A 56,785-nucleotide genomic window follows, 5' to 3' on the forward strand; every position below is an offset into this window, starting at 1 on the left:
CTGGCGGGGATGTTGCTGGTAGGCTTATTGGGTACCGCCATGACGCAGGGGCTGATCGCTTTCGCCGCAGCACTGGCGGCGCCGCAGGAGCGCGGGCGGGTGGTTGGTGCGGCGCAGGGCGGAGTGGTGTTGGGGTTGCTGCTGGCGCGCACCCTGTCCGGCGTGCTGGCGGATGTCGGCGGCTGGCGCACGGTGTACTTCTTCTCTGCCGGGGTGACGCTGGTATTGCTGCCGATCCTGTCGCGCCTGCTACCTGCGCCGCGCACCGCTCCCAGTACGCTGAGCTATCCCGCGCTGCTGCGTTCAATGCTGACCCTGCTGCTACATGACCGCACGCTGCAAATTCGCGGCATGTTGGCGCTGCTGATGTTCGGCGCTTTCAGCCTCTTTTGGAGTTCGCTGGTGTTGCCGCTGAGCCAGGCGCCGTTCAACTTCACCCATGCCGCGGTGGGGGCGTTCGGCCTGGTCGGCGCGGTGGGCGCGCTGGCGGCGGTGCGCGCCGGGCATCTGGCGGATCGCGGGCTGGGGCAGGTGGCCAGCGGCGTGTGTCTGCTGCTGCTGACGCTGGCCTGGCTGCCGCTCGGTTTACTCGGCAGCGGCCTGGTTTGGCTGGTGGCGGGCATCGTGCTGCTGGATCTGGCGGGCCAGGCGATCCACGTGCTGAACCAGAGCATGATCTTCAGCGCGCACCCGCAGTCGCACAGCCGGCTGGTGGGCTGCTACATGCTGTTTTACGCCGTCGGTAGCGGGTTGGGCGCCTTTGCCGGCACCCATATGTATGCCTGGGCGGGCTGGAGCGGCGTCTGCTGGCTGGGGGCGGGCGTCAGCCTGAGCGCGCTGCTGTTTTGGCGGCTGACGCTGCGCGGCATGCCGGGCTCAACGGCGGCGGTGGAGCAGTGAAAGCTGGAAGCCCAGCGCACCGCACAATTGCTGAGGCATGGTGAAGCCGCTTTCCGCCAAAAGAAGACGGCTGCGCGCCGCCGCCATCGGGTGCCAGTTGCGGCGGGTGCGTTCGATCACCTCCTGCGCCTGCGCCGCCGAGTGCCCGGCGCTTTGCAGCCAGTGTTGGTAGTGGCTGGTGGGCAGGCCATCCGGTTGATAGTCGAACAGCAGCAGCGGTGCAGCGGGGGAAAGGCGCTGCGCCAGCTGCTGCAGGAAGTCCAGTTTGGCGCCATCGTCGGCGATAAAGTGCAGCACCAATGAGCACACCGCCGCGTCGTGGCGGGTTTGCGGCGCTTGTTGCAGCAAGGTGGGCTGGAAGCTCACCCGTTGTGCGTAACCCGCGGCTTCGGCCTTGGCGCGCGCGGCCGCCAGCATGCCGGCGGAGGGTTCCACGGCGCTGAAACGCCAGCTGGCGTTGGCGGCGGCCAGCGCCGACAGTTCGCTGCCGGTGCCGCAGCCGGCCAGCAACAGCGTGGCGTCATTCGGCAGCGTCTGCGCGAGCGTCGCCGTCAGCAGCGCCTGAGCAAACTGATAGCCGGGCACCAGGGTCAGAATACGGCGATCGTAGTCCGCCGCCGCGGCATCGGGGAAGCGTGTATCCGTTTGATGTTGCATAACCTTCCTTGCAAAGTTCATTGAGAGAGACAAGGAAGGGTATGCTTAAGTGATAATGAAATCCATTATCATTAATGAGTTCTGTGACGGGAAAGGCGGCGTTAGCGGGCCGGCGAATGCAGCAGGTAATAATCTTCTTCGCCGTCGTTGCCGGTAGAGATGATGCGCCAGCCGTGTTTGCGGTAGAACGCCAGCGCCTTTTCATTCTTCACCAGGCATTTCAGCGAGCCGGTGGCGGTGAAGGTAGCTTCCGCCGCCTGCAGCAGCGCACTGCCGACGCCGCGCGGCGGCTGATGGGGATCGACATACAGGTTATGAATGAAGTTGTCTTCGCGGTAGATGGAGACGAATCCCAGCAGCACGCCGCCGTCTTCCGCCACCCAAATCGCTTCGCCCAGCGTCGCGCCGTCGAAATCTTCCAACTGATAGTTTGAGGTATCGCGCCAGCCGAACGCCGCCTTGCGCGACGCCAGGTACAGCGTGCGCAGGAAGGGGCGATCGGTTTCTTGGTAGGGTCTTATCTGCATGGCATCTCCCGGTGGTTTGTGCTCACTATAGCGCATTGCGTGGCGTATGCCCGCCGGGCAATTTATTCGCTTGTTTGTCCGCGCCGCCACTGGCATGATCCCCTGCAGGGATTAACGCAACGTTGATCACAACCTATTGATTTTCATGACTCGGGGTGCCCTTCTACGTGAAGGCTGAGAAATACCCGTATTACCTGATCTGGATAATGCCAGCGTAGGGAAGTCACGGCCGCCCAGCCGGCGCCGCCTTCTTGAACGCCGGTTGGGAGGAATATGATCGCTCGACCTGATGCACTACCTGGCGCGCGCGCCGCGGCCTGTCTGACCCAATTCCAACAGCGGCCTCCGCTGATCCACTGCCTGACCAACGAAGTGGTGCAATCGCTGACCGCCAACGTGCTATTGGCGCTCGGTGCCTCCCCGGCGATGGTGGTGGAGCCGCAAGAGGCGGCGCAGTTCAGCGCGCTGGCCGACGGCCTGCTGATCAACGTCGGTACCCTCAATGCGCTGCGCGCCGAATCGATGCGGGCGGCGGTGGCCGCCGCCAATCAGGCCGGCAAGCCCTGGACGCTGGATCCGGTGGCGGTCGGCGCGCTCTCCTACCGCACCGCCTTTGCTAAACAGCTGCTGGACGAGAAACCGGCGGCGATACGCGGCAACGCCTCGGAAATCATGGCGCTCAGCGGGTTGCTGGCCAGCGGCCGCGGCGTGGACAGCGGCGACGATTCGCTGGCGGCATTGCCCGCCGCGCGTGAGCTGGCGCAGCGCAGCGGCGCGGTGGTGGCGGTCACCGGCGCGGTGGATTACGTCACCGACGGCCAACGCGATTGGGCGATCGAAGGCGGTTCCCCGCTGATGACGCGGGTGGTGGGCACCGGCTGCGCGCTGTCGGCGGTCGTGGCAGCGTTTTGCGCCCTGCCGGGCGATCGCCTGGACAACGTGGCGACCGCCTGCCGGGTGATGTCCCACTGCGGCGGCCTCGCGGCCAGACAGGCCACCGGGCCGGGCAGCTTTACGCCGGCGTTCCTCGACGCCCTGTATCAGCTGCGCGGGGAGGATCTGTGATGAAACGCATTAACGCCCTGACCATCGCTGGCACCGATCCCAGCGGCGGCGCCGGCATTCAGGCCGATTTGAAGGCTTTCTCGGCGCTCGGCGCCTACGGCACCTCGGTGATCACCGCGCTGGTGGCGCAGAATACCCGCGGCGTGCAGTCGGTGTATTACATCGATCCGGCGTTCGTCGCCGCGCAGCTGGACTCGGTGTTCAGCGACGTGCGCATCGACAGCGTCAAGATCGGCATGCTGGCCAACGCCGACATTGTGCAGGCGGTGGCCGAACGGCTGCGCCATTACCGGCCGGAGTTCGTGGTGCTGGACACCGTGATGCTGGCGAAAAGCGGCGATCCGTTGTTGGCGCCGGAGGCGGTGGCGTCTATTCGGCGCGAGCTGTTGCCGCTGGTGTCGATCATTACGCCGAACCTGCCGGAAGCGGCGGCGCTGCTGGCGTGCGCGCCGGCGGAAGATGAAGCGCAGATGCGCGAGCAGGGGCGGGCGCTGCTGGCGATGGGCTGCCGGGCGGTGCTGATGAAGGGCGGCCACCTGAGCGAAAGCGAGAGCCCGGACTGGCTGTTTACTGCCGAAGGCGAGCAGCGCTTTACCGCGCCGCGCGTCGCCACCCGCCACACCCACGGCACCGGTTGCACGCTCTCGGCCGCGCTGGCGGCGCTGCGCCCGCGCCATGCCGACTGGGCGGCTACGGTAGCCGCCGCCAAGGACTACCTGCAACAAGCGCTGCAACAGGCGGACACGCTGGAAGTGGGGCACGGCATCGGGCCGGTGCATCATTTCCACGCCTGGTGGTGAGTCAACTTTTTGCCGCAACCGTGGTCTGACTAGTTCAGGCCCGGTTTGACGGGCGAAATCTGATTTAACCTAGGGAGAAGGACTATGACGGGACACCAGGCGCTGCTTTGCGCCCTCTTCGGCGCACTGCTCAGCTTCAGCGCGGGCAGCTTTGCTCAGCAGATCGTCACCACGTCGGATTTGATTCAGCAGCCGGGGTATCAGGCCAGCTGGCAAAACATGGTGAAAGGCCAGGCGCGGATGCCGGGCTGGGCGCGTAAGGGCGTCGGCACCTCGACGCCGGCGCAGAACCTGAGCTGGAAGGGCAAAGAGTATCTGGTCGGCAACCTGTGCAAGCCGCACGACTGCGGCAACAACTTTTTGATCGTGGCGTTCAGCGCGGACAAATCCCAGGCCTGGGGCGTGCGAGTGGCGGTGGAAGACCGGCCGGAAGCCGTCGACCATCCGAAGAAATACGCCAAGTATCAGTGGCTCGGCAAGCCGGATGATGACATGAAAGCGCTGCTGAAGCAGCAGTTCGAGAACAATCCCGACTGGAAATGATCTGACCGGGGGCGCCGGTGACGGCGCCCCCGGCGTTGATCAGCCGATGCCGGCCTGATGCAGATCGTGCAGGTTGAGCGCCCCTACCAGCACGCCGTCCATATCGACCACCGGGGCCGCGCTGATGTGCTGTTCGTGCAGCGCTTCCAGCGCCTCGCCGGCGCGCCACTGCTCCGGCAGCCGATAGCCCGGGCGGGTGATTGCCGGGCTGAGCGGATCCTGCAGGCTGTTGCCCTTCACCAGCCAGCGGCGCAGGTCGCCGTCGGTAAACACGCCCACCACCCGTTGTTGCGCGTCGCAGACCGCCACTAACCCGAGCCCGGTGCGGCTCAGCTCCAGCATCGCTTCCATCACGTTGGCGCTTTCGCTCACGCGCGGCAGGCGATCGCCGGTGCGCATCAGGTGATGCACGCGGTTCAGCAGGCGCGCCCCCAGGCTACCGCCCGGGTGCGAGCGGGCGAAATCTTCCGCGTTGAAACCGCGCTGGCGCATCAGCGCCATCGCCAGGGCATCGCCCATCATCAGGGTGTTGACCGCGCTGGAGGTCGGCGCCAGCCCCATCGGGCAGGCTTCGCGCTCGACGCCGATATCCAGCACGCAGGCGGCGGCCTGCGCCAGCGGCGACTCTTTGCCGCCGGTGACGGCGATCACCGGAATGCCGTTCTCCGCCAGCAGCGGCAGGATCAGATCCAGCTCTTTGGCGCGGCCGGAGTAGGAGATGAACACCACCACGTCGTCGGCGCCGATCATGCCGAGATCGCCGTGCAGCGCCTCCGCCGGGTGCACGAAGAACGACGGCGTGCCGGTGCTGGCCAGCGACGCGGCGATTTTCTTGCCGATATGGCCGGATTTGCCGATGCCGGAAATCACCGCTTTGCCACGGCAGTTCAGCAGCAGTTCGCAGGCGCAGACGAAGTTGTCGTCCAGGCGCGCCAGCAGGCGTTGCGCTTCGGTCAGCTCGATCTCCAGCGTTTCGCGGGCGAAGGCGAGCAGGGCGTTGGCGTTACTCATCGGGGTCTCCTACCAGAAGGATATTGATGCCTTTCGCCTGCAGCGCGGCGAGGTAATCGGGGTTGATGTCTCGGTCGGTGATCAGCGTGTCGACGGCGCTGAGTTCGCACACCACGTTCGGGCTCTTGCGGCCGAATTTCGAGGAGTCTACCAACAGAATAATGCGGCCGGCGGCTTCGCACATCGCTTTGCTGACGTTGTGCACTTCGTTGAAGGTGGTGACGCCGGCGTTGAGATCGACGCCGTCCGCGCCGATAAACAGCTTGTCGAAGCTGAACTGCTGAAACGCCGATTCGGCCAGGCTGCCGTGGAACGAGGCCGATTTTTTGCGGTAGGTGCCGCCGGGCATCAGGATGGTCTGATCGTTGTCCAGCTCCACCAGCGCGTTGACGATGGTCAGGCTGTTGGTCATCACCGTGATGTTATTGAACTGCGCCAGGTGCGGCACCATCTGCAGCACCGTGCTGCCGGCGTCGAAGATCAGCGAGTCGCCGTCGGCGATCAGCGCCACGGCGGCGCTGGCGATGTGGCGTTTTTTCTCGGTGTTGATATGGGTTTTGCGGTCGATCGGCTGATCGCCGTCGTCGCGGCTGAGCACCACGCCGCCGTAGGTGCGGATCACCTCGCCTTCTTCTTCCAGCAGGGTGAGATCCTTGCGGATGGTGGTGCCGGTGGTGGAGAAATGCTCGGCCAGGGCATCCACTGCCGTTTTGCCGTGCCGCTGCAGATATTCAAGGATAGCGGCCTGCCGCTGCTTTGGTTTCATCGCGATTCCCGTTCACAAGAGTTGGGCATTTCCCCTCGCTGAATAATTCACTATGAAAGGTAATGTCTTTTAATGTGAAAATATCACGATTTGGGTTCAATCGCTAACGTTAGTGCAGACTGGCATGCGCGATCCTCGGGGAAGATCACATCCGGGCGCAAATCCCGCTGATGCAAACCGTGCAATCGAGGCAGCGGGCGGGGCCGGGCGAAAACGGTCAGGCCGCGCAGCAACAGGCTGCCGCACACCCGTCGCTCGGCGTCGAAGGCCAGCGCCAGCACCACTCGCGGGCGGAAACGGCCGCCGGAACGGCCGACGCCGACGGCGCCCAGCCGGCACAGGCCGTCGAAGGCGCGGTTGAAGCGCTGCAGTTGCCACCAGCCAAAGGCGATTTGCAGCAGCCAGGCCAGCAGCGCGAAGGCGATCAGAGCTTGAGTCATGGGGTTCTCCTTAGGCCCCCTTTCGCCGAAGGGGGCGTCGATGGCGTCAGAACATCACCTGGCCGCCGGTGATGTTGATCGATTGGCCGGTGCAGTAAGAGGCCTTGTCGCTGGCGTAGAACAGCAGGGTGTTCAGCACGTCCTGGTAGTCGCAGCCGCGCTTCAGCGGCACCTTGTCGATGTAGTACTGCTCCACCTGGTCCGGCGCGATGCCCAGTTTTTGTGCGTACTGCGGCAGCAGCGACTGGAACATCGGCGACTTCAGCAGGTTGCCGAGCATCAGCGAATGCACGGTAATGCCGTACTCCGCCAGATCGAGTGCCAGCGACTGCGTCAGCCCCACGCCGCCGAACTTGGCGGCGCTGTAGCCGGAGTTGTGCTTGCTGCCGACCTTGCCGGACTTGGAGTTGATCTGAATGATGCGCCCGGCGATGCCGTCGCGGATCATCAGGCGCGAGAACTCGCGGGCGCAGAGGAAATAACCCACCAGGTTCACCTGCAGCGAGCGATCGAAGTCGCCCAGCGGAAAATCGGTGATCGGTGCCGCCTTGGCGATGCCGGCGCTGTACACCAGCAGGTTGGCCTGGCCGAACGCCCGGTCAACCGCCGCCGCCAGCGCGATCACGCTCTGCTCGTCGGTGGCGTCGGCCTGAAAACCACAGGCGCTGCCTGCGCCAAACGCTTCGTTGATCTGCTGTGCCACCTGATTGGCGTTGTCGGCGTTCAGATCGGCCACCGCTACCCGATAACCGGCCTGCGCCAGCCCGTGGGACAAAAAGGCGCCTAACGTTTGGCCGCCGCCAATCACTACAGCTACTTCAGACATGGTCTACTCCTTATGCGATAAATGACAGCGTGCTGCCCAACGGGATATCGGTCGGCGTCGGGCCGGATACGTGGATCGAGCCGGGGAATTCGGCTTCGGCTTCGCCGTCGAAGCGCACGGTGATGTGGCCCAGCTCGCGCAGATTCTGCGTGGCGACGCTGCCGACGGCGGTGATGGCGTAGCGCCGCTGCGCCAGTTCCATCACGCCGCCGACCTGCAGCTCGCCGGCGGTCGCGCCGTGGCGGTGGATGAAGCAGAACTCTTCGATATCCGCCGGCGCGCCTTCACGGAAGGTGATCAGCATGTTGTCCAGCAACGCGTCGCGGGCGCAGCCGCCGATCTGCGTGATGGTGGTGTGAAAAATGGTGTGCATAAACGTCTCCCTGGAAATCAGCTTATTGATAAATGAAGGCCGAGGCGGCCCAGGCGATCAACACCGTCGGCGCGCCGGTCAGGAAGCGGCCGACCAGCACCGAAGGCACACCGACCCGCACGGTGTCCTGCTTGGCTTCCGCCAGCGACAGGCCGACCGGAATGAAGTCGCAGGCGGCCTGCGCGTTGATGGCGAACAGCGCGGGCAGCGCCAGCTGCGGCGGAATATGGCCGAGGCCGATCTGCACCCCGACCAGCACGCCGATCACCTGGGCGATGACCGCGCCGGGGCCGAGGAACGGCGACAGCAGCGGGAATGAGCAGATCAGCGCCAGCGTCACCAGGCCGATCGGGCTGTTGGCCAGCGGCGTCAGGCCGTGAGCGATAAAGTCCCCGAGGCCGGAGGCCATGATGATGCCGATCAAGGCCGAGACGAACGCCATAAACGGCAGGATGGTCTTCAGCACGGTGTCGATGGTGTCGCGCCCGGCCTGGAAGAACACCGCCACCACCGATCCCATGCCCATGCCGACCTTCGCCAGCAGCCCGTCGCTTTGCTCGGTGATCTTCTTGCTGGTGTCGTAGTCGCGCGCCTTGGGCTGCGCTGCAACGGTGGCGGCGGGTTGGCTATCTGCCGCTTCGATTCGGCTGATGTTGTGGTCGCGCACGCCGGAGACATAGATGTCTTCGAGGATAAACTGCGCCAGCGGGCCGGACTGGCCGGTGGCGTGGATGTTGACCGTCGGAATGCGGCGTTTCGGATACAGGCCGCAGCGCAGGGTGCCGCCGCAGTCGATCACCGCCACCCCGATCTCTTCCGCCGGCGGTTCACCTTCTTTGAAGCCGTCGACGGCCGGCCAGCCAGTCAATTCGCTGAGGCGATCGACGATCGAAGGTCGGGTGCCGGCGGTGATGTACACCACTTTCTTGCCGGGCTCTATCGGCAGCTCCAGGGGGCCGCCCCAGCCGCTGGCGCCTTTTTCAATACGGATATAAGCACTCATGCTGCACTCCACGAATTAAAGTTGCACCTGGCGATCCAGACGGATGCCCATCTTGCGTTCGAACAGGCTGGTGGTGAGATCGGTGACCCAGCCGCGGAAGAAGTTGGTGAACAGCCCCACCAGGAAATAGCTCACCGCCAGCGGGCCGAGCGGCAGGCCGAGGGTGGTCAGGCCGCTGGCGATGCCGAGGTAAACGAACAGTTCGCCCGGATTGATGTGCGGGAACAGGCCGTTCATCGAGTGGCAGCTGTAGGAGGCCGCCGCGTAGTAGCTCGGCTTGTATTTCTCCGGCATGAAGCGCCCCAGGCTGAGGGTCATCGGGTTGCAGAAGACAAAGGTGCCGATCAGCGGCAGCAGCAGATAACGCGACACGGGGTTGCCCGCGCAGCGCTGCGCCAATCGTTCGATACGTTCCTGGCCAACAAATTTGATCAGCGCGTTCATGATAACCAACAGGCTGATCAACAAAGGTAAAATGCCGGTCACCATGCCGACAAACACTTCACCGCCTTTCTGAAACAGGCCGATAAACCACTCGGCGCCGTGGGTGATTAGCTCAATCATTATGTTCTCCTGTAATGGACTGATATGGCCTGGAGCGAACGGCGGCTCTGTCGCCATGGGCCTTACAGTAGTCACTTTGTTGGGCCATTTGTTTTAAATAGATCACAATTTGAAAGATAAATATTTTATTTTGAAAGTTTAAGATGAAAGAAAGAGAAGGTCTGTGGCATAAGGGGGAGAGAGCGGGAACAAAAAAGCCCGGCGAACCGGGCTTTGGGTAGGGGGGTATACGGAAATCGCCGTTGTTAGCGTGTTTCTGTTACTGCTCGAGAATCTTTTGTATTGTCTCTACGGAAGCACCGTTTCTTTCGGCCGTTTGGGCCAGTTCTTGCTTTTGTTTGTCTTTTTCAGCGATTGCCATATCTTTGGCGGCGGCTATCGCGGCCAGGAAAATTTCTTTTTCCGTCGCGGTGAGCGGGCCTTGTAGTCTGGCTTCGCAGACGCGATACAACGTATCGCGGATAAAATTTACCGTGGTCGTGCGCCGAGCCAGATCGACTACGGCGGTGCTGAACTCTGCATCGCCACTGACTTTTTGAATTTGTTCCGTGCTCATTTCAGCTTTCAGCGCGGCAATAACGGACTGCGCGACATCAGGCGGTGGAGCCACGCAGTACTTGATATTTGAGTCTGCGGGAATATAAATGGCGCTGCTTCTTGTTGAGTCATAGTCAAACCAATACGTTTCTCCAGGTTTCAACTCATGCCTAGAGGCCGGAGATTTAAATAGCGCGCAAGACGATAGCGAAAGGATGAGCAGGGAGATGATTACAATATTGACTTTCATGATGGCACCACCATAAAAATGTGGGTTAACTAGCGTAAAATTTAGTCAAAAGTCCATAAATAACAATGAACTATAATAATTATTAATGCGCTAAGTTTTTGTGTTTTCGGAAAAGGTGGGGAATTTGAAATTTGATAAGGTTAACTTTCAATCTTTAATGATTTATGTCGTTCTCTTTCGCATATTTGGAATAAAAAAAGCCCAGGGGGATTAAATAAAAACCAGCTCTTATTTTTGCTCATAAAATACATTCGGTTGCATTATTTCCTTGTCAAGACCTCCCTCGATGCATAAAAAAGCCCGGCGAACCGGGCTTGGGGACAGGTGGTCCGTCACATCAGGCGATGGTGACCTTCTTGTCCAGGTAGGCGTCTTGCACGGCGTTGATCAGCGCCACGCCGTCTTTCATCGATTTCTTGAACGCCTTGCGCCCCAGGATCAGGCCCATGCCGCCGGCGCGTTTGTTGATCACCGCGGTGCGCACCGATTCCTGCAGATCGTTCTCACCGGCGGCGCCGCCGGAGTTGATCAGCCCGGCGCGGCCCATGTAGCAGTTGGCCAGCTGGTAGCGCACCAGATCGATCGGGTGATCGGTGGTCAGCTTGGTGTAGACGCGATCGTCGGTATAGCCGAATTTCACCGCGCGGTAGCCGCCGTTGTTTTCCGCCATTTTCTGTTTGACGATGTCGGCGCCGATGGTGGCGGCGATGTGGTTGGCCTGGCCGGTCAGATCGGCGCTGGAGTGGTAGTCCACGCCGTCCTTGTTGAATGCCGGGTTGCGCAGATAGGCCCACAACACGGTGACCATGCCCAGCTCATGCGCGCGCTCGAAGGCGATCGAGATCTCTTCGATCTGGCGGCGCGATTGCTCGGAGCCGAAGTAAATGGTGGCGCCGACCGCCACCGCGCCCATGTTGAACGCCTGCTCGACGCTGGCGTACAGGGTCTGGTCGTACTGGGTCGGGTAGCTCAGCGTTTCGTTGTGGTTGAGTTTGACCAGGAACGGAATTTTATGCGCGTAGCGGCGCGATACCGACGCCAGCACGCCGTAGGTGGAAGCGACGCAGTTACAGCCGGCTTCAATCGCCAGCTCGACGATGTTCTTCGGATCGAAATACAGCGGGTTGGCGGCGAACGAGGCGGCGGCGGAGTGCTCGATGCCCTGATCGACCGGCAGGATCGACAGGTAGCCGGTGCCGGCCAGGCGGCCGTGGTTGAACAGGGTTTGCATAGAACGCAGCACGCTGTTGGGACGGTTGTTATCGATCATTACGCGGTCGACGAAGTCGTCGCCCGGCAGGTAGAGATTCTCGGCGGGGATAGTGGTACAGCGGTGTTGCAGCAGATCTTCCGCTTCCTTTCCTAGCAACTGCACAATATCAGTCATGATTCACTCCCGATTAAGCTTCTTCATACACCGGCAATGCAAGGGTTTTTGACCACCGGCGCAGTAAAAAAGCGGTGATTGAAGCTGTAAAGCGATACTACCGAACTGGATCCGGCAAGGACAAACAATAGATGCGATTGAGAGGAAATGCCATTTGCGAGGCCAAATACGCGGGGACGATCGCCCCCGGCGCGCTAAACGATTGATTATTCGATCTCGAACCACTCGGTGTTTTGCTGGGCGATTGGGGTGATGGAGTAGATCATCTCCTGCAGGTGATCGTGGATGGCGCGCTCCGCCGCCTCGGCATCGCGCGCTTTCAGCGCCTCGTAGATGCGGTAGTGCTGCTTGATCAGGCTCTCCGGCGGCGAGACTTCGCTCAGGCTGAGGAAACGCACCCGATCCATGGTGGCTTTGATGGTTTCGATGGTCTCCCACGCCAGCGGGCAGTCGGCGAACTGGGTCAGCAGCTGGTGGAATTCGTCGTCCAGCGCCAGAAACTCGCGCGTTTGCCCGTTCTGCGCCGCCAGCGCCTGGCGGTGCAGGTTATGCTCCAGCGTCATCAGCTGCGCCGGGGTGGCGCGCTCGGCCGCGCGGCGCACGATGGCGCATTCCACCGCCTGGCGGATAAAGCGCCCGTCGGCCACGCGCTTGGCGGAGATTTTCATCACGAAGGTGCCGCGTTGCGGCAGGATCTGCACCAGGCCGGCCTCCGCCAGCTTGATGAAGGCTTCGCGCACCGGCTGGCGCGAAACGCAAAAGCGCGTAGAAATCTCTTTCTCGGACAACAGGGTGCCGGGGGGGATGGTGCAGTCGACGATATCCTTGCGCAGGAAGCGATAGATCTGTTGGTTGACCGGGACGTTGTTGGTGAGACTGTACGTTTCAGACATGGCGACAATCAGGCATCTGGCTGGAATTCGAATGCCACCATACTAGCAGATTATTGGTTGAGGGCGGGTGGATAAATCCACCCGCCGGGTAGGGTAACTCAGTGATGCCAATCCTGATATTCCTGCTTGCGCCGCCCAGGGGCGGTTTCCGGCATCAGGCTCAGGCCGATGGCCGACACCACGCCCAGCACCATCATGTAACCCGCCAGCCCGTAGTAGTGGCCGCCGGTCACCTGCAGGATCTTCACCGCCAGCAGCCCGAGAATGCCGCTGCCGATCAGCGATCCGATCTGCCAGATCAGCGCGATGCCGCTGCAGCGCACGCGGGTGGGGAACAGCTCCGGGAAGTAGGAGGCCTGCGGCGCGTAGCACATGCTGTGGCCGAAGGTCAGCACCACGATCATGGCGATCTGCGTCACCCAGAAATTATCGAGGTTGATCGCCATAAAGAACGGCACGATGCACACCACCTGCAGCAGCGCGCCGGCGATGTACACCGGTTTTCGCCCAACCCGATCGGAGAGGCGGCCCATCAGCGGAATGGCGAAAATCTCCAGCAGCACCGCCACGATCATCGCCTCCAGCAGAATGCTTTCGTTGAGGTGGTTGGCTTTGCCGTAGGCCAGCACGATCACCGTGAACATGGCGAAGGCGCAGGCTTCAATCAGCTTGGCGCACACCCCTTTGCCGATAAGGCCGGGATAGCGGCGGGCTACTTCCACCACCGGCCGGCTCTCCACCGCCTTGGTGGCACGGATTTGGGTAAACACCGGCGACTCGTCGATCTTCAGGCGAATAAACAGCCCGACAATCACCAGCAGCAGGCTGAGCAGGAACGGAATGCGCCAGCCCCAGTCCAGCATCTGCGCCGGCGACAACACGGCGGTCAGCAGCGCGAACAGCCCGGATGGCAGCAGGAAACCGGCGGGCGCGCCGATCTGTACCCAGCTGGCGTAGAAACCGCGCCGCGGCGGCGGCGCGTATTCGGCGGTCATCAGCACCGCGCCGGCCTGTTCACCGCCGACGCCGAAGCCCTGCAGCACGCGGATAAAGATCAGCGCGAGCGGCGCCCAGATGCCGATCTGCTCATAGGTGGGCAGCAGGCCGATGCAGAAGGTGCCGAGGCCGACGATCAGGATGGTGATCACTAGCGCCTTCTTGCGGCCGACCTTGTCGCCGATGTGGCCGAACACGATGCCGCCCAGCGGACGCGCCAGGAAACCGACCGCGTAGGTGGCGAAGGCCGCCAGCGTGCTGATCAGCGGATCGGCGCTGGGGAAAAACAGCTGGCCGAAGAACAGCACCGCGGCGGTGCCGTAGGCGAAGAAATCATAATATTCGGCGGCGGTGCCGATGGCCGAAGCGCTGGCGACGCGCCGCAGCAGCGGTTGATTGCCGGTATTGACGGCGTTATGCGTGGTGACGGTCATCGGAAACCCCCCGGTCGGTAAGCGGCAGAGCGGCGACGGCGGCTTTGGCCCCCAGGCTCAGCAGTTGATGATAAGCGTGGCTGACGGCGCGGACGAAGTCAGGCGAGTCGGGCAGATCCTGGCCGAAGACGCTGTCGAGCTGCAGCAGCGCCAGGACGCGGGGCCGGCCTTCCTCGCTGCCGGCGACCAACGCGGCGAGGCGTTCGCGTAGCGGATCGCTGATGTCGATCGGCGCGCCTTGCTCATCGCGGCCGCCGACGTAGCGCATCCAGCCGGCGACGCCCAGCGCCAGGCAGTCGAAGCGGCTACCGCGCGCCAGATGCCAGCGGATCGCGTCCAGCAGCCGCTGCGGCAGCTTTTGCGTGCCGTCCATGGCGATCTGTGCGGTGCGGTGCTTCAACGCGCGGTTGCGGTAACGCCGCAGCAGCGAATCGGCATACTGCGCCAAATCGACGTTCGGCACCTGCAGGGTCGGTGCCTGTTCCGCCAGCATCAGGTGACGGGCGGCGCGGACAAAATCCGCGTCCTGCATGCAGTCGCCGATGTGCTGATAACCGGCCAAATAGCCGAGGTAGGCGAGGAACGAATGGCTGCCGTTCAGCATGCGCAGCTTCATCTCCTCGTACGGCAGCACGTCGCTCACCAGCTCGGCGCCGACTTTTTCCCAGGCCGGGCGCCCCTGGGGAAAGCGATCCTCAATGACCCACTGGCTGAACGGCTCGCAGGCCACGCCGACCTCATCCTCGACGCCGCCCAGGCAGGCAAACAGCTGCCCGCGGGCTTCCTGCGTCATCGCCGGCACGATGCGATCTACCATGGTGGAAGGGAAGGCGACCTCTTGACGCACCCAGTCGGCCAGCGCCGGATCCTGCCGCTGCGCCAGGTCGAGCAGCACCTGGCGCGTGACCCGGCCGTTGGCCGGCATATTGTCGCAGGACATCACGGCGAACGGCGGCAGCCCGCGTTCGCGGCGCAGGCGCAGCGCCGCCAACAGCAGCCCCGGCGCCGACTGTGGCTGCGCCGGGTGAGCGATATCATGCGCGATCGCCGGGTGTTCCGCCATCAGCCGGCCGCTGGCAGGGTGGTGGCAATAGCCCTTTTCGCTGATGGTCAGCGAGACGATAGCGATCTCAGGCTGCGTCAGGGCCGCCAGCACCGCCGCCAGCCCGTCGGTTTGCAGGTGCAGCGCCTGGCGCACCACGCCGATGACCCGGCCCCGCAAGCCGTCGTCGTCCATCTCCGCCACCGAGAACAGCAGATCCTGTTGCTGCAGGTCGGCGATCTTTTGCTGGCCGTGCTGCATGCTGATTTCGCAGTAGCCCCAGTCGCTGCCGTGCTCGCTGGCCAGCCTGTCGGCGTACATCGCCTGGTGCGCGCGGTGAAACGCGCCGAAGCCGATATGCGCCATGCGCGGTTTCACGCGCTCACGTGCGTAGCCGGGCCGGAGAACGGCGGCCGGCAGCGCGCTGTGGTCGGAAAGTCTCATGTTCAATGTCCCTGGAGAGGTAAGCAAAGGGGCGAAGCCGCCCCGCCTGGCGTTATGGTTTTAAGATTTGCACGCCCGCCGTTGCGCGCGGCGCCTTGATCACCAGCAGCACCAGCAGCGCGCCCAGCGCGGCGACGCCGCCCGCCAGCATAAAGGCGCTGTCGAATTTGCCGGTGTTCTGCACGATGTAGCCGGTGACGATCGGCCCGATGATGCCGGAGACGCTGCCGATCAAATGAATGAACCCGCTGGCGCCGCCGACCCGGGATTTATGCACCACGTCCTGGATGATCGCCCAGTAGAGAGCGCCGGTGATGTAAAGGAAGAAGATCGACACCGACATCAGCATCACCGCCGGCACCACGCTGCTGACGGTGCCCGCCAACGCCACGCACACCGCCGCCGCCAGCAGGCTGGTGACCAGCACGATCTTGCGCGACAGCAGCAATTTGCCGGTGATGTTGAAGATCTTGTCGGAAATATAGCCGCCGAGCGCCAGCCCGACGAAGCCGACGATCCACGGGATCATCGTGGTCAGGCTCATCTCTTTGATGTTCAGGTTGTGCGCCTGCACCAGATACGAGGGGAACCAGCTCAGGAAGAAGAACAGAATGTAGTTGTAGCAGAAGAAGGCGAAGGCGGTGACCAGAATGATCGGCTGCTTCAGGTAGTAACCCAGCCCGTGCGCGGCGTCGCTCAGCGCGCTTTCCTCGCCGAGGTTTTCCTGTTTCAGCCGCGCGATCAGCGCCCGTTCTTCGGCGCTGACGCGCTGGCTTTTCGCCGGGTTATCCGCCACCACGAAGAACCACACCAGCATCCAGACGATGCCGATGGCGCAGATGATCATAAACGCCGGTCGCCAGCCGAACGCCAGCGCCAGATAGCCGACGATCGGCCCGGCCACCGCGCCGCCCAAAGGCGAACCGGCGCTGAGCAGGCCCATGGCGGTCGCCGCCTGCTTCTTCGGGAACCAGCCGTTGATCATCTTGTTGGCCGAGGCGCAGATCGGCCCTTCGGCCATGCCGAACAGGACGCGCAGGATCAGCATCGAGTAAAAACCGGTGGCGATCGCCGTCATGCCGCAGAAGATAGACCACAGACCGACCGCCACGCCCAGCACCAGCGTCGGGCCGAAACGGTCGACCGCCAGCCCGCCGACGAAGTTGAAGATGGCGTAGCCGAAGAAGAAGCTGCCGAAAATCAGGCCGAACTGTTCGGCGTTCAGCATCAGATCCTGTTCGATCATTGGCACGGTGATCGACAGCGCCACGCGGTCGAGGTAGTTGATCATGTAGACCATGAACAGCAGGAACACGATGGTCCAACGCAGGTTTTTAAACATAAAGCGCTCCACTGGGTGTCGTTTTAATCGTGATGCTTCGTTGTTTGCACGGGCGGCGGGTGCCGCCCAATGCCCCGATGCTGCCTTGGCGTTACTCGAACTGCAGCAGCACCTTGCAGCAGGTGCGCTGATCCCGCTCGAACATCAGCATCGCCCGTTCGACGTCGGCGGCGGGCACGCAGTGGGTGAGCAGCCGCTGCGGGTCTAGCTTGCCGTCCGCCATCCAGCCGATCACCTGCGGGAAGCGCGCGCTGTTCAGGCGCGAGGAGAAGATCGACAGCTCCTTGCTGGTGATGCTCTGCTGGGTCAGGGTGCAGGCGTCGCCGGAAAAGCCCATGATGCCGATGCGCGCCGCCGGCGAGGCCAGATTGATCGCCTCCGGCAAAATGGCGGGGTGGCAGGCGGCATCGACGATCAGCGTCGGCTGAATGCCGCGCTGCTGCAGCATCTGCGGCAATGCGGCCTCGGCGTTGTTGAACGTCTCGTCGGCGCCGTTGGCACGCGCCATGTCCAGCCGCTCGGCGATGCGATCGACGACCCACACCTGCTTGACGCCGTACACGCCTTTCAGCGTCTGGATCACCGTGAGCCCCATCGGCCCGGCGCCGTAGATCAGCGCGATGTCGTCGGGGCGCGGTTGCAGATGGGCGGTAATGTTGGCGGCGATGCTGAAGGGTTCGATCATCGCGGCGTGGCGATCGCTGATGGTGGGCGGAATCGGATAGGCGTTGCGCGCCGGCACGCAGGCGTAGTCGCTGAAGCCGCCGTCGCGGTGCACGCCGATCACCTGCAGCGAGGTGCAGACGTTGGGGCGGCCGACCGAACAGGGATAGCAGTGGCCGCAGCTCACCACCGGATCTACCGAGACGCGTTCACCGAGGCGCGCTGGATCGACGCCTTTGCCCAGCGCATCGATCAGGCCGAAGAACTCGTGGCCGATCACCCGCGGATAGCGGGCGAACGGGTTATGGCCGTGATAGATATGGACGTCGGAGCCGCAGATGCCGGCGAATTTCACCTTGACCCGCACCTCGCCGGCCGCCGGCTGCGGCAGCGCGCGCGTCTGCAGCGCCAGGCGCCCGGGCTGTTCGATCACGACGCTGCGCATGGTGTTTACCAGTTCCATAAGGTGCCATCCTCCAGACGCGCGACCGGCAGGTAGGCCGGTTCATACGGGTAACGGGCCGCCAGCTTCTCATCGAACTCGATGCCGATGCCCGGCTTGTCGCCCGGATGCATATAGCCGTCGTCGAACGTCCAACTGTGCGGGAACACCTCGAGCATTTGCTCGGAATAGCCCATGTATTCCTGCACGCCGAAATTCGGCACCCACAGATCGAAATGCAGCGCCGCCGCCATGCAGATTGGCGACAGATCGGAAGGGCCGTGGGAGCCGGTGCGCACCTGATACAGCGAGGCGAAGTCGGCGATGCGCCGCATGCCGGTGATGCCGCCCGCGTGCGTCAGGGTGGTGCGGATGTAGTCGATCAGCTGTTCTTCGATCAGCTGTTTGCAGTCCCAGATGCTGTTGAACACCTCGCCGACGGCGATCGGCGTGACGGTATGCTGGCGGATCAGGCGGAAACAGGCCTGATTTTCCGCCGGCGTCGGATCTTCCATCCAGAACAGGCGATACGGTTCGGCGCTTTTGCCGAAGCGCGCCGCTTCGATCGGCGTCAGGCGGTGGTGCATGTCGTGCAGCAGATGTTCGTTGAAGCCGAACCTGTTGCGCACCGCGTCGAACAGTTTGGGGGTGAAATCGAGGTATTTTTCCGTCGACCACAGCTGCTCTTCCGGCCAGTCGCCCTTGGTGGCCGGCTCATAGGCCTGGCCTTTGCCCTTGGCCATGCCGTAGGTGGTTTTCATACCCGGCACGCCGCATTGAACGCGGATCGCCTTGAAGCCTTGTTCTTTATGTTTGGCGTAGTCGTCGAGCACCTCGTCGATCGAGTGGCCGGTGGTGTGGCAATACACCATCACACCAGAGCGCGAGGCGCCGCCCAACAGCTGATACAGCGGCATGTTGGCGGCCTTGGCCTTGATGTCCCACAGCGCCATGTCGACAGCGGAAATGGCCGACATGGTCACCGGGCCGCGCCGCCAGTAAGCGCCTTTGTAGAAGAATTGCCAGAGGTCTTCGATCCGCTGCGCGTCGCGGCCGATCAGCTGCGGGCAGAGGTGATCTTTCAGGTAAGAGGCCACCGACAGTTCGCGCCCGTTTAGCGTGGCGTCACCGAGGCCGACGATGCCGTCATCGGTGGTGATTTTCAGCGTGACAAAATTGCGCCCCGGGCAGGTGACGAACACCTCGGCGTTGACGATTTTCATAACCTTCACATCCTGTAGCTGCGGAGAGATAGCGCGAAAATACGTCATGAACTAACTACCATACAAGTATTATTTGGTGAATTTGCCGGAGAGGATCACATTTGATCGCGAGCGGAAGCGGGTAAACGGGGGAAGAAACGGGGCGCAGCGGCTGCGCCCGACAAGGTCAGCCCAGCAGGGCGCAGTTAGGCGGCAGGCGGCATTCGATGGCCTGCGGCAGCACTTCGATGCGGAAATGGCGACCCTTGAGCGGTTCGCCGTCGAGGTTGAAGGTCATCTCATGCGGCGCGTCGATCTCGAGCCACGGCAGCGCCGCGCTGAGGATGCTGTTGCTCTCTTCGTCGTTGAACAGGGCGGCGACCAGCGCCGGCAGCAGCTCATCGGCGATCAGCAGGCGCAGCTGCAGCAGGCCGTCGTTGATCAGCGCGCTGGGGCACAGCTCCTGGCCGCCGCCGGCCTGTTTGCCGTTGCCGATGCCGATCACCAGCGCCTCGCCGGCCCAGCGGAAGTCCGGCCCACGGATTTCACAGCGGTCGGCCTGCAGCGTATCCATGCGCAGCAAGCCGTGCACGAAGTAGGACACGCCGCCGAGAGCCGCCTTCAGCTTCTCCGGCGTTTCGGTGGTGATGCGGGTGCCGAAGCCGCCGGTGGCCATGTTGATGAAGTAGCGCTCGCCGTTGACCTTCGCCAGATCGATCGGCACCGAGCGGCCCTTGATCGCCAGCTGCAGCGCCTGTTCCGGCGAAGGGGGGATGTTGCAGGCCATGGCGAAGTCGTTGGCGGTGCCGAGCGGCAGGATGCCCAGCGCCGGCCGGTTGTGCGCCGGCAGTTGCACCAGCGCGGCGGCCACTTCGTTGATGGTGCCGTCACCGCCGCCGGCGACGACGGTGCCGACGCCGAGCTGCGTGGCTTCTGCGACATAGCGCGCGGCGTCGCCGTGCTCCCAGGTCACGCGCACGTGCAGCGTGATTTGCTCTGCGCGCAGGCGTTTGACCGCCTGACGCAGCTCTTCGTTACCGGCGCCTTTGCCGTTGATGATAAGCAGGGCGGGCGCATGTGAGTGTTGAGGCATTGCCGATATCCTCCGGCGGAAAACCAAGAATGCCTCAAGATAAACCAGCTGCCGCCACCAGGCCATCAGAATATTCAGCTAATTCTGGTTATTTCCCGGCGTTCAGTGAATAAGAAACAAGGCGAATTTATCTGAATTTTACCCGGAAATAAGCCAGGTTTTAAAGACGAGAGGATTAATCGCTGTAGCGTTATTTATATATCGAAGCGGCGTGATTATTATTATTAAAACGGATAACGGGAATAAGTTATGGAAATCGGCGCGGCGAAAAAAATAGGCGCACCCATAAAGAAAAAGCCAGCCCAAGGGAGATTGGGCCGGCTAAGGAGGTGGTTCCTAGTATTGCTATGCAAATATTTTCGTTGTTCGTTTTAAGCAGCGTGATAGTAACCAAGCTGCGCGCACATTGATGTGATCCAATTCTAATATTTGCTAAAAATCGCCGCCGAATGACGGCGATTCATTTTTATGCCCCGGCGCTATTTTCTTCCGCCAAATTGCGGATCAGCAACGCATAATTGAGATCGATATCCTGCGGGATCGGCAAATAAACGATATGGCCGTTGCCCGGCGCCACCTCAATCGGCTCGCCTTTCTTATTTTGCATGCTCTCGAGGGTGAACACCACGTTGCCGCCCGGCGTCATCATCTCGACGCTGTCGCCGAGCGCGAACTTATTCTTCACGTCGACTTCCGCCCAGCCATCGCGGCGCACGCCGGTGAATTCGCCGACGAACTGCTGGCGCTCGGAGAGCGAGGAGCCGTAGTCGTAATTCTGCTGCGCTTCGTGCACGTGGCGGCGCAGGAAGCCTTCGGTGTAGCCACGGTGCGCCAGGCCTTCCAGCGTGGTAAGCAGAGTCGGATCGAAGGGTTTGCCGGCGGCCGCGTCGTCGATGGCGCGGCGGTAGACCTGGGCGGTGCGGGCGCAGTAGTAGAAGGATTTGGTGCGGCCTTCGATCTTCAGCGAGTGCACGCCGAGCTGCGTCAGACGTTCCACGTGCTGGATGGCGCGCAGATCCTTGGAGTTCATGATATAGGTGCCGTGTTCGTCTTCGAAGGCGCTCATATATTCGCCTGGCTTTTGCGCCTCAGACAGCATGAACACCTTGTCGGTCGGCGCGCCGATGCCCAACGTCGGCTCGACGGTTTGCACCGGGATCGGCTCGTGCAGGTGCACGATATTGCCGGTGTCGTCCTCTTTGCCTTCCTCCGCTTTGTACTGCCAGCGGCAGGCGTTGGTGCAGGTGCCCTGGTTGGGATCGCGCTTGTTGATGTAGCCGGACAGCAGGCAGCGGCCGGAGTAGGCCATGCACAGCGCGCCATGCACGAAGATCTCCAGCTCCATGTCCGGCACTTCGGCGCGGATCTCGGCGATCTCTTCCAGCGACAGTTCGCGCGAGAGGATCACGCGGGTCAGGCCCATTTGCTGCCAGAACTTCACCGTCGCCCAATTAACGGCGTTGGCCTGCACCGACAGGTGGATGTCCATCTGCGGGAAGGCTTCGCGCACCATCATGATAAGGCCGGGATCGGACATGATCAGCGCATCCGGGCCCATATCGATAACCGGCTTCAGATCGCGCAGGAAGGTTTTCAGCTTGGCGTTGTGCGGGGCGATGTTTACCACCACGTAGAATTTTTTGCCCAGCGCATGGGCTTCATTGATGCCCTGCGCCAGATTCTCGTGGTTGAACTCGTTGTTGCGCACCCGCAGGCTGTAGCGCGGCTGGCCGGCGTAAACCGCATCGGCGCCGTACGCGAAGGCGTAACGCATGTTTTTCAGCGTTCCGGCCGGGGAGAGAAGTTCCGGTGTAAACATAGTGTGTCTCGGTCTGATTTCAGGTCAGCACCACGCCACCTGATGGCGCAGTAAAAGCGGGGAATTGTAGCCGCAGCGCGGCAAGAAATCAGCAGTTAACCGGATTTATTCAGGGGAGATTGATCTTGGTCAAACGGAAAATGCGCGGCGGCGGGCCACCGCGCGGGAGAAAGGGAAAGATCAGGCGCTCAAATCGCGGATATCGGTGGTCGGGCCGTTTTTCATCACCGACTGGATACCGTTTTTGGCGGCGCTTTCGGAGCTGTACATTTCGCTGACGCCGATCACCTGATGGTTCTTTGCCTTCAGCACAAAATAGGGCTGATTGCTGGTGCTGTGCTTCAGTTCGTACTGCGCTTCGTGCGGTGAATTGGTCTGCACCGAAGCGATGCCGTTCTCCGCCGAGGCTTTGCTGGCGTACATTTCGCTGGCCAGAATGCTCTCGCCGTTACTGGCTTTCAGGTTGAAGTGGTACTGCCCGTTCTTTGCTTTTTTCAGCTCATAATGACCGATTGCCATGGTTCTTCTCCTGTAGGTTCCGATTCGTGATGTAAGTGTAGCCAATCGCTTGAAAATCGGCGGCTAAACCTCACAGCAGCTTAGTCGAAAAAATGCGCAGTTTTTTTGCGCCGGCGCGGAGTTTTCATTCGGTGAACCTGGCGCCGCACGGGAAGCTAAGGGAAGGCGCGGTGATTGCGCAGTGCGCCGCATAACAAGGGGAACAGGGTTTCACCCCGTGAGATTGTGCGTTACGGTTTGGCCGTTTCGTCAATATGGATGAAAAATGAGCGATACATCTTGGCATCGACACGCTACAGGCATATGCTTTGGCCTATGCCTGCTGTGGAGGTTGTCGAGATGGAAAGAATCGCAAAGCTGTTTAAAAACGGCAGAAATCAGGCGGTGAGGTTACCGGTGGAATTTGAATTTGATACGGATCGTGTCTATATCCGTCGCGATCGGGAGGGCAACGTGATTTTATCCAAATATCCGGCAAAGCCGGACAGCTGGGCACCGCTGCTGAGCATTATCGCCCAAACGCCGGTGCCGCAAGAGTTTCTTGGCGCGGAAGATCGTCAGCAAGGGGTTGCAGACCGCGATCCATTCTCAGAGGAAGAGTAGGCGATGTACATGTTTGATACCAACACCGTCAGCCACTTGTTTCGGCAGCATCCGCAGGTGCTTAACGTCATGGAAAAGCTCCCGCCTTCTGCCGTATGTATTTCCTGCGTCACGGAGGCGGAACTGCTTTACGGTGTGGCTAAACGGCGGAACAAGGCGTTGCAAAGCATGGTCGAGGCCTTTCTTGCCGCGGTGACGGTCTATGCATGGGATAGCGAGGCCGCCCGCTGCTACGGTGAAATGCGCGCGAACATGGAGAAAAAAGGCAAAATCATGGGCGCGCTGGATCAACTGATCGCCGCTCACGCGCAGAGCCGTGGCGCGACGCTGGTGACCAACGATCGCGCATTCGCCATGGTGCCCGGGTTGGCGGTTGAAGACTGGACGCGCTGATTTCCCCCTAAACCCCATTCACCAGCCGGCAGGGCTCGGCTTCCCAGCGGTAGCCCACGCCGTATACCGAGCGGATAAAGGATTTTTCCCCGTCGATCAGTTCCAGCTTGCGGCGCAGGTTTTTGATGTGGCTGTCGATGGTGCGGTCGGTGACCACCCGGTAGTCGTCGTACAGGTTGTTCAGCAGCTGCTCGCGAGAAAATACGTTGCCCGGCTGGCTGGCCAGCGTTTTCAGCAGGCGGAATTCCGCCGGCGTCAGATCCAGCAACTGCCCCTGATAGCTGGCCTGGAAGCGCGGTTCATCGATGTGCAGCAGGTCATCTTCCCGCGCGCTCTCCTGCGGCCGATAGCTGCGGCGCAGGATGGTTTTCACCCGCGCCACCACTTCGCGCGGGCTGTAGGGTTTGCAGATGTAATCGTCGGCGCCGATCTCCAGCCCCAGCAGGCGGTCAATCTCTTCGATTTTCGCCGTCACCATCACGATCGGAACGTCGCTGAAGCGGCGCAGCTCGCGGCACACCGTCAGCCCGTCGGCGCCCGGCAGCATCAGGTCGAGCAAGATCAGCGCCGGCGGATGCTGGTGCACGGTCGGCACCACCTCGTTGCCGTTGGTCAGCCAGCGGGTGGCGTAGCCCGCCGCCTGCAGATAATCCACCAGCAGCTGGCCCAGCTTGGGCTCATCTTCAACAATCATGATCTGCACGGGTTGATTCTGAATGTCCATCAGGGCGCCTTATTTTTTATCGGGGTAGCAAATTCTACTGTAATGCGCACGCCGCCTAAAGGCGAATGCTCGGCGCGGATTTTCCCGTCGTGCGCTTCCACGATGTTGTGGCAGATCGCCAGCCCCAGCCCGGAACCGCCGCTGGCGCGGTTGCGTGAACCTTCCGCCCGGTAGAAACGTTCGAAAATGCGCGTCAGTTGCTGATCGCTGATGCCCGGTGCGCTGTCCTGCCAGTAGAGAAGCAGCCGCCCCGGCTGCAGCTCGGCGCCGATCTCCAGCCGGCCGCCGGCGTCGGTGTAACGCAGGCTGTTTTCCAGCAGGTTATTGAACAGCTGGTTCAGGCGATCGGGATCGCCGAACAGCGGCGCCTGGGGCGGAAGATGGGTGACGATCTCCAGCCCTTTGGCGCGGAAGCGTTCGCGAAAGGCGGCGACGGCGATCTGCAGCAGGTGCACGCAGTCCACCGACGATTTGCGATAGGCCAGCGCGCCGAGATCGGAGAGCGACAGCTGGTGCAGATCGTCGACCAGTTTGGTCAAGGTGGATACCTCGGCCTGCAGCGAGCTGAGCGACGCCGGCGTCGGCTGGCGCACGCCGTCCTGCAGCGCTTCCAGTTCGCCGCGCAGCACCGCCAGCGGCGTGCGCAGCTCGTGCGATACGTCGGCCATAAAGGCGCGGCGCATCTGCTCGTTTTTTTCCAACGAGGTGGCCAGCTGGTTGAAGTCGTGCGCCAGCCGGCCCAGTTCATCCTGGCTGCTGACCGCCACGCGGGTGGTGAAATCGCCCGCCGCCAGGCGGTGGGTGCCCGCCACCAGACGCTTGACCGGGGCCAGCATGCCGCGCGACAGCAGCCAGGTCACCGCCGCCGCCAGCAGGGTGGAGAGCGCGACGATAATCCAACTGGTGCGCCGCTGCTGGCGATCGAAGTTGATATCGGTATTGCGCGTCAGGCGCTCGACCGGGGTGGTGAGCACCCAGCCGACGATCTGGTTGTTGTAGCGGATCGGGTGGCGCGGCCCCTCTTTCGGCAGGGGGCCAGAATGCCCGACCAAACGATTGAACTGGCTGTCCACCACCCAAAACTGGGTGCGCCAGCCCTTGGGCGGCAGATTGTGGCTGCTGTCGCTGTTCTGCTCGAACGAGCGCATGATCTGGTAGACCACCTGATCGTTGTTGCGCAGGAATATCCAGTTGCCATGGTGGCTGTACTGTTCCTCCAGCGCTTCGCTCAGCATGTTGATGCGTTGCTCGTTGCTGCTCTTGATGTAATCGATAAAGCCGCGCTCAAAGCTGACGCGCACCCCCCAATGCATGGTGATCAACACCAGCATGCAGGTAGCGAAAATGGCCAGGAACAGTTTCCCGGTAATGCCTATCCTCATTGCAACCTCGTTGAGCCGGTACCCGGCTCTTTGGTCAGCGTGCGGTTGGGCGCGCTATCGGCCGGCACGCGCGCGAAGGCCAGCGCGGGCAGAGCGATAATCAACGCCATACAGCAGTAGCTGTAAATAAATGCGCTGTGAATGGCCGGGCTATCGGCCACCACCTGATGATGGGCGAAGCTGCCGATCAAGATGCCGGCGACGCTGACGCCAAGGCTCATCGACAGCTGCATGACCATCGACAACAGGCTGTTGCCGCTGCTGGCCAGCCGGTCCGGCAGATCTTTCAGCGTCAGGGTGTTCATCGCCGAGAAGCGCAGCGAGTTGACCATCCCCTGGAAGAACAGCACTACCGGCAGCAGCCACAGCCAGCCGAGCATCGCCGCCAGCAGGAAGCTCAGGCTGACCAGCGCCAGCAGCAGCGTGGCGGCCACCAGCACGTTACGGTAGCCGAAGCGGTTGACCACCTGCACCACGATGCGCTTCATGCCCATGCTGCCGATGATCATCGGGATCATCATCAGCCCGGCGTGGAACGGCGTGAAGCCCATGCCGACCTGCAGAAACAGCGGCGTCATGAACGGCAGCATGCCGCTGCCGATGCGCCCCAGCAGGCTGGCCAGCAGCCCGATCTTGTAGGTCGGGGTGCGCAGCAGCCGCAGCGAGAACAGGGCGCGGCTATTGCCGTAGGCATGCCAAACATACCCCAACAGCGCCGCCGCGCCCAGCGCCACCAGGCCGGCGATGGCGCCGCCGGACAGCCCCATGCCCTTGTGGCCGTCGAGCGCCAGCGTCAGCGCCGCCATGCCGATCGCCAGCAGGATAAAGCCGCTGAGATCGAAGCGGCGGGTCTGCATTTGGTAGTTGGGCATCAGCAGCAGCGTGGCAATGGCGCCAACGATGCCCACCGGAATGTTGATCAGGAAAATCCAGTGCCAGCTGGCGTATTGCACCAGGAAACCGCCCAGCGCCGGCCCCATCAGCGGGCCGATTTGCCCCGGCAGCGTCACGAAGGTCATCGCTGCCATATACTGCTCGCGCGGCACGATCTTCATCACCGTCAGGCGGCCGACCGGCACCATCATCGCGCCGCCGACGCCTTGAAGCACGCGCGAGGCGATCAGCTCGTTCAGGGTTTCCGAACGGGCGCAAAGGAGGGAGCCGAGGGTGAACAGCACGATGGCGCTGAAAAACACCCGCTGTACGCCGACCTTATCCGCCAGCCAGCCGCTGGCCGGCAGCGTCACCGCCACCGTCAGCACATACGAGACGATCACCGACTGCATGCGCAGCGGGTTCTCCCCCAGGCTGGCGGCCATCGAGGGCAGGGCGGTGTTGACGATAGTGGTATCCAGCGTCTGCATAAAGAAGCCGAATGCCACTATCCAGAGTTGCCAGCGTACCGTGGCGGCGTGTTTCATCAGCATTGGTCGGCCATTAATGGGGCAGCGGGGCCAGTTGCTTGTTGCGGCGGAACTTCGCCTGCAGCCGGTCGAAGTAAAGATAGACCACCGGGGTGGTGTACAGCGTCAGCAGTTGGCTCATCACCAGGCCGCCGGCGATGGTGATGCCGAGCGGCTGGCGCAGCTCCGCGCCGTCGCCGCTGGTCAGCACCAGCGGCAGTGCGCCGAACAACGCCGCCAGCGTGGTCATCATGATCGGCCGGAAACGCAGCAGGCTGGCCTGAAAAATCGCCTCGCGGGCGCTGATGCCGCCGTTGCGCTGCGCCTCGAGCGCGAAGTCGACCATCATGATGGCGTTTTTCTTCACGATGCCGATCAGCAGCATGATGCCGATCAGCGCGATCAGGCTGAACGGCGCGCCGAACAGTTCGAGCGCCAGCAGCGCGCCCACGCCGGCGGAAGGCAGCGTGGAAAGGATGGTCAGCGGATGGATATAGCTCTCGTACAGTACGCCGAGCACGATATAGACCGTGGCGATAGCCGCCAGGATCAGGATCAGCTGCGACTTCAGGGTATCCTGGAATACCTGGGCGGTGCCGGCGAACGCGCCGCGTACCGTAGACGGCACGCCGAGCTGAGTCATGGTGCGCTCTACCGCGGCGGTGGCGTCCGACAGGCTGCCGCCGTCCGGCAGGTTAAAGGAAATGGTCGAGGCGGCGGACAGCCCCTGATGGTTGACCGACAGCGGCGCGTTGGCCGGCCGCCAACTGGCGAAGTAGGAGAGCGGTATCGCCTTGCCTTCGCTGTTGATGATGAACATTTTGTCCAGCGAGCTCACGTCCTGGGTGTAGGGCGGCGCCACTTCCATCACGACTTTGTATTGGTTGAGCGGTTGATAGATGGTCGAAATCTGCCGCTGGCCGAAGGCGTTGTTCAGCAGGTTGTTGGCGTCGGACACCGAAATGCCGAGGCGCGCCATGGTTTCGCGATCGTAGACCAGATCCATCTCCGAGCCTTTATCCTGCTGATCCGAGTTGACGTCCGCCAGCTCGGGCAATGCGGCCAGCGCGGTGCGGATCTTCGGCTCCCATTCGCGCAGCGCGGCGAGATCGTCCGCCAGCAGCGTGTATTGGTAGCTGGCGTTGGCCTGCCGGCCGCCGACGCGGATATCCTGCACCGCCATCAGAAACAGGCTGGCGCCCGGTTCTTTGGCCAGGCGAGCGCGCAGGCGGGCGATCACTTTCTGCGCGTCGTCGCTGCGTACCGACAGGGGTTTCAGTGAGATGAACATCGAACCGCTGTTGGTGCGCGAGCCGCCGGTAAAACCGGTGACGTTTTCCACGTCCGGATCTTCGCGCACGATTTTCATGAAGTCTTCCAGTTTGCCGCGCATCGCCTGGAACGAAATGCTTTGGTCGGCCTGGATAAAGCCCATCAGGCGCCCGGTATCCTGTTCCGGAAAGAAGGTTTTCGGGATGCTGATATACAGCCAGACGTTGAGCGCAAGGGTGGCGAGGAACACCGCCAGCACCCAGCGCGAGTGGCCGAGCACCCAGTTCAGCGAGCGTCCGTAACCCTGCTGCAGCGCCAGCAGCATTTTGCCGAAGCCGCGCGCCCTCCGCTGCGAACGCGGCGGCTGGTGGCGCAGCAGGTAGGCGCACATCATCGGCGTGAGCGTGAGCGAGACGATGAGCGAGAGCCCGATCGATACCGACAGGGTGACGGCGAACTCGCGGAACAGGCGCCCCGGCAGGCCTTCCATCAGCAGCAGCGGGATAAACACCGCCACCAGCGAAACGCTCATCGACAGCACGGTGAAGCCGACTTCCCGCGCGCCCAGCAGCGCGGCGTTGATCGGTTTCATGCCGGCTTCGACATGGCGGGAAATGTTTTCCAGCACCACGATGGCGTCGTCCACCACAAAGCCGGTGGCGATGGTCAGCGCCATCAGCGACAGGTTGTTGAGGCTGAACCCGCACAGATACATGGCGGCGAACGAGCCGATCAGCGACACCGGCACGGCGACCGCAGGGATCAGCGTGGCGCGCCCGGAGCGCAGGAAGATGAACACCACCAGGATCACCAACCCGATGGCGATCGCCAGCGACTGTTCCACCTCGGCCAGCGACGCGCGAATGGTCGGCGAACGATCCTGCGCGACGCTGAGTTTAATCGAGGCCGGGATATTCTCCTGCAGGGCGGGCAGCTCGGCGCGAATGCGATCGACGGTTTCGATGATGTTGGCGTCCGGCGCACGGCTGATGGCCAGAATGATCGCCGGTTTGGCGTCGGTCATCCCGGCGTTGCGCACGTCTTGCACCGAGTCGTTGACCTCGGCCACGTCGGCCAAACGCACCGCCGAGCCGTTGTTGTAATGAACGATCAGCGGACGGTAGGCCTCGGCGGTTTTCAGCGCGTCGTTGGCCTGGATCTGCCAGCGCTGCTGCGGGTTTTCCACGGCGCCCTGCGGGCGGCGCACGTTGGCGTTGGCGATGGCCTGCCGTACGGCGTCCAGCGACACGCCCTGATTGAACAGTGCCGAAGGGTTCAGCTCCACCCGCACCGCCGGCAGTGAGCTGCCGCCCACGGAAACGTCGCCGACGCCCTCGGTCTGGCTGATCTTCTGCGCCAGCTGGGTGGAGGCGAAATCGTAAAGCTGCCCCTGGCTGTAGGTGTCCGAGGTCAGCGTCAGGATCATGATCGGCGCGTCGGAAGGGTTGACCTTGCGGTAGCTGGGGCGGCTCGGCATGCCGGTCGGCAGCAGGCTTTGCGCGGCGTTGATCGCCGCCTGCACGTCGCGCGCGGCGCCGTTGATGTCGCGATCGAGATCGAACTGCAAAATGACCCGGGTACTGCCGAGCGAGCTCATCGAGGTCATTTCGTTAACCCCGGCGATGCGGCCCAGCGCGCGCTCCAGCGGCGTCGCCACCGAGGACGCCATGGTTTCCGGCGAGGCGCCCGGCAGCGACGCGCTGATCGAAATCACCGGAAAGTCCACCTGCGGCAGCGGCGACACCGGCAGCAGGCGAAAGCCGATCGCGCCGCTGATGGCGATGGCCAGCGTCAGCAGGGTGGTGGCCACCGGCCGGTGAATGAACAGGGCGAAGAATTTCACTGTAGCTCCTGCGTATCCGGCTGGCGATGCGTGTTGCGCGCCAGTTTGTCAAACAGCAGGTAGATCACCGGCGTGGTGAACAGCGTCAGGATCTGGCTCATGATCAAACCGCCGACCATACAGACGCCGAGCGGATGCCGCAGCTCCGCGCCGACGCCGGTGCTCAGCATCAGCGGCAGTGCGCCGAGCAAGGCCGCCAGCGTGGTCATCAGGATCGGCCGGAAACGCAGCAGGCAGGCCTGATAGATGGCGTCGCGCGGCGATAAGCCCTGCTCGCGTTCCGCCGCCAGCGCGAAGTCGATCATCATGATGGCGTTCTTCTTCACGATGCCGATCAGCAGGATGATGCCGATGATGGCGATCACGTCCAGCTCGCTGCCGGCCATCATCAGCGCGAGCAGCGCGCCGACCCCGGCGGTCGGCAGGGTGGAGAGGATGGTGACCGGATGAATGAAGCTTTCATACAGCACGCCCAGCACGATGTACATCGCCACCACCGCCGCTAAAATCAGCCACAGCGTGCTGCCGAGCGCCGCCTGGAAGGCCAGGGTCGCCCCCTGGAATTGGGTGGTGATGTCCCTCGGCATGTTGAGATTTTCTTCCGCCTGGGTGACCGCGTCGACCGCCTCGCCGAGCGAGTAGCCGTCGGCGACGTTGAACGAAACGGTGGCCGACGGGAACTGGTCGAGATGGTTGACCGACAGCGGGCCGAAGCGCTCTTCGATTTTGGCGATGGCGCTCAGCGGCACCACGGCGCCGTCGTTGCCGCTCAGACGGATCTCATTGAGCGCCGCCAGCCCCGGCGTCGCGCTGACGTCGTGCTCCAGCACCACGCGGTATTGGTTGGCCTGGGTGTAGATGGTGGAGATCAGGCGCTGGCCGAACGCGTTGTACAGCGCATTGTCCACGTCGCTCATGGTGACGCCGAGGCGGGAGGCCGAATCGCGATCGACGTTGACGTAGGCCACCAGCCCCTGATCCTGCCAGTCGCTGGTGACGTCCGCCAGCTGCGGGGTTTGCTTCAGCTCATCCATCAGCTGCGGCACCCACAGGCTGAGATCGTCCAGCGACATGGCCTGCAGGGTGAACTGGTACTGGGTGCGGCTGACCTGGGTATCGATGGTCAGATCCTGCACCGGCTGCAGATATAGCTTCACGCCGGGGAACTGCGCCGTTTGCTGCTGCAGGCGGCTGATGATCGCCGGAATGCGCTCGCTGCGTTCGCTCAGCGGCTTCAGGTTGATCTGCAGCCGGCCGCTGTTGAGCGTGGCGTTGCTGCCGTCGACGCCGACGAACGAGGTCAGGCTTTCCACCGCCGGATCTTTGAGGATCTGCGCCGCGACCTGCTGCTGGCGCTCGGCCATATTGCTGAACGAGACGCTCTGCGGCGCTTCCAGCGTGCCCTGAATGATGCCGTTGTCCTGCACCGGGAAGAAGCCTTTCGGGATCAGCAGGTACAGCAATACCGTCAGCGCCAGGGTGCCGACGGCCACGCCGAGCGTCAGCCAGGGATGGTTAAGCACCGTTTTCAGCCACTGGCCGTATCGCGCGATCACCCGGTCGAAAAAGCGCTCGGAGGCGGCGGAAAACCGGTTCTGCTTGCGCAGCGATTCGTGGCTGAGCATGCGCGCGCACATCATCGGCGTCAGCGTCAGCGACACCACGGCGGAGATTAAAATCGCCACCGCCAGCGTGACGGCGAACTCGCGGAACAGGCGGCCAACGATGTCGCCCATGAACAGCAGCGGGATCAGCACCGCCACCAGCGAGAAGGTCAGCGAGATGATGGTGAAGCCGATCTCGCCGGCGCCTTTCAGCGCGGCGTCGAGCGGTTTTTCCCCTTTCTCGATGTAGCGCGAGATGTTCTCGATCACCACGATGGCGTCGTCCACCACGAAGCCGGTGGCGATGGTCAGCGCCATCAGCGTCAGGTTGTTGATGGAGAAGCCGAGGAAGTACATGGCGGCGAAGGTGCCGACCAGCGACAGCGGCACCGCCACGCTGGGGATAATGGTCGCCGGTACGTTGCGCAGGAACACGTAGATCACCATCACCACCAGCGCGATCGCCAGCAGCAGCTCGAACTGCACGTCGCTGACCGAGGCGCGGATGGTGGTGGTGCGATCGGTCAGCACCTTGACGTCGACCGACTTGGGCAGGCTTTTAATCAGCGTCGGCAGCATTTCGCGGATGCTGTCGGCGGTGGTGATGACGTTGACGCCGGGCTGGCGCTGAATGTTCAGCACGATCGCCTGTTGCTTGTTGGCCCAGGCCGCCAGCCGGGTGTTTTCCGCTCCTTGTTCGATGGTGGCGATATCCTGCAGGCGGATCGCCGCGCCGTTCTGATAGGCGACGATCAGCTGGCGATAGTCGTCGGCGGATTTCATTTGGTCGTTGGCGGACAGGGTGACCGAGCGGGTCGGGCCGTCCAGGCTGCCTTTCGCCGAGTTGACGTTGGCGTTGCTGATGGCGGCGCGGATGGTTTCACTGTTCAGGCCATAGGCGGCGACCGCCGCGGCGTTCAATTTTACGCGCACCGCCGGGCGTTGGCCGCCGGCCAGCGTCACCAGGCCGACGCCGGTCACCTGAGAAATTTTTTGCGCCACGCGGGTTTCCACCATGTCTTCCACCTGCGTCATCGGCATGGCGGTGGAGGTCACGGCCAGCGTCAGGATCGGCGGATCGGCCGGGTTAACCTTGCTGTAGATCGGCGGGTAGGGCAGATCGGTCGGCAGCAGGTTGGTGGCGGAGTTGATCGCCGCCTGCACTTCCTGCTCCGCGACGTCGAGCGGCAGCGCCAGCTGGAACTGCAGCGTGACCACCGAGGCGCCGCCGGAGCTTTGCGACGCCATTTGTTTGAGGCCGGACATCTGGCCGAACTGGCGTTCCAACGGCGCGGTAATGGCGGAGGTCACCACGTCCGGGCTGGCGCCGGGATACAGCGTCACCACCTGGATGGTGGGGTAATCCACCTCCGGCAGGGCGGACACCGGCAGCGCGCGATAGCCGATAATCCCCGCCAGCAATATCGCCACCATCAGCAGCGTGGTGGCGACCGGACGCAGAATAAACAGGCGGGACGGACCGCCGCCGGCGTTGGGAGGCATCACCTGCATCAGGGCTTCCTCTGAACGTCAGGTTCGCGCTTGGCGTTGGCCGCCGCCGGCGCTTCGCTCGGCGCGAGCACTTCCACCTGCATGCCTTCGGTCAGGCGATCGATGCCGTCGGTCACCACCCGATCGCCGGCGTTGAGGCCGGCGCTGATCACCACCTGCCGGCTGTCCTGCACGCCGGCGGTGACCCGGTGTTTGCTGACCCTGTTGTCTTCGCCGAGCGTCCAGACGAAGTTGCCCTCGTTGCCCATCTGCAGCGCGGCGGTCGGGATCACCACCGCATCGTGCAGGGTATCCACCTGCAGCCGCGCGTTGACGAACTGGTTGGGGAACAGCGCGTCATCTTCGTTGGTGAAGCGCGCTTTCAGCTTGATGGTGCCGGTGGCGGTATCAATTTGGTTGTCCAGGCTCAGCAGCGAACCGGTCGTCAGCTTGTTCTGATTGGTGCGATCCCAGGCTTCGACGCCCACCGGCCCGGCTTTTTGCGCCTTGAGCAGATCGGCAATGTTGCCTTCGGGCAGCGTGAACACCACGTCGATCGGGTGCGTTTGCGTGATCACCACCAGACCGGTGGTGCTGCCGCTGGTGACATAGTTGCCGACGTCGACCAGTTTCAGGCCGACGCGGCCGTCGATTGGCGCAGTGATGCGGCTGTAGGTGATCTGCAGCTTGGCGCTGTCGACCGCGCCCTGATCGGCCTTGATCGCGCCTTCGGTCTGCTGCACCAGCGAGGCCTGCGTATCCAGCTCCTGGCGGGAAACCAGATTGGTTTTCACCAGCTGCTGATAGCGCGCCAGATCGCGCCGGGCGTTGGCCAGCGTGGCCTGATCTTTTGCTAACTGCCCCTGAGCCTGGGTCAACTGAACCTGGAACGGCCGGGGATCGATTTCCGCCAGCAGATCGCCGGCTTTGACCTGCTGGCCTTCGGTAAAGTGGAGCGCCATCAGTTGGCCATCGACCCGGCTGGTGACGGTCACGGTATTGGCGGCGGTGGCGGTGCCCAAGCCGGAAAGATAGCGCGGCACCGTCTGGCGGGTGGCGGTCGCCGCCTGCACCGGCGACATCGGCGCGCCGCGTCTGCCGCCCGCTGCGCGGCCTGCTCCCGTTTTACCGGCGGCCTGGTGCGCGCCCGGCGTCGTCCCGGCGGCCGGTTGGGCGGCGCTGAAATGGCGCCAGGCCAGAACGGCGACGATGATCGCAATCGCCGCAACCAGCAGGCGCAGCAGCAGGGAACGACGTTGGGGTTTTGCATTCATGGTGGTGAAAATTCTCTCCAAAAGGCAGGGGCGCGGGCACTCATTGCCACAAAAATGACACTTCTTACAGGATACTAGTTTAGCCAGCGAAGACGGCATAAAAATGAAGGAAATATGGAGGAACCGTCAGCATTGTCCTAATAAGTGGGTGATTTGAGCGTGCTATGTTTATAAGTGATTTATTCCGGCTTATAGCCAATGCGTTTTAACGATTTCCTGCATTTGGCGCTAATAATTAACAGGCAAATCATTTAACCCATGGAGCCTTTGTGATGAGCAAGAAACAACTGGGCCGTTCGGGCATTCAGGTGCCGGCGTTAACCTTCGGCGGCAACGTGTTCGGCTGGACGGCGGATCAAGCGACCTCTTTCAGCCTGCTGGATGCGCTGGTGGACAATCAGCTCAACTTTATCGATACCGCCGATGTCTATTCCAGCTGGGCGCCGGGCAACCGGGGTGGCGAATCGGAAACCGTCATCGGCGAATGGCTCAAGAAGAGCGGCAAGCGCGACCAGGTGATCATCGCCACCAAGGTGGGCAAACCGATGGGCGAAGGCAAACAGGGGCTGTCGCCGCGCTATATTCAGCAGGCGGTGGAGGACTCGCTGCGCCGCCTGCAAACCGATTATATCGATCTCTACCAGTCGCACGACGATGACCGCGATACGCCGCTGGAAGAGACGCTGGCGGCGTTCGATGCGCTGATCAAGGCCGGCAAGGTGCGGGCGATCGGCGCCTCCAACTATCAGGCGGATCGCCTGGAAGAAGCGCTGCGGGTGAGCGAAAGCAACGGGCTGGCGCGCTACGAAACCCTGCAGCCGGAATATAATCTGTATGCGCGCGAAGGGTATGAGGCCGAGCTGGAAGGCGTGGCGCAGCGCCACGGGCTCGGGGTGATCAACTTCTTCGCGCTGGCCAGCGGCTTCCTGACCGGCAAATACCGCAGTAAAGCGGACGAGGGCAAAAGCCAGCGCGGCGATCGCATCGTCGAACGCTACCTTAACCCGCGCGGTTTCCGCATTCTGGCGGCGCTGGATCAGGTGGCGGGCAAGCACGGCAGCTCCCCGGCGCAGGTCTCGCTGGCCTGGCTGATTGCGCGCCCGAGCATCACCGCGCCGATCGTCAGCGCCACCTCGTTGCCGCAGTTGGATGAGTTGGTCAGCGCCACCCGCCTGACGCTGGATGCGGACGACATTCAGACGCTGAACCACGCCAGCGCTGAGTAAGAGCCGCCGGCGATTTTGCTCTATGCTGAAGGGGTCAATATGACTTATTCAGGAAACTGCAATGTCTGGCGATACCATCAACGACCTCGCGACGCTGGAACAGCTGTACGGCAAACCCGCCGCGCCCTCGGTGTTTAAAGAAGTCAGCTATATCCACCCGGCATACCGCCCGTTTATCGAGGCGGCGCCGTTTGCCGCCCTCTCGACGGTCGGGCCGGACGGCATGGATGTCTCCCCGCGCGGCGATCCGGCCGGTTTTATCCATATCGAAGACGAGAAAACCCTGCTGCTGCCGGATCGGCGCGGCAATAACCGCATCGACAGCCTGCGCAATATCCTGCACGACAACCGGGTGGCGCTGCTGCTGCTGATCCCCGGCATCGGCGAAACGCTGCGGATTAACGGGCGGGCGGAGATCGTGGTGGCGCCGGCGGTGCTGCAGCGCTTCGCCCACCGCAATCAGCTGCCGCGTTCGGTGCTGCGCATTCGGGTGGAGGCGGTGTTCTTCCAGTGCAGCCGGGCGATCTTGCGTTCGGGACTCTGGGAAGAGGGCAGCCGCCTCGAACGTTCGGCGCTGCCCAGCCCCGGCCATATCTTGGCCACGGTGAGCCAAACGCGCTTCGACGGTGAGGAGTACGACCAGGCGCTGCCGCAGCGGCTGAAGGATACGCTGTATTAATCGCCGTGGCGTTCGCGCCACGTTTGCCGGTTCAGCCGGTACAAGACGTGCTTTTGCAGCGGATGGCCCGCCGGCAGGCGTGGGTGCAGGAAGGTTTCGCCGTCAAATTGCATGCCGATGCGCGTCATCACCCGGCGCGACGGTTGGTTGTTTTCGGCGGTGAAGGACACCACTTCCGGCAAGTGAAGCGTGTCGAAGGCGCACGCCAGCGCCGCGCGTGCCGCTTCAGCGGCGTAGCCGTTGCCCCAATGGGCCGCCGCCAGCCGCCAGCCAATCTCCACGCAGGGGGAACAGGGCAGATCGTCGCTCGGCCGCGCCAGCCCGACAAACCCGATAAAGGGCGCGCCGTCTTTCACTTCCACCGCCCACAGCCCCCAGCCATGTTGTTGCATGAAGGCGCGGATGCGTTCGGCCTGCGCGCGGCTTTCCTCGGCCGTCATCGTCGCCGGGAAATAGCGCATCACCTGCGGATCGGCGTTAAGCGCAGCGAAGGCCGGCAGATCTTCGTCGCGCCAGGGGCGCAGCCGCAGCCTGGCGCTGTCGAGGGTAAGGATGGTTGACATGATGCATAGCCTCCAATGAGCAAGGGCGCGGCGAGCCGCGCCCTTGGGCCGTCAACGGAACAGCGTTTGCGCCCAGCGCGCCAGCCCGGCGGTGACCGAGCCGAAGTCGTTGCCGCCGACGATCGGAATGCCAGGCAGCTGCTGTTGCAGCGCGGCGCGCAGCAGGGGGGAGCGCGCGCTGCCGCCGGTCAGGTAGATCACCTGCGGCGCGGTCTGGCTGCTGGCCAGCGCGGCGCTGACCTGTTCCTGGATGCGCATCAACGGCTGCGAGATGGCGTCGGCGAGCTGAGCCTGGCTGATGCTCTCCGCCAGATCGGCCTGCACGAAGCCGAGCGGCGCGCTGATGGCGGTTTGGCCGGACAGGGCTATCTTACTCTCTTCGGCCGCGCGCACCAGTCGGTAGCTCAGGCGCTGCTGGTACACTTTCAGCAGGCGTTTGACCTTTTCCGGCTCCGCCGCGTCGAGGATCAGATCGCGCAGCACGCGGCCGTTGGCGGCGCTGTAGAAATCGTTTTGCGCCGGCACGTCGTTGGTCGCCACCGCGTTCCAGTAAGGCAGCGCCGGCAGGGCGATGCCTTTCGCGGTTTCGCCGCCCAGGCCGAACAGCGGCATCAGCTGTTTGAAGGCCAGCATGATGTCCAGATCGTTACCGCCGACCCGGCAGCCGCTGTGCCCCAGCAGGCTTTGCTGGCGATCGGCGCGGTCGCGCCACTGTGGCCCCATCAGCAGCACCGAGCAGTCGGTGGTGCCGCCGCCGATGTCCACCACCAGCACGGTTTGCTCTTCGCTCAGTGTCGCCTCGAAGTCCAGCCCCGCCGCCACCGGCTCGAACTGGAATTCAATGGCTTTGAAACCGGCGCGTTCGGCGGCGCGCTGCAAAATGCCCTGCGCCTGCCGGTTGGCCTCTTCACCGCCGATGCCCTGGAAGTTGATCGGCCGGCCGATCACCGCCTGCTCGATACCGGTCTGCAGCACGTTTTCCGCCTGGCGTTTGATGTGGAACATCATGGCGCACACCAGGTCTTCGAACAGCGCGATCTGCTGCGGCTTCAGGCCGTTGGCGCCGAGGAAGGATTTCGGCGAGCGCACGAAGTACACCTCTTCCGGATCTTCCATGTAGTGCGCCAGCGCCTGCAGGCCGAACAACACGCTGTCGCCGTTGACCGGAATGTCCTCTTCGCGGTTGTAACTGATGGCGCGGCGCAGAAGCTGTTGGTTTTCTTCGCTGCCGGTCGGCACCTGCCAATGGCGGTGCAGGCATTCGCTCACCGCTTCGCGGGTCGGCGCGCACAGCATCGAAGGCAGATACGGTTCGTTGTTTTCCAGCGTCAGCAGCTCGGGGCCGTGGTCGCGCATCACCGCGACGGAACAGTTGGCTGTCCCGTAGTCGAATCCAATAAACATCTCTTTTTTGTCCCCATGCCAATGAAGGGGGGCGACTTTACCCGAGACGGAGCCGGCGGGCAATGCGCCAATGCGCGAGTGTCGAAAAATTTAGCGGGCGCGGCATCGGCATGCTTAACTTAATGTCCGAATTCCGCACGTCAGCGCGCCAGGCGAGCCCCATAATGCAGAAAAAACCGAACCCGAGCGTTGCCATGAATACTCAACAGCAAGCGTTGTACGACGCGCTGCGCGCGCGTGACCGCAAATTCGACGGCCGCTTTTTCGTCGGCGTCTCTTCCACCGGCATCTATTGCCGCCCGGTGTGCAGCGCCCGCACGCCGAAGCTGGAAAACTGCACCTTTTATCCGAGCGCGGCGGCGGCCGAGCTGGCGGGCTTTCGCCCCTGCCTTAAATGCCGGCCGGAGCTGGCGCCCGGCCTGGCGCTGATCGATCTGGGCAATCGCTATGCGCAGGTGGCGGTGCAGCTCATCGAGCAAGGCTATCTGTCCGAACACAGCTGCGAAGCGCTGGCGGCGCGGCTCGGCATTTCCGATCGCCACCTGCGGCGCATCTTCGCCGAACAGTTTGGCGCTTCGCCGATCGATTACGCGCAGTCGCACCGGTTGCTGCAGGCCAAACGCCTGCTGGCGGACACCGATCTGCCGCTCAGCGAGGTGGCGTTCGCCGCCGGTTTCGGCAGCCTGCGGCGTTTCAACGAGCTGTTCAAGGCGCGCTATCGCCTGATCCCGTCTGCGCTGCGCAGCGGCGGCGCGCGCGGTGAGCGGGCCGCCGCCAGCGGGCTGGTGTTCCATCTGGGCTATCGGCCGCCCTATGACTGGGATCGCATGCTGAATTTCCTGCAGGCGCGCGCCGTGCAGGGCGTGGAGCGAGTCGAGGGACGCCGCTACCTGCGTTCGATCGCCGTCAACCAGGGCGGCACGGAATATCGCGGCTGGGTCAGCGTGCAGCCGGAGGAAGCGCGCAACCGGGTCAGGGTCGAGATCGCGCCGGCGCTCAGTTTGGTGACGACGGAGGTGCTGCGCCGCGTGCGCCTGCTGTTTGATCTGGACGCCGCGCCGGATCGCATCAATGAGGCGCTGGGCTCGCTGGCGGCCGATGCGCCGGGGCTGCGCCTGCCGGGCTGCGTGAACAGCTTCGAGCAGGCGGCGCGGGCGGTGCTGGGGCAGTTGGTCAGCGTGAAAATGGCGGCGACCTTCGCCGGGCGGATGGCCGAACGCTGGGGAGAGCCGCTGGCGGCGCCGCACGAGGGTATCACCCACGTTTTCCCCAGCGCCGAACGGGTGGCGCAGCTGCAGCCCGAAGCACTGCGCCCGCTCGGGGTGCAGCTGAAGCGCGCGGCGGCGCTGATCGAGATCGCCCGCGCGCTGGGCGAAGGGCGGCTGCAGCTCGACAACGTGCTGGATATCGACCAGGGCATCAGGGCGCTGACCGCGCTGCCGGGCATCGGCAGCTGGACCGCCAGCTATATCGCGATGCGCGCCTGGTCTTGGCCGGACGTGTTCCTGGCCGGCGACTACCTGATCAAACAGCGTTTTCCCGGCATGACGCCGCGCCAAATCGAACGCTATGCCGAACGTTGGCGCCCGTGGCGCTCTTACGCCACGCTGCACCTGTGGCACAACGACGGCTGGGCGCCGGAAGGGGAGGATTGAGCATTCGGGCTAGCGGGGGGGCTCGATCAGCTGCAGCAGGCGGCTCATGCCCTCGCGCATCAGGAACGCCAGCAGCTTTTCCCGCTCGGCCGGCGTCAGGTGGTAGTAATACTCGATCCAGACCCGTATCGGATCCTGGCGTTTGACGTCGTAGCCCGGAGGGTCTGTCTCGCGCAAGGCCGACAGGCTGCGCGCGCCGTACGGCAGGCTGTCGATATGGTATTCCAGCGCTTTGCCCTGCACGCCGCTGCGGCGGCGGCTGAGCCAGCCTTCGCGCCGGGCCATCAAATTGACCCCTTGCGGGGTTGAAGGCAACCCCGCCTTGCCCATCAGTTCCCTGGCGGAAAACCATTTCTTTTCCATAGTCCCTTATCCCTGAGCCATCACATGTCGAGGAAAATCAACGGATACGCTGATGTTCGCATGGGAGTTTCATCTTATTTAATCGTTTAAGCTTCAGGTGTTATTTATATCACTAATCTCGCATGGGTTAACACAATGTGAATAACAGGAGTGCGGCGCCGCCCGCGAGACGGCGCCGGTGAGGGGGAGGGGTTAGCGAATGCCGAAGTAGCCGTCGCTGAGCAACACCGCCAGCGGCTGCTCCAGCGCTACCTGATCGCCATCCGCCAGATCGACGCCGATATCGCGCAGCGCCTGCAGCGTCACCGGCTGGTGGGCCGGCCCGGCGAGCGTCTGCGCTTTGATCCGATGCGCCGCGCCGTTGAGCATCGAGACCATCAGTTCATCCATCTGGTTGCAGTGCACGTTGGTGATAAAGCGTTCATCGACGCGAATGATGTCGATTTTCTGATCGCCCAGCTCATCGAAGGCATTGATATTATGCCCGAAGCCATTGACGATCAGCCGGCAGCCCAGTTGCTGCAGTTCGCGAAGACACGCCCGGCACTGCGCGGCGTGTTCCAGCACCACGGCCTCATCGACGCTGAACAACAGTGCCTGCGGCGGCAGCGAGGAAGCGCGCACCCTTTCCGTCAGCTCGCGCTGGAAGTCGGTGTTCAGCAGGCTGTCGGTGGCCAGCGGCAACGCGAGCGACAGCCCCTTGCGCTTGATGTCGTCGGCGCAGTGCACCAGCAGCTGCGCCACCGTCCAGCGGTCGATGTCCGGCATCAGGCCGTACAGCTGCGCGGCGGCGATGAATGCCTCGTGCGGCAGCGGCCGATCGTCCGGCGCCATCACCTGCAGCTTCACCTGGTGGAACGCGGCCGACAGCGGCGTCGCCGGCGGCGCGACCGCGCGGGTCAGCAGCCGCAGCTGCCCCTCGCTGACGATCGTCTGCACTTCCTGCAGGCTCAGCAATTCATGCTGCCGCTCCAGCAGCTGTTTTTGCCGCGCTTCATACAGATACACCTGGCCGCGCCCGTGGTGCTTGGCGGTGTAGCAGGCGATGTCGGCCTGGGCCAGCAGCTCGCTGCTTTTGGCGTCGCCGCCGATGCGCGTGATGCCGGCGCTGGCGCCGACGCGATAAATTTTCCCTTCCCAGTAGAACGGATGCTGGCTGATTTGGTTGACCACCTGTTGCATCAGCGATTTGGCCTGCTCCGGCCGGCAGTCGAACAGGATCAGGCCGAATTCGTCGCCGCCCAGCCGGGCCAGGCAGTCGCTGTTGCGCAGCTGGTGCCGCATCAGCTGGGCGATGTCCCGCAGCAAGGCATCGCCCGCCGCGTGGCCGGCGGTGTCGTTCACCGCCTTGAACCGATCCAGATCGAGGAACACCAGCGAATGCGGCGGTGACGGTTCCCCGCCGGCGACGATTGCCGCTTTAAGCTGCTTCTCGAAGCTGGCGCGGTTCGGCAGGCCGGTCAGCGCGTCGTGCGAGGCGCTGTAGCTGAGCTTTTTCATCAGTTCGCGCGAGGCGGTGACATCCTGCAGCACCATCACCGCGCCCATGGTTTCACCGTCGAGGGTTTTCAGCGGTGAGACAGACTGCTGCACGTCGAAATAGCGCCCGTCGCGGCTGTGCAGCACCAATGCGTAATCCGCCGGCCACTGCCGTGGATATTGCGTGAGGTTTTCGATTTCCGGGCCGTCTTTGCCGTTGGTCAGGCGCACCACGCCGGCGACGGGCATACCGATCGCCAGATCGAGCGGCCAGCCGCACATCTGCTCGGCCACCGGATTCATAAAGGTAATGCGCAGGTGGCTGTCGGTGGAGATCACCCCTTCGCCGATGGCGTCGAGGGTGATGTGCAAACGCTCTTTCTCCTCGTGCAGCGCTTCGGCGAGGCTCTTGAGCTCGGTCATGTCGATATTGGTGCCGATCATGCGCAGCGGCCGGCCCTGATCGTCGAGGATCACGTTGCCCTGGCCGCGAATATGGCGCACGCTGCCCTGGCGGGTCACGATGCGGTATTCCATGACGAAAGGCTTGGGGTCGGCCAACAGCGCGGCCAGCTCGCGATCGGTGCGGTCGCGATCTTCCGGCACCAACAGGGTGCGCCACAGCGCCAGCGTCGGCGTTTGGTCGGGATTGAGATCGTAGAGTTCGAACATGCGCTGATCCCAGGTGAAGTTTTCCTGGCTCATCACCCATTCCCAGATGCCGACGCCGCCCACCTGATTGGCCAGCGTAATGCGCTCCACCAGCCGGTTGTTTTCCGCCTGGCTGCGCTTCAAATCGCTGATGTCCTCCACCTGCGAGATGAAATACAGCGGCAGGCCTTCGGCGTCGCGCACCAGCGAGACCGCCAGCAGCGCCCAGACGGTCTGGCCGTCGCTGCGGATGTAGCGTTTCTCCATGGTGTAGCTGCTGATATGGCCATCGAGCAGGTCGTGCAACTGGCTTAGATCGGCGGTGAGATCGTCGGGATGCGTAATTTCTTGAAAGGTCAGCTTATGCAGCGCCTCAGGCGTATAGCCGAGCAGCGCGCACAGCGCCTGATTGACCTGCAGCCATTTCCCCTGCGGCGACACCAGCGCCATACCGATGGCGGAATACTCCAGCGCGCTGCGAAAGCGGCTTTCGCTCTCGACGATGTGCTGTTTTTCCACCCGAAAGGCGTGCATCACCACCGCCATCGCGTGCGCCGGGATTAAAATCAGCAGCATCGGCAAGTACAGACCGAGATCGCCAAGGTGCTTACCGGAAGCCTGGAAATGCAGCAACCTCAGCGAAATCATCACGGTGATCAGCAAGAGGGTGCAGAAGCAAACGGTGAACGCCTCAAGACGCGGCAGTGCGATGGCTGCCCACAGCAGCGGCAAAATCACGAACGTGAACGGAAAAGGCAGGTAGGTCAGCGCCATAAAGCTGAAAGCCAGCGTAACCATCAGCGTCAGCAATAATGGAAACGGGTTCAGCGCCGTCAGGGTGCGACGGTTATAAGAGAGGCCGATCGGCGCCAGCGACAGCACCCCTATCGCTTCGGAAATGAACCAGGTACCAAACGGCTGCCAAAAAGGCTGGCCTGGCGCGGGCACCAGGCCGGCGGCCAGCAGCGCGCTGAACAGCGGGGTAAAAATCACCGCGCACACCACAAAACGCAGCCAACTGGCGAGATCGTTCAACGGATCGTACGGGTCTAGCATGCGGCGCAGCAGCAGGGCGCAAACCGCCGCTTCCAGCAGGTTGATGGTGGCCAGCTTGACGGGAGTGGCGCTGACGCCGAACAGCAAGAAGCTGGCGAGCACGATGCCGAGGCCGCTGGCCAACAGCGGCAGGCCCCAGTGGCGCGGGGCGTGGCGGTACAGCACCGCGATCGCGGCGGCGGTCGGAAACCACAGCGGGGTGAAGTGGCTGGCTTCGCTGGACAGCGACAGGCTCAGCAAGGCGAGCAGAAACGTCGCCAGCGCCACTAACAGGGAATGCGTCAGCACGACGCCTTTGTGGGTGCCGAACGTGTTCGGCGCGCTGATCTCCATAGACACCCTTACCGATGGCCTCTGTCAGTGATTTGATTCATGACGTGGATGAATTAAGACGATTTATTGGCAAAGGGTAGTACAGCGCGAGAGGAAAACCTACCGGGATGGCCGACTTTACTGCGTTAACGCAAACCCGGCGACAGAATGGCGAAAAAGCCGGCGCGCGGCCGGCTTTTCGCGTATTACAGCAGGAACAGGGTGGCGAGGCCGAGGAAGATGAAAAAGCCGCCGGTATCGGTCAGCGCGGTGATGAGCACGCTGGAGCCGACCGCCGGATCGCGGCCCACTTTGAGCATGGTCATCGGGATCACTACGCCCATCAGCGCCGCCAGCAGCAGATTGAGCAGCATCGCCAGCGTCATCACGCCGCCCATCGCCGCGTCGCCGTACAGCAGCCAGGTGATGACGCCCATGATGCCGCCCCACACCACGCCGTTGATGATGGCGACGCCCAGCTCTCTGAGCATCAGGCGCGAGATGTTGCCGACTTCGATCTGGTGCAGCGCCAGCGCGCGCACGATCATGGTGATGGTCTGGTTGCCGGTGTTGCCGCCGATGCCGGCGACGATCGGCATCAGCGCCGCCAGCGCCACCAGCTGGGAAATGGTGTGTTCGAACAGGCCGATCACCCGCGAGGCGATGAATGCGGTGCAGAGGTTGATCGCCAGCCAGGCCCAGCGGGTCTTGACCGCCTTGCTGACCGGGGCGAACACGTCTTCTTCCGGGCTCAAACCGCCCATGCGGCGCAGGTTGGTGTCGCTCTCTTCGTTGACGGCGTCGACGATCTCTTCGATGGTCAGGCGGCCCATCAGTTTGCCCTTGGCGTCAACCACCGGGGCGCTGATCAGGTCGTAACGTTCGAACGCGCCGGCCGCTTCATCGGCCTTGTCTTCGGGCTGAAAGGTGGCGGGATCGCTGTCCATCACTTCGCGCACCGGGATCTCCGGATCGTTCAGCAGCACTGCGGTCAGTGGCAGCTCGCCCAACAGGGTGTTTTTGCGATCGGTGACGAACAGTTTATCGGTGGCGTCGGGAATGGTTTTGCGCATGCGCAAGAAGCGATGCACCGCGCCGAGCGTGACGTCCGGCCGCACCGTCACCAGTTCGAAATCCATCATCCAGCCGACGCTGTCTTTGGCGTACTGGCTCATCTCGCGCACCTGGGCGCGCTGCTCCGGCTCCAGCGAGGTCAGCAACCGGCCCATCAGGTTACGCGGCAGATATTGCGCCAGGTAGGCCTGTTCGTCGACGTCCAGCGTTTTGATCGCTTTGAGCAGGTCTTTGTCGCTCATTTCCTCGATCAGGCTGTCCCAGACCGGTTCGGCGACCTCCACCAGCGTCTGGCCGCGCTTGCTGTTGCCCACCAGCCGCCACAGCGCCATACGTTCGTCCTGCGGCAGTGCCTCCAGCAGGTCCGCCAGGTCGGCGGCGTGCATATCGTCCAACAGACCGGTGATTTCCGCCGTCTGGTTCAGCAGTTCGCTTTGGCTGAGGGCGTGTTCATCCCCTGGCCGGCCGAGAATGCCGTCGACCAACTCCTTATTGTTCAACAGCAGAGTGAGAATGCGCTGGCGGTATTCAGCGACTTTTTTGACGTTATGGGTTGCGGCTGACATGGTGTTCCTTTACGGGCGCTCGGCGTTCCTGACGCAGGCTCATTAAAAGATAGAGCATAGCGGGTGCCGGCGTCATTTTTATGAAACGGCCGGGGTGCGGCGGTTATTCAGAGGAGGCGTCCTGTTGCGGCGCGCTGACTTCGGCGGCGTTTTGCGCAGCGGCCTGCTTTTTTTCCTGATGATGAGGCACCGCCACCACGGCGGCGTACAGCAGTCGGCCGACTAAAATGATAAAGCTGATAAACAACACTATCTTCGTCATCTGTCCGGTGGTTTTCTTGCGCATATATCACCCGGTATGCCGGTGTCCTGTGTTATTCACTCGAGAATTTGTAAGCGGATTTTAGGCGCTGATGACAAAAGTTGTCCATTTTTTTCCGGCGTGCGGGGTGGCGTATTAGGGCTTCGTTTAGGTTGACGGGGCGAGGGCGGAAAGAAAAACCCCCTGTCTGGCAGGGGGCGGGGGATCAGGCGGAGCGCTGTTCGTTTTGCGAGCCTTCTTCTTCGATCAGCAGCTTCCAGCCGACGACGTCGTTCCAGTAGGCCTGTTCGCGCTCGAAATCGAGCTGCACCAGGTTGTTCTGTGCCAGGTAGCCGGCCGGGAAGCGCAGCGTCCAGTGGTTGTCGTCGGTGGTCAGGCGCAGCGTTTCTGGCGTGGTGGTCGACTGACGCTGGTTGTTGAGCAGGGTGCTCAGACGCAGCAGCTGGATCAGCGGCAGGTAGTGCTTCTTCTTGAACAGGTTGAGGCGCGGCAGCTCTTCGAGCTTGATCGCCTTGCGGTGGAAACGCACCAGCGCCGCCAGCAGCAGCTGCTGTTCCTGGTTGAAGCCAGGCAGGTTGGAGTTTTGCAGAATGTAGGCCGAATGGCGGTGCATGCCGCTGTGGTTGATGCTCAGCCCCACCTCGTGCAGCATGGCGGCCCATTTCAGCAGAGCCTCCAGCTGCGGATGCGCCAGCTTGGTGTTTTGTGCCATCCACTGCGAGTAGAGCAGCTCGGTGGTTTCCAGCACCCGCTTGGCCTGCTCGCGGTCGATGTTGTAATGATCGGCCAGGCTCTTGGCGGTGCGGCTGCGGATGTCCTGATGGCGGAAGCGGCCTTCCATTTCATACAGCACGCCTTCGCGCAGCGCGCCGTCGGACAGGCGCAGATCGCGGATCGCCAGCGCGTCGAACACGCCGCACAGGATAGCCAGCCCCGGCACGAACACCGATTGGCGATCCTCTGACAGCCCCGGCAGGCTCAGCGAACTGAAGCTTTTGAACTGCAGCACCTGTTCGGCGAGCATTTCCAGGCGATCCAGGGTGATGAGACCGTCTTTTTCCCCCATCGCCACCAGCACTTCGTGGGCGGCCTTGATGGTGCCCGAGGCGCCCAGCGCGTACTGCCAGCCCTGAATGCGGTACTGCCAGGCCAGCGTTTCCAATTTTTGCGCCGCCGCCAGCCGCGCACGGCGGAAGTTGTTTTTGCTGATCTCGCCGCCCGGGAAGAACAGCTGGGCGAAGCTGACGCAGCCCATGCGGCGGCTTTCCGCCAGCAGCGGCTCGAAGTCTTCGCCGATCACCAGCTCGGTGGATCCGCCGCCGATGTCGATCACCAGCTTGCGGCCTTTCTCCGGCTGAGTGTGCTCCACGCCCATGAAGATCAGACGCGCCTCTTCCTGGCCGGCGATGATTTCGATCGGGTAGGGGATCACTTTGGCGGCGCGCTTGAGGAACACTTCGGCGTTCACCGCCTGACGCAGGGTGTGCGTCCCGACGATGGTGACGTTATCCGCCGGGAAGCCCTGCAGCCGTTCGGCAAACAGCGCCAGGCAGGCCAGGCCGCGTTCTATCGCCTCTTCACTGAGTACGTTGTTGCTGTCCAATCCGTCGGCGAGATGCACCCGCTGTTTTAAACGGCCCAATACCTGTAAGGCGCCGTTGACGACGCGGGCGATCACCATGTGGAAACTGTTCGACCCGAGGTCGATGGCGGCGATTTCCTGCGGTTTGTTCGTTGCAGTGTTTTTTAGCGGCATAGTTGCTGGCCTACTGTCCTGGTTGTTCCAGAGCTTTTAAATACTCGTAAATAGCCACCTGGGCACGCACTTTGCGGCGGTTGCCGCGCGGCACGTACTGGTTGCTCAGTTCTTTATCCACATAACGGGCCTTGACCGTATCGCTGAACAGGATCTCCAGAATGTCCAGAACGCGCTGTTTCAGCGCCGGATCCAGCAGCGATACCGCCACTTCGATACGGTAATCTATGTTGCGGGTCATCCAGTCGGCGGAGGACAGATACACCCGTTTGTCACCTTTATTGTCGAAAACGTAAACCCGGTCGTGCTCCAAAAAGCGATCGACGATGCTGATCACCTGAATATTGTCGCTGATCCCCGGCAGGTTGGGAATCAGGGAACACATGCCCCGCACCAGCAGGCGGATCTTCACGCCGGCGCCGGACGCGGTATATAACCGATCTACCAGCCCTTTATCCACCAGATTATTAATTTTCAACATAATGCCGGCCTGTTCCCCGGCCTGGGCGTTGGCGATTTCGTTGTCGATCAGCTCATACAGCTTCAGGCGCGAGTTCTGCGGCGACACCATCAGGTTGTCGAAGGTGACCGGCCGGTAGGGGTTCTCGATAAAGTTGAACACCCGACGCACCTCGTTGGTGATGCGTGAGTCGGCGGTCAACAGCGAATAGTCGGTGTAGATGCGCGCGGTTTTTTCGTTAAAGTTGCCGGTGCCGATATGAGCATAGCGCACAATTTCATCGCCTTCACGGCGTGAAATCAGGAACAGTTTGGCGTGGATTTTCAGGCCCGGCGCGGAGAAGATCACGTGTACGCCGGCCTCGGTCAGGCGCTTCGCCCAATGAATGTTGGCTTCTTCGTCGAAGCGCGCCTGCAGCTCGACCACCACCGTGACTTTTTTGCCGTTGTGCGCAGCGTGGATCATCGATTCGATGATGCGTGAATCTTTCGCCACCCGGTAGATGTTGATCTTGATAGCCAACACGCTTGGATCGAACGACGCCTGGCGCAGCAGCTCCAGCACGTGCTCGAAGGTGTGGTACGGATAGTAGAGCAGCACGTCTTTTTCGCGAATGGCGTCGAAGCCGTTGCGGAAACCGTCGAACCAGATGTGGCGCAGGCGCGGCAGCGGCTTGTTGACCAGGTTGGCCTTGCCGACGTTCGGGAAGCTGATGAAATCTTTGAAGTTGTGGTAGCGGCCGCCGGCGATCACCGAATCGTAGTTGGAGATGCCCAGCTTGCCGCGCAGCAGTTCCACCATTTCGTTCGGCATGTCGCGCTGATACACGAAGCGCACCGGCTCGGCGGTCAGGCGCTGTTTCAGGCTGGAGGACATCAGTTCCAGCAGGCTGGATTCCATTTCGGTCACCAGATCGTACTCCGCGTCGCGGGTCATTTTCATCGAGTAGGCGTTGAGCGCGTCGTAGTCGAAGAAGCCCTTGAAGATATCGTCCAGGCAGTAACGCAGAATGTTGTCCAGCAGGATCATCGGCTTGCGGCGGCGCGGCGCTTCCGGCGGCAGATTGACGAAGCGCGGCACCTTGTCGGACGGGATCTCCAGCAGCGCATAGTCGATGCGCGCGCCGCGGATGATCTCCACCGCCAGATAGGTGTAATCGTCTTTCAGGAACTGCACCAGGTTGGTGTCGTGGTTGATCAGGATCGGCGTGATGTGCTGGCGCAGATGCTGTTTGAAATATTGCCGCAGCCAGATTTGCTGGTTCTCGGACACCTGGCGTTCGTTGATCAGGAAGATCTGGTTACGCGCCATTTCCAGCAGCAGATCGTTATACAGGCCGTCGAACTCCTGATCGGTTTTCAGCACCTTGGCCTGGATCTTTTTCAGCAGGTGGCGCGAGGCGCCGGCGGAGCCTTGCTCTTCGCTGATCAGGATGCGCCGTTTGAGATCGGCGAAGCGGACTTTATAGAATTCGTCGAGGTTGTTGGAGTAAATGCCCAGAAAACGCATACGTTCAATCAGGGGATTGCTCTTATCTGCGGCTTCCTGCAACACGCGTTCATTAAAGGATAACCAGCTTAGTTCTTTTTCGATGTAGAGCTTTTCCTGACCCATTGCCACTCCAGTTCAAATTTAGAATAGGATCCGGGACGCAGCGCCCGGATGCCGCTCTAGTGTCCTGGATCATTATTGCGAGAGATTGACAGGAAAGTCCAACATATCCATTGCGTTGGCGCGCGGCATTTTTCGGCGGCAATAAATTTTCGCCGAGGCGGGACGCCCGGCAGTGAAGTGAGTAGCATGAAATGACGATTAGCAGGCTCATTTTTAGTGACATTAAGCGTGTTTACGGTCATTTTTCAGCAATATACCGACGCCATATTGTCTGTTTGCAGTGTAAAAAACCTGGGCAAAGCAGGGTAACTTTGTCATGCAAACGTCATAAAACTGACATAAGATGCCCGGTTATCTTACGGCGCAAGCCCGATTACATCAGCGACAGCGAGACACATGACACAGACGACGGCCAATCAACATCCCCGAGATCGCATGCGCGGGCGCATCGACCGCGGCGTGCAGGCGGCAGTGACCGCCAGCGGGCTGATGGTGCTGATGACGTTGATGCTGATCTTCGTTTATCTGCTGTTTGCGGTGCTGCCGCTGTTCAAACCGGCCTCGCTCGGCCAGGCGCAGCCGCTGCCGATCGCGGCGTCGGCCCCGGCGCTGGCGCTGGGCATGGACGTGCAGCAGCGCGTCGGTTACCGCATCGACGCGCAGGGCGCGGGGCAATTTTATCGCCTGACGCCGACCCCGAACGGCCAGCCCCAGGCGCCGCTGGCGCAGCAGACGCTGTTGGCCAAGCCGGCGCTGCTCGCGCAGGCCGCCGGAGAGCGCGATCTGTTTGCGCTGGCGCAGGCCGACGGCCGGTTGGTGGTGGCGCGCGCGGATTTCGCGACGGCGGAGACCGGCCGGCCGCAGTGGCTGTTCCCGCTCGGGCAGCAGCCGTTGGCGCTGGATCCACAGCGCAAGCCGCTGAAACTGATGACGCTGGCGGATGCGCATCGCGGGCAGTATCTGCTGGCCGGGGTGACCGACGATCGGCGCCTGGTGTTCGGCCGTTTCAGCCCCGATCGGCCGCCGCAGTTCAGCGAGCGCCCGCTGGAACATGATGCTGAGCAACTGGTGCTGACGCCGGATGGCCGCCAGCTTTACCTGCTGACCGGCAACCGGCTGGCGCGTTATCAGATCGACGGCGCGCAGCTGCAGCTGCGTGAAACGCGTACCCTTGGCGAACATGCCCCGTATCAGATGACGGCGCTGCCCGGCGGCAGCGCGCTGCTGATCAAGGGCGCCGACGGCAATCTGCGCGAGTGGTTTGAGGTGGAAAAAGATCGGCGCTGGCGCCTGACGCCAGTGCAGCATTTCGACCACGGCGCCGACGGGCGGGAGCTGACGGTGGCCGAGCCTTACCGCCGGGTATTCGCCACTCTGCGGCCCGACGGCGGTTTTTCGCTGTTCTCCGCCATTCAGCCGCAGCCGCTGCTGAATGCCCGCTTGGGCGCCGAGGTGCGGCAGATGGCGTTCGCGCCGCGCGGCGATGGCCTGCTGCTGGAGAGCGCGCAGGGCTGGCAGCGCTACGCGCTCGACAATCCGTATCCAGACGTCACCTGGCGTTCGCTGTGGGGCAAGGTGTGGTATGAGAACTACCCGCAGCCGGCCTACGTCTGGCAATCCACCTCCGGTGAAGACAGTTATCAACCGAAATTCAGCCTGATGCCGGTGATCTTCGGCACCTTCAAGGCGGCGGCTTACGCGATGCTGTTCGCCATTCCCCTGGCGCTGGCCGGCGCTATCTATACCGCTTATTTTATGACGCCGGGGCTGCGGCGGGTGATCAAACCGGCTATCGAAGTGATGGGCGCGTTGCCGACGGTGGTGATCGGGCTGGTGGCCGGCATTTGGCTGGCGCCGATCATCGAGCAATACCTGTTGGCGGTGCTGGCGTTGCCGCTGCTGCTGGCGGCGGCGGTGCTGCTGTGCGGCGCGTTGACCCACCGCTTTATGCCGCGCTGCCGGCCGGGTGTCGATCTGCTGTTGCTGTTGCCGCTGCTGGCGTTGACGGTGTGGCTGGCGCTTAGCCTGGGGCCGCGGCTGGAGGTGGCGCTGTTCGGTGAGCCGCTGCATTTCTGGCTGGGGGATAATTACGACCAGCGCAATGCGCTGGTGGTGGGCGTGGCGATGGGCTTCGCGCTGGTGCCGATCATCTTCTCGTTGGCGGAGGATGCGCTGTTCAGCGTGCCGGCTACCCTGAGCCAGGGCTCTTTGGCGCTGGGTGCCACCCAATGGCAGACGGTGATCAAGGTGGTGCTGCCTTCCGCCAGCGCCGGGATTTTCTCCGCGCTGATGATCGGCTTTGGCCGCGCGGTGGGGGAAACCATGATCGTGCTGATGGCCACCGGCAATACGCCAATTATCGACGGCAGCCTGTTCCAGGGGCTGCGAGCGCTGGCGGCCAATATCGCCATCGAAATGCCGGAGGCGGTCTCCGGCAGCAGCCATTACCGCGTGCTGTTCCTGACCGCGCTGGTGCTGTTTATCTTCACCTTCGTGTTCAACACGCTGGCGGAGGCGGTGCGCCTGCGGCTGCGCAAGCGTTACACGCCAAATCAGGAGGCGCCATGAAGAACTGGGTGAAGAGCGGGTCGCCGTGGATTTGGCTGACCGCCGGCTCGGTCGCCGTCAGCCTGTTGGCGCTGATCGGCATTCTGTTGCTGTTGGCCGGGCAGGGGATGCGCTATTTCTGGCCGAGCCCGGTTTATCAGTTCGAGCTGAATCAGAACGGCGCCGGGCCGGTGACGGTGATCGGCGAGCTGTACCAGCAGCAAAGCATTTCGCGCCGCCAGCTGACGGAGGCGGGTGTGACGCCGCCGGGCGAGGCGCAAAGCGTCGAACGCTATCTGATTAAGGTCGGTAACCGCGAGCGTGAAGGGCAGGATTTCCGCACCTTACTGGCCAGCGACATCGGCAGCCAAAGCACGCCGCGCAGCCTGCTGGTGCTGGAGCGCGACAGCCACGGCACCGCTTACGGCTATCTGGCGGGGCTGCTGGAGGACGGGCAACCACTGACCGGCCGCAATCTGGGGCAGGCGTTGCAGCAGCGGCTGCCGCAAATCGCCGCGCTCTCGCGCCAGGCGCACGACATTCAATTTCGCGATATGGCGCGCATCAATCAGCAGTTTGACGCGCTGCGGCTGCGGGAAAAGCGCCTGCAGCGCGACGATAAGCTGGACGCCCGCGCGCAGGACGCCATCAAGGCCGAGCGGCTGGAGCTGCAGCGGCAATACCAGCTGCTGTCCGAACGCCTGGCGGGGCTGAACCGCGATCGCCAGCGTGATGCGCTGCTGCTGCGCGATATGCATGGCCAGACGTTGACCATTCCGCTCAGCCAGGTACGCGATGCCTGGTACCCGAACGCCATGAACACCAGCGAGAAGCTGGCGCATTGGGGCGAGCAGGTGAAGAAGTTCCTCACCGACAGCCCGCGCGAGGCGAATACCGAAGGCGGGGTGTTCCCGGCCATTTTCGGCACGGTGTTGATGGTGATCCTGATGTCGATCGTGGTGATGCCGTTTGGCGTGATCGCGGCGGTGTATCTGCACGAGTATGCCGGCAACAATCTGCTGACGCGGGTGATTCGCATCGCGGTGGTCAACCTGGCCGGCGTGCCCTCGATCGTCTACGGCGTCTTCGGCCTCGGCTTTTTCGTTTATATGATAGGCGGCACGCTCGACCAGCTGTTCTATCCTGAATCCTTGCCCAACCCGACCTTCGGCACGCCCGGCGTGCTGTGGGCGGCGCTGACGCTGGCGCTGCTGACGCTGCCGGTGGTGATCGTCGCCACCGAGGAAGGGCTGTCGCGCATTCCCACCTCGCTGCGGCAGGGCTCGATGGCGCTGGGCGCCAGCCGGGCCGAGACGCTGTGGCGCATCGTGCTGCCGATGGCGGCGCCGGCGATGATGACCGGCCTGATTCTGGCGGTGGCGCGCGCCGCCGGGGAGACGGCGCCGCTGATGCTGGTGGGGGTAGTGAAATCGGTGCCGGTGCTGCCGGTGGACGAGATTTTCCCGTATCTGCACCTGGAACGGAAGTTTATGCATTTGAGCTTCCAGATCTACGATATGGCATTCCAGAGCCCGAGCGTAGAGGCGGCGCGGCCGCTGGTGTTCGCCACCGCCTTCCTGCTGGTGACGATCGTGGTGAGTTTGAATCTGGCGGCGATGGGTATCCGCCATTCGCTGAGGGAGCGGTACCGAGCATGGTCGCAGTAACAATGACGCTATTTTTGGGGAGTGCGTAATGGGTTTGATGACGCCAGGCAGTTTGCCCCGGCTGGATGTCCAGCATCTCGACGATGAACAGACCGCGCTGGCGGTCAACGGACTGAACCTGTTTTATGGTGACAAACAGGTGCTGCACGACATTTCGCTGCGCATTCCGAAGCACCGGGTGACGGCCCTGATCGGCCCTTCGGGCTGCGGCAAATCGACGCTGCTGCGCTGTTTCAACCGCATGAACGATCTGGTGGACAACTGCCGCATCGAGGGCGATCTGCAGCTGAACGGCGCGGCGATCTCCGGCGCGCAGATCGACGTGGCGGCGCTGCGGCGGCGGGTGGGCATGGTGTTCCAGCGGCCGAATCCGTTCCCGAAATCGATCTATGAAAACGTGGTGTACGGCCTGCGGCTGCAGGGCGTGCGCGACCGGCGCTTGCTGGATGAAGCGGTGGAACGTTCGCTGCGCGCCGCCGCGCTGTGGCATGAGGTGAAGGATCGGCTGCGCGAAAATGCGTTCCGCTTGTCCAGCGGCCAGCAGCAGCGCCTGGTGATCGCGCGCGCCATCGCCATCGAGCCGGAAGTGTTGCTGCTCGACGAGCCGACCTCGGCGCTGGATCCGATCTCCACGCTGACCATCGAGGAGCTGATTTCCGCGCTGAAACAGCGTTACAGCGTGGTGCTGGTGACGCACAACATGCAGCAGGCGGCGCGCGTCTCCGACTACACCGCCTTTATTCATCAGGGGCGGCTGGTGGAGTACAACGACACCGACGCCATCTTCACCTCGCCGCGCCAGCGCCGCACCGAGGATTATATTACCGGGCGGTATGGGTGAGCGACGTGCCGCACCCCTAGCGAACGAAAGGCTGCGGGATAATGCAGCCTTTCGTCTTTAGGGCGGCCGTCAGTAATTTTCGCGAATGCGGATCGCTTCTTCTACCCACTCCGCCAGATTTTCCTTGATGTGATTATAGACATTGGCGCTGGTCAAATAAGGCGGATCATAGGCTTTGGCGATAGCGGAGAGTTTTGTGTCCCCCAGCTTGATATGATCCAACGGGTTGTTGCCTTTTCGGGCTTGTTCGCCGGCGCTGTCTTTCAGGTTATGGATATACACCACCAGCACGCCCATGCCTTTCTTCCAGGCTTCGCAGATTTCGAAGTTGATCCACTTGCGATTGGCGGTATCTTTACCCGCGAGAATCACGGCGCAGCTCCGATTGTCCAACTGGCCTTTGATCCAAGCGGCGATGGCGTCGTCACCCCCTTTTTTCACTTCCTCCCAATCGTTATCCGTGGCCGGCCGGTTACCTTCCAGCGAGCCCATTTCGCGTATCTGAGAAGCGCGCCAGTTGTCCGGCTCATAATGGAAACTGTAAAAACATTTTCTGGTCATCGAGGATTATCCTTAGTAATGATATCGATAAGTGCCAACAGGCATGTTTTCTTCTCCGCCAGGCTGCCCGGCTCGTTAAGTTGATCCAGCAGGTTCATGGCGACGGGATGGCGGTGATAGAGGGTGTCTTTCATCTCCTCCTTGATTTTTCGGTAGATCTCGGCGGATGCGCCGCCGGTACAACCGATAGGAATGCAGACGCAGCCTTGTTCCGCAGCGATGTGGAACTCTTTCAATAAACCGTCGGCCAGCACGCATTCGCCTTCGGCGTTACGCTTGTTGCCGAACAAAAAGACTGCGATGCCGCTGAGCGAAATCATGTTCTGGCGGTATTCGTGCCAAAGTGCCGGCAGCGTAATGCTCCCGCTGGCGAATTGGGGGAAAGGGCGCAATACCAGTTGGCTTTCGCTGATTTTCCCCCCGCTGGCGTAAATGGCTTCCAATGCGCCGTTGATCACCGCCGTGCCCACGCCCCAACCGAAGCCGTTGACGATGCGGTACTGTTTGCGGATAAGCAGGCGCGCCAGGCGGTGTATGAACTGGATGGACTCTTCACGGGCATAGGGGTGGTAGTTGTCGGCGCTGCCGGAGATAAACACCGTGCTTTTCTTGAATTGCGTTTCGATGGCATACAGCAGGTCGGTGATTTGCCGATAGTCCTCCACCAGCAGCGTTTGAATGCCGTAACGGCGCAGATCGTTGATCATCAGGCTTTGTTTTCGGCTGTTGTAATCATAAGACGCCTGATCCTCGCTGCCGCTGTCGCCAGGCTGAACGCGCCGCATGATGCAGTAGTGGTTTCTTTTCCCTTCGCCGTACTGCGCGTAAAGGCGACTCAATACGTATTGCAGGTTGGGGTCTTCAAAGCTGAAACCGATAAACAGGAAGGTTTTGGCGGTCAACTCCGCCATCAGCATGTTGATAAAAGGAAGGTGTGTACGGGAGTAAGTTTCGTATTGTTCGCGGGTGATAATCGCCTGGTTGGGTGTTCTATAATCACCATGCATTTTATATAAGACAACATCGCGCTTGTGAATATTGTTGGTCAGACTTTCCGGCGTGGTTTTAACGTCGCAGACGCGATTATAACGGGCATAGGTTTTTTCAATCAGATCGTCGTAGTTGGTTGTCCAGAGTGACGCTATCGGCAATCTGGCAATGATCCGATGATTTTCAGTTTCTTCCGCTTGCTCAGCGAATTCTGTAATTATTTTTTGATTTATCTTATGCCGGTTGCCTTTTTCATTGAGATGATATTGAGCCAGAGAAATAAGGTCGCTTTCTTTTTCTATATCCAGCCCCAATTCATAAGCGATATCACCGATAAGCTCTTTCCAGCTGACGAAACCGGCGGGTATGGACAGCCCGGCACCGGCAAATAGCGCGGCGCTGCCGGCTTTGATATCATTAACGTAATCACGAATAAACAGTTCTATATCACGTTCTGGCATTAGGAAATCCTGATATTGTTCGAGGTTCTTGATTGGTTAGTTGTAAATTATGGCTTTCATGAATAATTGCA

General features: G+C 62.3%; 48 protein-coding genes and 1 riboswitch (1 of these 49 running past the window's edge). Of the genes, 12 read left to right on the plus strand and 36 right to left on the minus strand.

The genetic code is table 11. The features are described from left to right. A protein-coding gene (locus ACJ8MK_RS15245) for an MFS transporter (RefSeq protein ID WP_442517868.1) crosses the window boundary here: on the plus strand, window positions 1-900 show its 3' portion. Its footprint begins 330 nt before the window's first position; 900 of the gene's 1,230 nt are visible here — the last part of the coding sequence; its start codon lies off the left edge, out of view; the stop codon is at window positions 898-900. Here ACJ8MK_RS15245 and ACJ8MK_RS15250 read toward each other — a convergent pair. Further along, window positions 877-1,557 (minus strand): methyltransferase, encoded by a 681-nt coding sequence (locus ACJ8MK_RS15250; RefSeq protein ID WP_442517869.1) that lies wholly within the window; start codon window positions 1,555-1,557, stop codon window positions 877-879. The genes ACJ8MK_RS15245 and ACJ8MK_RS15250 overlap by 24 nt on opposite strands. A gap of 101 nt (window positions 1,558-1,658) precedes the next feature. After that, window positions 1,659-2,084: a GNAT family N-acetyltransferase gene (locus ACJ8MK_RS15255; protein WP_442517870.1), complete on the minus strand. Its 426-nt coding sequence runs from the start codon at window positions 2,082-2,084 to the stop codon at window positions 1,659-1,661. Between the two features lie 141 nt (window positions 2,085-2,225). Further along, window positions 2,226-2,322: riboswitch (TPP riboswitch) on the plus strand. Window positions 2,323-2,357: 35 nt separating this feature from the next. On the opposite strand from ACJ8MK_RS15255, the gene thiM reads away from it, so the two are divergent. The 3 genes from thiM to ACJ8MK_RS15270 all read left to right on the plus strand — a co-directional run bounded on the left by thiM (window position 2,358) and on the right by ACJ8MK_RS15270 (window position 4,492). Then, window positions 2,358-3,149, plus strand: a complete 792-nt coding sequence (gene thiM / locus ACJ8MK_RS15260; RefSeq protein ID WP_041036301.1) for a hydroxyethylthiazole kinase — start codon at window positions 2,358-2,360, stop codon at window positions 3,147-3,149. Further along, window positions 3,149-3,949, plus strand: a complete 801-nt coding sequence (gene thiD / locus ACJ8MK_RS15265) for a bifunctional hydroxymethylpyrimidine kinase/phosphomethylpyrimidine kinase (protein ID WP_033648851.1) — start codon at window positions 3,149-3,151, stop codon at window positions 3,947-3,949. Before thiM ends, thiD begins: the two co-directional genes overlap by 1 nt. 84 nt (window positions 3,950-4,033) lie before the next feature. Then, on the plus strand, window positions 4,034-4,492 hold the full coding sequence (locus tag ACJ8MK_RS15270; RefSeq protein WP_442517871.1) for an inhibitor of vertebrate lysozyme family protein: 459 nt from the start codon (window positions 4,034-4,036) through the stop codon (window positions 4,490-4,492). 39 nt (window positions 4,493-4,531) lie between these two features. Here ACJ8MK_RS15270 and gutQ read toward each other — a convergent pair whose 3' ends face one another. From gutQ to ACJ8MK_RS15360, 18 genes are all read right to left on the minus strand, one after another. Beyond that, window positions 4,532-5,503 carry an arabinose-5-phosphate isomerase GutQ gene (gene gutQ, locus ACJ8MK_RS15275; RefSeq protein WP_016926691.1) on the minus strand — a complete coding sequence of 324 codons (972 nt, stop codon included), beginning with the start codon at window positions 5,501-5,503 and terminating at the stop codon, window positions 4,532-4,534. Then, complete coding sequence (srlR, locus tag ACJ8MK_RS15280; RefSeq protein ID WP_033635559.1) at window positions 5,496-6,269, minus strand: glucitol operon DNA-binding transcriptional repressor SrlR; 774 nt, start codon at window positions 6,267-6,269, stop codon at window positions 5,496-5,498. The genes gutQ and srlR overlap by 8 nt, the downstream gene beginning before the upstream one ends. Window positions 6,270-6,352: 83 nt before the next feature. Then, window positions 6,353-6,709, minus strand: coding sequence for a transcriptional regulator GutM (gutM, locus tag ACJ8MK_RS15285; protein WP_039568478.1), 357 nt, complete (start codon window positions 6,707-6,709; stop codon window positions 6,353-6,355). Window positions 6,710-6,755: 46 nt separating this feature from the next. Then, on the minus strand, window positions 6,756-7,535 hold the full coding sequence (srlD, locus tag ACJ8MK_RS15290; RefSeq protein ID WP_033648848.1) for a sorbitol-6-phosphate dehydrogenase: 780 nt from the start codon (window positions 7,533-7,535) through the stop codon (window positions 6,756-6,758). A gap of 10 nt (window positions 7,536-7,545) precedes the next feature. Beyond that, entirely contained in the window at window positions 7,546-7,908 is a 363-nt protein-coding gene (gene srlB, locus ACJ8MK_RS15295) for a PTS glucitol/sorbitol transporter subunit IIA (RefSeq protein ID WP_021504438.1), read from the minus strand. A gap of 22 nt (window positions 7,909-7,930) precedes the next feature. After that, entirely contained in the window at window positions 7,931-8,911 is a 981-nt protein-coding gene (gene srlE, locus ACJ8MK_RS15300) for a PTS glucitol/sorbitol transporter subunit IIB (protein WP_101427224.1), read from the minus strand. 15 nt (window positions 8,912-8,926) lie between these two features. Continuing rightward, window positions 8,927-9,475: a PTS glucitol/sorbitol transporter subunit IIC gene (gene srlA, locus ACJ8MK_RS15305; protein WP_004941528.1), complete on the minus strand. Its 549-nt coding sequence runs from the start codon at window positions 9,473-9,475 to the stop codon at window positions 8,927-8,929. A 259-nt stretch (window positions 9,476-9,734) separates the two neighbouring features. Next, window positions 9,735-10,262 carry a hypothetical protein gene (locus ACJ8MK_RS15310; RefSeq protein WP_033648847.1) on the minus strand — a complete coding sequence of 176 codons (528 nt, stop codon included), beginning with the start codon at window positions 10,260-10,262 and terminating at the stop codon, window positions 9,735-9,737. A 337-nt stretch (window positions 10,263-10,599) separates the two neighbouring features. Next, window positions 10,600-11,649: a class I fructose-bisphosphate aldolase gene (gene fbaB / locus ACJ8MK_RS15315; RefSeq protein ID WP_033635553.1), complete on the minus strand. Its 1,050-nt coding sequence runs from the start codon at window positions 11,647-11,649 to the stop codon at window positions 10,600-10,602. A 206-nt stretch (window positions 11,650-11,855) separates the two neighbouring features. Continuing rightward, on the minus strand, window positions 11,856-12,542 hold the full coding sequence (locus ACJ8MK_RS15320; RefSeq protein ID WP_033635552.1) for a GntR family transcriptional regulator: 687 nt from the start codon (window positions 12,540-12,542) through the stop codon (window positions 11,856-11,858). 98 nt (window positions 12,543-12,640) lie between these two features. Further along, entirely contained in the window at window positions 12,641-13,972 is a 1,332-nt protein-coding gene (locus tag ACJ8MK_RS15325; protein ID WP_101427223.1) for an MFS transporter, read from the minus strand. After that, the gene (locus tag ACJ8MK_RS15330) at window positions 13,953-15,458 is read right to left on the minus strand and encodes a mannitol dehydrogenase family protein (RefSeq protein WP_101427222.1); all 1,506 of its coding nucleotides are present in this window, start codon (window positions 15,456-15,458) and stop codon (window positions 13,953-13,955) included. The genes ACJ8MK_RS15325 and ACJ8MK_RS15330 overlap by 20 nt, the downstream gene beginning before the upstream one ends. A 52-nt stretch (window positions 15,459-15,510) precedes the next feature. After that, a complete protein-coding gene (locus tag ACJ8MK_RS15335) occupies window positions 15,511-16,800 on the minus strand; it encodes an MFS transporter (RefSeq protein WP_049194884.1) in 1,290 nt (429 codons plus the stop codon). Between the two features lie 91 nt (window positions 16,801-16,891). Beyond that, window positions 16,892-17,908 carry a Zn-dependent oxidoreductase gene (locus ACJ8MK_RS15340; RefSeq protein ID WP_080281311.1) on the minus strand — a complete coding sequence of 339 codons (1,017 nt, stop codon included), beginning with the start codon at window positions 17,906-17,908 and terminating at the stop codon, window positions 16,892-16,894. 5 nt (window positions 17,909-17,913) lie between these two features. Beyond that, a complete protein-coding gene (gene manD / locus ACJ8MK_RS15345) occupies window positions 17,914-19,128 on the minus strand; it encodes a D-mannonate dehydratase ManD (RefSeq protein WP_049213350.1) in 1,215 nt (404 codons plus the stop codon). Between the two features lie 166 nt (window positions 19,129-19,294). Beyond that, a complete protein-coding gene (gene yegS / locus ACJ8MK_RS15350; protein WP_033635546.1) occupies window positions 19,295-20,200 on the minus strand; it encodes a lipid kinase YegS in 906 nt (301 codons plus the stop codon). A gap of 466 nt (window positions 20,201-20,666) precedes the next feature. Then, on the minus strand, window positions 20,667-22,019 hold the full coding sequence (gene trhP / locus ACJ8MK_RS15355) for a prephenate-dependent tRNA uridine(34) hydroxylase TrhP (RefSeq protein WP_033635545.1): 1,353 nt from the start codon (window positions 22,017-22,019) through the stop codon (window positions 20,667-20,669). Window positions 22,020-22,199: 180 nt separating this feature from the next. Further along, window positions 22,200-22,538, minus strand: coding sequence for a YegP family protein (locus ACJ8MK_RS15360; RefSeq protein ID WP_033648841.1), 339 nt, complete (start codon window positions 22,536-22,538; stop codon window positions 22,200-22,202). A 339-nt stretch (window positions 22,539-22,877) separates the two neighbouring features. Here ACJ8MK_RS15360 and ACJ8MK_RS15365 point away from each other — a divergent pair, with 339 nt between their 5' ends. Then, the gene (locus tag ACJ8MK_RS15365) at window positions 22,878-23,141 is read left to right on the plus strand and encodes an antitoxin (protein ID WP_004941563.1); all 264 of its coding nucleotides are present in this window, start codon (window positions 22,878-22,880) and stop codon (window positions 23,139-23,141) included. A 3-nt stretch (window positions 23,142-23,144) separates the two neighbouring features. Continuing rightward, window positions 23,145-23,534, plus strand: coding sequence for a type II toxin-antitoxin system VapC family toxin (locus tag ACJ8MK_RS15370; protein WP_033635543.1), 390 nt, complete (start codon window positions 23,145-23,147; stop codon window positions 23,532-23,534). Between the two features lie 7 nt (window positions 23,535-23,541). Here the strand turns inward: ACJ8MK_RS15370 and baeR are convergent, their stop codons facing one another. The 6 genes from baeR to ACJ8MK_RS15400 are packed head-to-tail and all read right to left on the minus strand — an operon-like array spanning window position 23,542 to window position 34,527. Next, window positions 23,542-24,258: a two-component system response regulator BaeR gene (gene baeR, locus ACJ8MK_RS15375; protein ID WP_033635542.1), complete on the minus strand. Its 717-nt coding sequence runs from the start codon at window positions 24,256-24,258 to the stop codon at window positions 23,542-23,544. Continuing rightward, window positions 24,258-25,640 (minus strand): two-component system sensor histidine kinase BaeS, encoded by a 1,383-nt coding sequence (gene baeS / locus ACJ8MK_RS15380; protein ID WP_033635541.1) that lies wholly within the window; start codon window positions 25,638-25,640, stop codon window positions 24,258-24,260. The genes baeR and baeS overlap by 1 nt, the downstream gene beginning before the upstream one ends. After that, on the minus strand, window positions 25,637-27,067 hold the full coding sequence (mdtD, locus tag ACJ8MK_RS15385) for a multidrug transporter subunit MdtD (protein WP_442517872.1): 1,431 nt from the start codon (window positions 27,065-27,067) through the stop codon (window positions 25,637-25,639). Before mdtD ends, baeS begins: the two co-directional genes overlap by 4 nt. Window positions 27,068-27,077: 10 nt before the next feature. Beyond that, window positions 27,078-30,158: a multidrug efflux RND transporter permease subunit MdtC gene (gene mdtC, locus ACJ8MK_RS15390; RefSeq protein WP_103774370.1), complete on the minus strand. Its 3,081-nt coding sequence runs from the start codon at window positions 30,156-30,158 to the stop codon at window positions 27,078-27,080. Continuing rightward, window positions 30,155-33,274: an MdtB/MuxB family multidrug efflux RND transporter permease subunit gene (locus ACJ8MK_RS15395; protein WP_049194873.1), complete on the minus strand. Its 3,120-nt coding sequence runs from the start codon at window positions 33,272-33,274 to the stop codon at window positions 30,155-30,157. The genes mdtC and ACJ8MK_RS15395 overlap by 4 nt, the downstream gene beginning before the upstream one ends. Continuing rightward, window positions 33,274-34,527: an MdtA/MuxA family multidrug efflux RND transporter periplasmic adaptor subunit gene (locus ACJ8MK_RS15400; protein WP_442517873.1), complete on the minus strand. Its 1,254-nt coding sequence runs from the start codon at window positions 34,525-34,527 to the stop codon at window positions 33,274-33,276. The genes ACJ8MK_RS15395 and ACJ8MK_RS15400 overlap by 1 nt, the downstream gene beginning before the upstream one ends. 272 nt (window positions 34,528-34,799) lie before the next feature. On the opposite strand from ACJ8MK_RS15400, the gene ACJ8MK_RS15405 reads away from it, so the two are divergent. Together ACJ8MK_RS15405 and ACJ8MK_RS15410 are read left to right on the plus strand one after the other, a co-directional pair. After that, window positions 34,800-35,753, plus strand: coding sequence for an aldo/keto reductase (locus ACJ8MK_RS15405; protein ID WP_041036271.1), 954 nt, complete (start codon window positions 34,800-34,802; stop codon window positions 35,751-35,753). 61 nt (window positions 35,754-35,814) lie between these two features. Continuing rightward, window positions 35,815-36,432 carry a pyridoxamine 5'-phosphate oxidase family protein gene (locus tag ACJ8MK_RS15410; protein ID WP_060439452.1) on the plus strand — a complete coding sequence of 206 codons (618 nt, stop codon included), beginning with the start codon at window positions 35,815-35,817 and terminating at the stop codon, window positions 36,430-36,432. Here ACJ8MK_RS15410 and ACJ8MK_RS15415 read toward each other — a convergent pair. Together ACJ8MK_RS15415 and yegD are read right to left on the minus strand one after the other, a co-directional pair. After that, the gene (locus ACJ8MK_RS15415; protein ID WP_308886593.1) at window positions 36,429-36,995 is read right to left on the minus strand and encodes a GNAT family N-acetyltransferase; all 567 of its coding nucleotides are present in this window, start codon (window positions 36,993-36,995) and stop codon (window positions 36,429-36,431) included. The two genes, ACJ8MK_RS15410 and ACJ8MK_RS15415, sit on opposite strands and share 4 nt — an antisense overlap. A gap of 51 nt (window positions 36,996-37,046) precedes the next feature. Continuing rightward, window positions 37,047-38,399: a molecular chaperone gene (gene yegD, locus ACJ8MK_RS15420; protein WP_033648831.1), complete on the minus strand. Its 1,353-nt coding sequence runs from the start codon at window positions 38,397-38,399 to the stop codon at window positions 37,047-37,049. Between the two features lie 164 nt (window positions 38,400-38,563). On the opposite strand from yegD, the gene alkA reads away from it, so the two are divergent. After that, window positions 38,564-40,054, plus strand: coding sequence for a DNA-3-methyladenine glycosylase 2 (alkA, locus tag ACJ8MK_RS15425; protein ID WP_033654567.1), 1,491 nt, complete (start codon window positions 38,564-38,566; stop codon window positions 40,052-40,054). Between the two features lie 9 nt (window positions 40,055-40,063). Here the strand turns inward: alkA and ACJ8MK_RS15430 are convergent, their stop codons facing one another. The 6 genes from ACJ8MK_RS15430 to ppk1 form a co-directional block, all read right to left on the minus strand. Next, entirely contained in the window at window positions 40,064-40,417 is a 354-nt protein-coding gene (locus ACJ8MK_RS15430; protein WP_033635531.1) for a DNA-binding protein, read from the minus strand. A 192-nt stretch (window positions 40,418-40,609) separates the two neighbouring features. Beyond that, window positions 40,610-43,936, minus strand: coding sequence for a diguanylate cyclase (locus tag ACJ8MK_RS15435; RefSeq protein ID WP_440481803.1), 3,327 nt, complete (start codon window positions 43,934-43,936; stop codon window positions 40,610-40,612). Between the two features lie 185 nt (window positions 43,937-44,121). Next, complete coding sequence (mgtE, locus tag ACJ8MK_RS15440) at window positions 44,122-45,555, minus strand: magnesium transporter (RefSeq protein WP_033654569.1); 1,434 nt, start codon at window positions 45,553-45,555, stop codon at window positions 44,122-44,124. 103 nt (window positions 45,556-45,658) lie between these two features. Continuing rightward, the gene (locus tag ACJ8MK_RS15445; protein ID WP_004941600.1) at window positions 45,659-45,841 is read right to left on the minus strand and encodes a YfgG family protein; all 183 of its coding nucleotides are present in this window, start codon (window positions 45,839-45,841) and stop codon (window positions 45,659-45,661) included. Between the two features lie 181 nt (window positions 45,842-46,022). After that, entirely contained in the window at window positions 46,023-47,573 is a 1,551-nt protein-coding gene (gene ppx, locus ACJ8MK_RS15450; protein WP_033635528.1) for an exopolyphosphatase, read from the minus strand. A 10-nt stretch (window positions 47,574-47,583) separates the two neighbouring features. Next, a complete protein-coding gene (gene ppk1, locus ACJ8MK_RS15455) occupies window positions 47,584-49,647 on the minus strand; it encodes a polyphosphate kinase 1 (RefSeq protein ID WP_033648827.1) in 2,064 nt (687 codons plus the stop codon). 396 nt (window positions 49,648-50,043) lie between these two features. On the opposite strand from ppk1, the gene ACJ8MK_RS15460 reads away from it, so the two are divergent. The 3 genes from ACJ8MK_RS15460 to pstB are packed head-to-tail and all read left to right on the plus strand — an operon-like array spanning window position 50,044 to window position 54,702. Continuing rightward, window positions 50,044-52,215 carry an ABC transporter permease subunit gene (locus ACJ8MK_RS15460; RefSeq protein WP_128884861.1) on the plus strand — a complete coding sequence of 724 codons (2,172 nt, stop codon included), beginning with the start codon at window positions 50,044-50,046 and terminating at the stop codon, window positions 52,213-52,215. Then, complete coding sequence (pstA, locus tag ACJ8MK_RS15465; RefSeq protein WP_033648825.1) at window positions 52,212-53,861, plus strand: phosphate ABC transporter permease PstA; 1,650 nt, start codon at window positions 52,212-52,214, stop codon at window positions 53,859-53,861. Before ACJ8MK_RS15460 ends, pstA begins: the two co-directional genes overlap by 4 nt. Before the next feature lie 28 nt (window positions 53,862-53,889). Next, a complete protein-coding gene (gene pstB / locus ACJ8MK_RS15470) occupies window positions 53,890-54,702 on the plus strand; it encodes a phosphate ABC transporter ATP-binding protein PstB (protein WP_019452422.1) in 813 nt (270 codons plus the stop codon). A 69-nt stretch (window positions 54,703-54,771) separates the two neighbouring features. Here pstB and ACJ8MK_RS15475 read toward each other — a convergent pair whose 3' ends face one another. Together ACJ8MK_RS15475 and ACJ8MK_RS15480 are read right to left on the minus strand one after the other, a co-directional pair. Next, the gene (locus tag ACJ8MK_RS15475) at window positions 54,772-55,263 is read right to left on the minus strand and encodes a TIR domain-containing protein (RefSeq protein ID WP_103774365.1); all 492 of its coding nucleotides are present in this window, start codon (window positions 55,261-55,263) and stop codon (window positions 54,772-54,774) included. Beyond that, complete coding sequence (locus ACJ8MK_RS15480) at window positions 55,260-56,714, minus strand: SIR2 family protein (protein WP_049194856.1); 1,455 nt, start codon at window positions 56,712-56,714, stop codon at window positions 55,260-55,262. Before ACJ8MK_RS15480 ends, ACJ8MK_RS15475 begins: the two co-directional genes overlap by 4 nt. Between the last annotated feature and the right edge of the window lie 71 nt (window positions 56,715-56,785).

The organism is Serratia sp. CY38905 (genome assembly GCF_052168875.1).
Classification (GTDB): domain Bacteria; phylum Pseudomonadota; class Gammaproteobacteria; order Enterobacterales; family Enterobacteriaceae; genus Serratia; species Serratia sarumanii.

Bases quoted from the DNA above. Each gene is read 5' to 3' on its own strand.
- ACJ8MK_RS15340 (WP_080281311.1), bottom strand. From the start codon at position 17,908: ATGCGCAGCGTCGTGATCGAACAGCCCGGGCGCCTGGCGCTGCAGACG.
- ACJ8MK_RS15415 (WP_308886593.1), bottom strand. From the start codon at position 36,995: ATGTCAACCATCCTTACCCTCGACAGCGCCAGGCTGCGGCTGCGCCCC.
- ACJ8MK_RS15410 (WP_060439452.1), top strand. From the start codon at position 35,815: ATGTCTGGCGATACCATCAACGACCTCGCGACGCTGGAACAGCTGTAC.
- ACJ8MK_RS15330 (WP_101427222.1), bottom strand. From the start codon at position 15,458: ATGAGACTTTCCGACCACAGCGCGCTGCCGGCCGCCGTTCTCCGGCCC.
- ACJ8MK_RS15250 (WP_442517869.1), bottom strand. From the start codon at position 1,557: ATGCAACATCAAACGGATACACGCTTCCCCGATGCCGCGGCGGCGGAC.
- ACJ8MK_RS15325 (WP_101427223.1), bottom strand. From the start codon at position 13,972: ATGACCGTCACCACGCATAACGCCGTCAATACCGGCAATCAACCGCTG.
- ACJ8MK_RS15430 (WP_033635531.1), bottom strand. From the start codon at position 40,417: ATGGAAAAGAAATGGTTTTCCGCCAGGGAACTGATGGGCAAGGCGGGG.
- ACJ8MK_RS15310 (WP_033648847.1), bottom strand. From the start codon at position 10,262: ATGAAAGTCAATATTGTAATCATCTCCCTGCTCATCCTTTCGCTATCG.
- srlA (WP_004941528.1), bottom strand. From the start codon at position 9,475: ATGATTGAGCTAATCACCCACGGCGCCGAGTGGTTTATCGGCCTGTTT.
- srlD (WP_033648848.1), bottom strand. From the start codon at position 7,535: ATGTCTGAAGTAGCTGTAGTGATTGGCGGCGGCCAAACGTTAGGCGCC.
- ACJ8MK_RS15405 (WP_041036271.1), top strand. From the start codon at position 34,800: ATGAGCAAGAAACAACTGGGCCGTTCGGGCATTCAGGTGCCGGCGTTA.
- pstA (WP_033648825.1), top strand. From the start codon at position 52,212: ATGAAGAACTGGGTGAAGAGCGGGTCGCCGTGGATTTGGCTGACCGCC.
- ACJ8MK_RS15270 (WP_442517871.1), top strand. From the start codon at position 4,034: ATGACGGGACACCAGGCGCTGCTTTGCGCCCTCTTCGGCGCACTGCTC.
- pstB (WP_019452422.1), top strand. From the start codon at position 53,890: ATGGGTTTGATGACGCCAGGCAGTTTGCCCCGGCTGGATGTCCAGCAT.
- fbaB (WP_033635553.1), bottom strand. From the start codon at position 11,649: ATGACTGATATTGTGCAGTTGCTAGGAAAGGAAGCGGAAGATCTGCTG.
- trhP (WP_033635545.1), bottom strand. From the start codon at position 22,019: ATGTTTACACCGGAACTTCTCTCCCCGGCCGGAACGCTGAAAAACATG.
- alkA (WP_033654567.1), top strand. From the start codon at position 38,564: ATGCAGAAAAAACCGAACCCGAGCGTTGCCATGAATACTCAACAGCAA.
- baeS (WP_033635541.1), bottom strand. From the start codon at position 25,640: ATGAGGATAGGCATTACCGGGAAACTGTTCCTGGCCATTTTCGCTACC.
- ACJ8MK_RS15360 (WP_033648841.1), bottom strand. From the start codon at position 22,538: ATGGCAATCGGTCATTATGAGCTGAAAAAAGCAAAGAACGGGCAGTAC.
- ACJ8MK_RS15365 (WP_004941563.1), top strand. From the start codon at position 22,878: ATGGAAAGAATCGCAAAGCTGTTTAAAAACGGCAGAAATCAGGCGGTG.
- yegS (WP_033635546.1), bottom strand. From the start codon at position 20,200: ATGCCTCAACACTCACATGCGCCCGCCCTGCTTATCATCAACGGCAAA.
- ACJ8MK_RS15320 (WP_033635552.1), bottom strand. From the start codon at position 12,542: ATGTCTGAAACGTACAGTCTCACCAACAACGTCCCGGTCAACCAACAG.
- ACJ8MK_RS15395 (WP_049194873.1), bottom strand. From the start codon at position 33,274: ATGCAGGTGATGCCTCCCAACGCCGGCGGCGGTCCGTCCCGCCTGTTT.
- ACJ8MK_RS15480 (WP_049194856.1), bottom strand. From the start codon at position 56,714: ATGCCAGAACGTGATATAGAACTGTTTATTCGTGATTACGTTAATGAT.
- gutM (WP_039568478.1), bottom strand. From the start codon at position 6,709: ATGACTCAAGCTCTGATCGCCTTCGCGCTGCTGGCCTGGCTGCTGCAA.
- ACJ8MK_RS15445 (WP_004941600.1), bottom strand. From the start codon at position 45,841: ATGCGCAAGAAAACCACCGGACAGATGACGAAGATAGTGTTGTTTATC.
- srlE (WP_101427224.1), bottom strand. From the start codon at position 8,911: ATGAGTGCTTATATCCGTATTGAAAAAGGCGCCAGCGGCTGGGGCGGC.
- ACJ8MK_RS15400 (WP_442517873.1), bottom strand. From the start codon at position 34,527: ATGAATGCAAAACCCCAACGTCGTTCCCTGCTGCTGCGCCTGCTGGTT.
- ACJ8MK_RS15370 (WP_033635543.1), top strand. From the start codon at position 23,145: ATGTACATGTTTGATACCAACACCGTCAGCCACTTGTTTCGGCAGCAT.
- mdtD (WP_442517872.1), bottom strand. From the start codon at position 27,067: ATGCTGATGAAACACGCCGCCACGGTACGCTGGCAACTCTGGATAGTG.
- ACJ8MK_RS15475 (WP_103774365.1), bottom strand. From the start codon at position 55,263: ATGACCAGAAAATGTTTTTACAGTTTCCATTATGAGCCGGACAACTGG.
- ppx (WP_033635528.1), bottom strand. From the start codon at position 47,573: ATGCCGCTAAAAAACACTGCAACGAACAAACCGCAGGAAATCGCCGCC.
- mgtE (WP_033654569.1), bottom strand. From the start codon at position 45,555: ATGTCAGCCGCAACCCATAACGTCAAAAAAGTCGCTGAATACCGCCAG.
- ACJ8MK_RS15460 (WP_128884861.1), top strand. From the start codon at position 50,044: ATGACACAGACGACGGCCAATCAACATCCCCGAGATCGCATGCGCGGG.
- ACJ8MK_RS15435 (WP_440481803.1), bottom strand. From the start codon at position 43,936: ATGGAGATCAGCGCGCCGAACACGTTCGGCACCCACAAAGGCGTCGTG.
- thiM (WP_041036301.1), top strand. From the start codon at position 2,358: ATGATCGCTCGACCTGATGCACTACCTGGCGCGCGCGCCGCGGCCTGT.
- srlR (WP_033635559.1), bottom strand. From the start codon at position 6,269: ATGAAACCAAAGCAGCGGCAGGCCGCTATCCTTGAATATCTGCAGCGG.
- yegD (WP_033648831.1), bottom strand. From the start codon at position 38,399: ATGTTTATTGGATTCGACTACGGGACAGCCAACTGTTCCGTCGCGGTG.
- baeR (WP_033635542.1), bottom strand. From the start codon at position 24,258: ATGGACATTCAGAATCAACCCGTGCAGATCATGATTGTTGAAGATGAG.
- ACJ8MK_RS15255 (WP_442517870.1), bottom strand. From the start codon at position 2,084: ATGCAGATAAGACCCTACCAAGAAACCGATCGCCCCTTCCTGCGCACG.
- ACJ8MK_RS15335 (WP_049194884.1), bottom strand. From the start codon at position 16,800: ATGTTTAAAAACCTGCGTTGGACCATCGTGTTCCTGCTGTTCATGGTC.
- ppk1 (WP_033648827.1), bottom strand. From the start codon at position 49,647: ATGGGTCAGGAAAAGCTCTACATCGAAAAAGAACTAAGCTGGTTATCC.
- gutQ (WP_016926691.1), bottom strand. From the start codon at position 5,503: ATGAGTAACGCCAACGCCCTGCTCGCCTTCGCCCGCGAAACGCTGGAG.
- srlB (WP_021504438.1), bottom strand. From the start codon at position 7,908: ATGCACACCATTTTTCACACCACCATCACGCAGATCGGCGGCTGCGCC.
- thiD (WP_033648851.1), top strand. From the start codon at position 3,149: ATGAAACGCATTAACGCCCTGACCATCGCTGGCACCGATCCCAGCGGC.
- manD (WP_049213350.1), bottom strand. From the start codon at position 19,128: ATGAAAATCGTCAACGCCGAGGTGTTCGTCACCTGCCCGGGGCGCAAT.